Origin of the sequence: Halobaculum sp. EA56 (assembly GCF_051195075.1) — an archaeon.
In the GTDB taxonomy this organism is placed as follows: domain Archaea; phylum Halobacteriota; class Halobacteria; order Halobacteriales; family Haloferacaceae; genus Halobaculum.
This window is the reverse complement of record NZ_JBNTJX010000018.1, coordinates 1-40,583: the sequence shown is the minus strand read 5'-3', so window position 1 is coordinate 40,583 and position 40,583 is coordinate 1. Positions and strand designations below refer to the sequence as shown.

Here is a 40,583-nt window from a genome sequence, read left to right as displayed (position 1 = left end):
CGGTGAGACACACCCGGTTCGTCGGGTCCGACCGGAGCATCGGGAGGTAGCGCATCACGGGACCGCCCGAGAGCATCGCAAACGAAGATGTGCAAGTAGTTCGCCAGTGATCGTAACCCTTCCCTGTTTCCCAATTCGCCGCTTACGCTTGGGCGTCGCAACAGTATCTCGCGTAGTAGTCGAGTGCCTCCTCGACGATGCTGAGTCGGTAACTGACGAGCTCCCAGTTGCGCGCGGTGTGCTGGATGTCCCGTGTCTCCGCGGCGGTACTCGTGTCGGCGGCGAGCTTGCGTAGTCCCTCTGTGGAATCCACCCCGTACTCGTTTCGCCACTCCCTAATCTCATCTTGCAAATCGTCTTTCAATGCCACGAGCTCATCGCGGTCATTGTTGTCGATCAGGTCTCGCAGTGTCTGCAACCGTGAGTAGAGTGGATCGGAAGCGTACCTGGTCGTTTCTCCGTGCTCACTCTTCAAGAGCACGCTCAGCTCTTCGAGACGTTCGAGATGTTCTCGAGCCGTATCTTCCGAGACCTGTGCTTCTTCTGCAATATGGGCCACCGACAGCGGCTTTGAGGCGGCTTCTGCGACTGCCCGAACTCGGTCAATCGCGCTGGTCTTTGCTTGCCACGCCTCAACGTCCGAGGCGTCTTCTGCCATAGACTGACGTACGGGAGATAATTCAATAAAGCTACTCTGGTTGCTGCCGCTCTCTACGTCTGAGCTGATTACTCAAATAGTCTGCACAGAGCCGATTTCGGGCGCGGTCGCTTCGATGCCGGCTTCCTGAAGTTCAGTAGCAAACTGCTCGCAGCGGTCGCCGTGGTTCACGAGCACCGTGGTGTCCCGATAGGACTCGAGGAAGTTTAGCAACCCGTCGCGGTCGGCGTGCGCGGAGAAATCGTACTGTTCGACTTGTGCACTCACGGGCATCACTCGTCCGTCGATCTCGGCACTACCTGACTCGATGAGGTCCCTCCCAGGAGTTCCTTCGACCTGGTAGCCGGTCATCGTGATCTTGTTCACCGGATTGGACCGTATCTCGGGGATATAGGTCATAGCGGGGCCACCAGACAGCATTCCACTGGTGGTGATGATCGCGGCCTTCTGATCGGTAATGCGTTTGCGTTGCCCATCGCGACCGGTGACGAATCGGGCGTGCGACTTCGCCCGCCGAAGCGCGTCGGCGTCGCGGACGAATTCGGGGTATTGTCGCAGCATCTCGGTGACTTGCTTGCCCATCCCATCGACGTAACACGGAATGTCGTACTCGTCGCAGATGAGCAGCATCTCTTGTGTCCGTCCGATGGCGAACGCCGGGACGACGACCGTACCCCCCTCCCAGAGCGTCGTATTGACGCTCTGTGCGAATTGTTCTTCGACGTTGACCCGATCCTCGTGTTCCACGTCGCTGTACGTGCTCTCACAGATGACGACGTCTGCGTCAGGTCGGGCCGTGGTTCCTGTGACGAGACGCTGATCATCGGTATGGAAGTCGCCAGTGTAGAGAAGTCGGGTGTCCCCGTCGTCAATGAGGACGTGCGCGCTCCCGGGAATGTGGCCTGCGTTGTAGAACGTGATTTCGTGTCCCGCGGCCTCAAACGTCTCCCGGTAGCCGTGAGTTTTCGAGACTTCTGTGACGCGTTTGACGTCGTTCTCGGTGAATGGGCAGTTGTACGTCCCGCCGTGGAGTTTGAGCGTGTCGCGTGCGAGCGTTAGTGCGAGCTCGTACGTTGGTGGTGTCCAGTGGATTGGTGGTCGATTGTTCCCCGAGAGGAGTGCAGGAATTGTACCGACGTGATCGAGATGGCCGTGAGAGACGACGACCGCATCGGGCTTCGGAGTCTCCACCGGAAATTGTGGGGGGTTGCCAGTCAGCATACCAAAATCGAGAAGAAGAGAGTTGTTCACGAGGACAGCGCTTCGGCCGACCTCGCGAGCACCCCCGAGGAGCTGAATATTCATCGTCAAGATTACCGTCTCGAGAGGTTTCGATTCATCGGTTTGGCCTTAGCTAGCGGAATTTGCGTAAGCTCCTACCTACCACCATAGTGGCATCTTCGTGTCATGAGGCCACTGACCCCCTCGTGCCTATCTGAAATACGATGGGTTGGAAAGCATCCCTACTCAAGACCACCATCGGTACTCAGCGGTGTCGTGATCGAGGATCCTATCACATAAGAATCAGATGTCCAAGTCCAGAAATATTACCAGGATTCGGACGTCTGGGCACGATGAACGGGATGTTGTGCACCATCTCAGTATCAACCGCGGACTCACACCAGAATAGCGGCAGCCTTGCGATACAAAATCTGCCCCCTGGGCACGTTCTACTGTTCTATTTTGGCCGAAAGAGAATTCTGAAACGATTTCAGAGCAAGAATATCCTGTCTGTACGTCACCTGTCACGGCCCGAAAGCACTCTATAGACTCTCTCACTATTTCTTAGGACTCTAAAACACTCGTGTGAGGTTACTATTAGACACAGGTATGGGGTGCCATTAGAGGCCTATTCGGTTGATTGGTGTTGGAGTGAGTGGTGGCGGTCAGAGGGCGTTACTGGTCACATTTTGTACCAGTCTATAGCGGGTGAGGAGGAGAGTGTTAGTCGGTGAGTCTGGTCTCGATGTCGCGGTGAGTGGTGATGGGGTATGGAGCGTTCGGGTTGGTGGTGAGGAACTGGTTGCGCAGCTGGCTGATTGAATAGTCACCCGTGATGGGCTCGGTGACGTTGAAGGTGGCACGGGTCGGATTTCGCTGGTGGTGGGCGTTGAGGAAAATCCGTGCTTGAGTGCTGTTTCTGAGAACGTACAGATGGTCCGTCTTCGTGTTGAGTGGCTCGAAGTTGCTAATGTCTTCGTCGACAAGAACGTCTGCGACGCAGACGAGTTCGTCGTCGCTGTTGAACGCAGCAGCGTCAACCGTGTTGTCTGGGAGCCGGCCGAAGTACGGGGCGATGACGTAGCTAACATCGTCTCGTTGGCGGAGGAAGGCTACGGTGTCTCGCAGAGCGGCGTTGTGTCTGAGGGTCGATCCATAGACAGCGAGGTCATCGATGTAGAGGGACACGGGGAGTTTATCGCGGGCAGTGTCCGTGAGGGAGTAGTATTGCCGCCGGCTGAGCGCAGTCGTGTTGATGAGGTCGTCGAGTCGGTCGGCGTCGATGTTCGAATTGGTTGTGAGCGTACTCAGGAGACGTCTGGTTGTTTCCTGGAGGTAGGTAGGCCGTCCTCCAACTCTGATCAGTTCGAGCAGTTTGAGCAGTTCGTTCTCTGTTGTTGGGTTCTGTAAATCGACGAGTTGGTTGATGGCCTCGGAGAGTTGGTGCCCAGTTGGTGTTTCGCGTGCAGCGACCGGTGCAGGCAGTGTGAAGAACATCTGGGTAGTCGAGTCTCGATGCTGCTTGAGAACCGCTGGGTCGTGACAGGAGAGGGCGTTGTAGTAGTTCCCATAGTCCTCCTGGCAGGTACGGCAAAGCCACAGTGATCCGTCTTCGCTGATCGTGTGGTCGCTTGCGGCAGGCCGAGTTCGATCGCTCCAGAGATGGGAGTCAGTGACACCAGCCACAGTGTAGGGCTGTGCGTTGGTTCGTGCGTTCGCGAAGATGTCGTCGACGTGGGAGTCAGGCTGCTCGCTATCGGCTGGAGCGACAAACTGCTGTAAATTGTCGATTTGGGTGAACTCGAACCGTTCTACGAATGACGGGTGAGGACTGCCATCAGGTACCTGGAGGACAAACGGGAAATCTTCGCCAATCTCGATGTCTGGATGCTGTTCTGGATCGATTCTGACATCGGGGAGGTACCGTACATTGAAGGAGTCGACGACTCTTGACCTGGCGTCCTTCGTCATAGGGAATGAGACCCCGAGATGGAGCGGCAGTTCGTCGATCTGGGGAGCGTTGAACAATTCGTAGTTCGGGAAGGGGTTGTTCGGTCCGATCGTAGGCGGGTTGTTGATGATGAGCGACGCTGACGTGGCGTCCGAGTCGGCTAGAAGGTCGCTGTAGACGCGCCAGCCGATGATGCTTCCGAGGACGGCTTGGCCGGTCTCTGAGAGGTTGCTGAGGTTGACGATGACGTAGTCCCGCTGTCCGAGGTCGGTGATGTTGAGAGGGGCGTGTTCGATGTTGCGCAGGGCGTCAAGCGAGGGTGGGAAGGTTTCCTGGAGGTAGCTGCGGAGGGTGTGGGCGTCGCTATCTGCCGTGTAGTCGGTGATTTTCGTTGGGTCTTGAATCCGGTTCTCGGCGGCCGCCTGCTTTTGTAGGGCAGCTATCAACTCGGCGAGTGATGCTTCCGGCGGGTTGCGGCCAGCGGCGAGGTAGTCAGCGAGCCAGTCGAGGTGCTTTGCTTGCTGGTCCTCAAGCCGATCGTCGCCCCGCCACATCGAAAGCGGATTGATGCCTCGTTTATCGAAGTGGTTCGCGGCGTGGTACGTGTCGACTGCTCGCTCCATGCTTAGCCCACGACGCGAGATGACCGGAAGTGCAGGAACGGTTTCTGGCGGGTCAAAGTAGTAGAACGTGCGTTCGTCTTCGAGATCATTCTGGGCGCTGTATCGAGCGAACGTCTGGACGAACAGCCCATCGTAGTCGAGAACGACGAAGGGGCCCTGAGCGTTGGAGTCGAGCTGGCCAGTCAGCACAAGTAGCGTGTTCAGCACGTCTTCGGCCGTCATTGCAGCGTGTGCGAATCGAATCGGCTCGCCCAGTGGCACCGTAAGCTGTCTCTCGGTTTCCTCGTATGTTCCGAGTAGGAGCCCGTCGTCCGTGTCGTAATACGCACGCGGGTCACTTCCTGTGTTTCTCGCGCTATCGTCGCCGTCACTCATCGGTTGCCACCTCGATTGAGCGGGTTGTGGAGAGAGAACGGATACCGGCTTGCCAGAGCTCCTGGTGCTCGAACGTGCGGCGCCAGAGACTGGGTCGATCCGTTGATTCCTTTCGATTCGGGAAGCTCTCGAAGTCGATGTAATCAGGGGCGTTGAGGTGCTGCATAGTACATCTGAGGTCCGCAATAGTTGGACAGTGCCAGTGAGTCGCCGCCCCCAGAACATCCAGCGCTTCCAGCTTCCGAAAGTTCCGGCGGGTTGCAGCCGCGTTACCGCTTCGCCGCTGTACCTCAACGGCGTGCTGGAGGAGCCCGCCGTCGAAGCCGACCACGTCCAAGGTGCGGTTGCGGTACGCATCCAATCCCAGATCCACGAGGGTGAAATCGTCGAGACCCACATCCGCAAGGGAGACTCTCGGAACGGTTTCGTTGGTGAGCGTGACGTCCCCCAAGGTGTTCCCTGCGTTGCCGGTGAGTTGATCGAGTTGGTCAAGCGGGATGTCGGCCGCCGTTGGCGTGTCGATGTGGTCGAGGCCGTAGCTCGCTGCTGTCTCCTCTGTCATCGTGACCGCGGACGGCTCGAACCTGGCCAAGGGGATATTCTCTGGTCTGAGACGGTGGATGTCGTAGTATTCCACCGTCTCGTCGCAGCCGCACGCGTCCTCAATGGCTTCGGCCATTTGAGCGACCCCGACACGGTGTGCCGTCGTTTCGTGGGGATGATCTTCCGCGTAGCCTTCGTGCGTGATGCCACCGTAGCGCGGGTCACCATACTCGTCGCCAGTGTTCGTGGGTCGTGACGTGTGACTAACAGATGCAGCTGTGAGCCGTTTCCGAACTGAGTAAGGAACCTCGTAGTAGGTTCCCTTCAGTTCGTCAACCTCGGTGAGAAACCCGTTAGATTCGAGCTTTTCCAGGTCGATGTCCAGTCGGTTGCCCTTGCTATCAGCCGATCGACCGTCGAAGTCCCCCATCGACTCTGTCAGATCGTAGTCCTCGATCAGCCGCCCCATCGCTAAGGTCAGCCTCGTTAAGAACAACTGTTCGTCTCGATTTAGCGTGGGGAAGTCTGTTGGGTCCGCAAGCAGTGTGACATCGTGAACGGATTCAGCTTGCTTTGGTTCAGTGACTACGGCCCGATGTGCCTGCTCGCGCGCAGTCTTCATCACTGATGCATTCCGGGGAACACATTCATCGGCGTCGACAGCCCCAGCGTATCCTGTTGCGGATCCGGATGCTTCCGTCGGATCAGTCGTCGGTCGGTACGACGCCTGCGTGTTGAGCACAGAGATGTACGCGTCCCAGAGATGCGTCTGATCTTCGTCCGGCAGGGTCGTGTACAGTGGAGTGTACGCTGGCTCAGTTAGCCTATACTCTACTTCATCCGTTTCAGTGTCTGGAGGGTGGCGCTGTTCAACAGCGGCATCGAATCCATCGTCAATGACGTTCTGGGTTGCTTCGATCGATGAAATTGCTGTCGAGGGTCGATGTGGAGCAGGGATGACGTCGCTGACCGCTGAATAGAGCTCAGCCGCCGTATGGTAATTGTCTATGTCGAACTCGGGATGGGCGCGAACCGCGTCAACGATGTTTGTTAGTCGCTTATCCGGCGCGACGCCCCCATGGGCGACAGTGTCTCGTTCTGCCCCGATGCTGTTGGTTTTCGTCCCGTAGCAGCAGCCATAGACCTGTTTATGGTTCTGTGAGGCAAGTGTAGTCGTTATTTCGTTCTTGATTTGACCACACTGGTTCAGCGCCTGTTGCGTGAACTGCTCGCTTCGGTGTTGGTAGTACGTGTTTACGAGCTTCGCCCAAGACACCGACGCGTAGGCTTCAAGCTGCCGTTCAAAGAGACCGTATGGAATGTGTGCGATGCCGTTGGCGATCTCGATTTGTGGAAGGTCCTCAGTGGTTTCGTGCTCGCGCGGCGTCGCCGCACATCGGAGTGAGATTTCTGCCGCGTTGAGGTAGATGTACTCACTATCGACCTTCGTGACGGGTAGTTCGTCACTGGAGCCGGAGTGTCGATACGCATCATCGACGAGGAGCGTGCTTGCGAAGCGACGGCGAGTCGCGGGCGAGACCTCTACGAACAGTTGCTTGGAGTTGGCAACGTGGTACCGCCGCACGAGGTCGCCAAATCCGGACAGCCCTGGATTTTGCCACAGTGGCCAGTACCGCATTTCGCGGGCGTAACTGTCGGCCGTAAATGCGGACCGGTCGGTAGTGCCGTCGAAGGCACGCGTGCGTTCGATGCAAATGGTTCCGAGCGCACTGAACAGTGCGAGCTCGGCCCAGTCGTTTATTACACTGTCGCGGACGTAGGCGGCAGAAGGGTGTTTTACCTGGAACTTGTGGTCGTAACTGGCTTTGAGATAGTCGTCAAGTCTGTTCAACAGGTCTTCGGTACTCGTGTTTGCTGTCGCTTTATCGAACAGCCTGATGAGGTCGTCTGTGGCTGTGTGCGCAGCTAACAGCAATGAGAGCGTTTCGTTTGCTTTTGTCTGAGGTGAGTCGGCCATTTCGATATGGACGTCACTATCGGTGTGGTTCGTGACGCTGAATCACTCAGTCGCCGAGAGTCAGGTATTAGGGGCTCTCGGTCTTCCTCCCGACTGGGCACGCCGTTTGCGGCGGCGGCCCAGACGAGCGACTGCGTGATTCCGTCACGCGCTACGCTTGCGATCCGCAGGGGCCGCGTTGTTGGGTGGATCTGGCACGCGGCCTCCTTCCGCACTCAACTGTAGTCGGTGCGCCACGGATAAACCCTACACGTGAGTTAACCCTGTCCCACTTCTAACCAGAATCAGAGAATACCGAGTAGCGAATCTTCTCTGAGCGGATTTACCGACACTTATCCCTAGATAACTCCTGACAATATCCTGCGCGGGTCGCCCGCAGAAACGGGCCGGTGTAGGAGCACCGAACCCGCGTGCTGCCAGCTATGACAGCGACCGTACCTACGAGTCTTCGAGAGAAAAAACGCACCGTCTCTGAGAATCGTGCTGTGGAACCAATTGCGACCAACGACGGGGGGATGGAACGTGTTGCCGAATGACTATCCCTCCAGCGCAGCCACCGAACAGGTAGCCCATGTGTTTCATGCGCTGGCCGAGCCGAGGCGGCTCTATGCGATTCGGTACCTGAGTTCCTTCAATCCGGGAGCTGAGGTTGATTTGCAGCGGATTGGTAAGTCGGTTGCAGGACAGGAGCGTGACATCGCTCCTGAGGACGTTGACAATCCAGCGTATAAATCGGTTCGGGAGGCCCTTCATTCGCATCATTTGCCAGCCCTAGACCAGTGTGGGGCCATCGAGTACGGGGGAGATAGGACTCCCGTCACGGTTCGACCAGAGTTGCGGTTTTACAGCGCGACCGTCTCTCTGGTTGCAACTTGGATTCAGTTCGAGTGACTGCCGAGTAGCGGTCAAACTCTCTGGTAACCGCATAGGGACTATGCGGTTTTTCGGGACTGTAGCCACAAAAATGGCTATAGAGCCCTTCTCAACTCTGTTTTTGCTATAGCTCCCGCATAGGGCGAATGTCGAAATATCCCTCTCTCCTAAATCGAGATGCAGACGGCGTGTCCATCGTTGATTCACACACCTGGGATGGGCCAATACTCATCAGCCGTCTGCTTCCATTCATCACATGACTCGATCCTCAGAGAATACTCAAGACCAACTCCCATCGCATAGTCCACTCCTCGCAGTCACAGAAGACGAGCGAGTGAGAGAGCGGATGAATGAACTTAGAGAGGACAATGAGTACGACACGCCCATAGAACCGTTTAACGAAGCAATCGAGGACGTGTTTTTCGACGAGTGAGATGGTTTCGGATACACCAAACCGATGTGTCTTCTGTAGCAGGGTTGCCGAATCAGCCGGTCCTGTCGGGTTCGAAGCTATTGAGAAACCAATCTGGGTCTGTGAGGTCTGTATCAGCCGGCTTGCCGAAGCACAGTCGACCCGTGACAAGACGTTTATCGACGTCCTGATCGAGGATGTCGCCACGCTCGACCAACGGCCAGAGTAGACGACAGCGCTACACCGGGAGAGCAAGACACAGATTCTCAACTTCGGGCGCGAGCGAAATTACCTGAGCCTTCCGCTGCAATTCCTGACGCCGATCTTCAATACGCTGTTCAAGCTTGTTGAGGCGCTCCTGCTGGCCGCGGATGGCGATGTCCATGTTCGAGCCGGCCTCTGCCTTCCGCTCGTAGTCCTCGATGAACTCCTCGATTCGCTGCCGTTCGGCTTCAGCATACTCCTCGAGATCGTCCAGTTCCTGCTGAGTTTCTTCGCGACGTCGCTCGTGCAGCTCCTCTCTCAAGGATGTGACCCGCTGGCTGATGTAGCGATTAGCGGCTGCTCGCAGCTGGTCCTGACTCTGGATCAGGGACCTTACGCGGTCTGCATCGGGTGAACCTTTGACGCTGTCTCCCTGGACGACACGTTGGCCCAGTCGCTGTCGCGGATCCTGGTGTTGAACATCGACGTACACTGGGATCATGTCTTCGCGAATGACTTCGCCTGTTCCGTCCTCGAACTTCACGCGGTAATTGTAGGCAATCCCCGGTTCATCGACGAACGGGAGAAGTTTCAGACCAACATCGCCCTGCTCGCTATCCAGTACCTGCTGCATGAGTCGCTGGACTAACTCATCGTCAGGGGAGACGTAGTCGATACCGTCGTGATCCATCGCAAAGTCACGGCTGAACGTGAACGGCCCGTACTCCTCGTCAGTTCCCTGCTGAAGTGAGCGAGGTAGCTCGGCCCTGTAGAGATTGCTTCCGGCCTTCTCGACGTCCCCACCAAGCGCCTCGACGCCGCGTTCGACGAACTCGTGAATGTCGGCCTCGGTCCCATAGACGTCTTCGGACTCGTCCATCACCTCCTGGATTTTCTCCCTGCTCTCCTGGTCGAACGTGCTCGTGTCGATGAGGCTGCGTTCGTACCACTCCTGGAGGGTGCGCTGGCGCTCGTCGATGAGCTCCTCGAGTTCCTCCTTGGTTGCACTCGCCGGTTCGTCGTTCTGGATGGACTCCATGATGAGTGAGTCCACGTCGATGTCATCGAGCATCCCCAGAACGTCAGCCGTGTTGCCGAGTTTGCCGCGGATATTCTCGACCTTGTTCTGGAGCATCTCGAAAATCTCGCCCTCGCGGGTATCCTCGAACGTGAAGTTCCAGACCTTGACCTCCTTTTCCTGCCCGTAGCGGTGAAGCCGACCGATACGCTGCTCGAGGCGGTTCGGGTTCCACGGCAGCTCGTAGTTCACCATGATGTGGCAGCTGTGCTGGAGGTCGATCCCTTCGCTCGCTGCGTCGGTTGCGAACAGCAGACGGGACTGGCCGTGGTTGAACTCTTCCTCGATACGTGCTCGCTCCTCTTTGTCGACGTCGCCGTGGATGACGAGGATCTCATCAGCCCACGGTTCGTCCTTGACGAGGTCGAGGAGGTAGTCCAGCGTGTCGCGGTACTCGGTGAACAGCAGGAGCTTCTCGTCCGGTTGCTCCTCGAGCAACTGCTGGATGTAGCGCCGCACTTTCTGAGCCTTGGAGTCAACTGAGATGCCCTCGGCCAGCGAGACGAGATCGCGAAGCGTTTCGATCTCTTCCTCGAGTTGCGCGTCGCTCTCGGTGACGGTTAACGCGGAGAGTTCCTCCTCGGCCTGTTGTTTATCCTCTTCGTCGAGGTCTTCGCCGTCGAGGTACGCGGACGCTTCTTCGGAGAGACTGGTGGAGGTCGACTGCTCGTCGACGAGGTCGCCCAAGCGTCGACTCAGGGTCGCCTGGATGGCACCGATACTGCTGACGAGCCGCTTCTGCATGAGTGCCATCGCGAAGCCGACCGCGGGCTCGTTCAGTTTCTCAGAGCGGTTGTAGACGTTCTGGACGTAATCAGTCACAGCGCGGTAGAACTGCCGTTCCTCGTGCGTCATCTCCACGGGCACCGTGTTGACCTCGCGGTCCGGGAAGATGCGTTCGCCGTCATCGTCGTACAGCGTCTGTTTCCCTCGACGGATCATCACGCGGTCGACGGCTTCCTTCGAGAGATCCTGGTCTTCGGCGACGAGGAACGGGTCGATGTATTCGACGAGCGACCGGAACGCTTCGCCCTTGCCGTCGTGTGGGGTCGCGCTGAGCAGCAGCAGGGAGTCGGAATTGCCGGCGACCCGTTCGACCATCTTCGACGTCTTGCTTGGCGACTCGCCGCGCTTGGCGGCCTTGTGCGCCTCGTCGACCACCACGACGTCCCAGAACGCCTCCTCAAGAGCAGGCTGGAACTCGTCCTGCCGGAGGAAGGCCTGGCTCGTGACCATCCGCTGGTGGTCCTGATCCCAGATGTTGGCCTCCTCGCCAAGCCGGCGGCGTTCGCCCTCGACCCACTGCCGGTCGGCCGGCGTGAGGTCGATGTCGAAGAAGCGGTCCATGTCCCGAATCCACTTCTTCTGGAGATGGGCAGGGACGACGAACAGGACGCGGTCGGCGCGGTTGCGAGCGGTGAGTTCCTTGAGGATGAGGCCCGCCTCGATGGTCTTCCCGAGGCCGACGTCGTCGGCGATGAGCGCCCGTTGGCGAAGTTTCTGCATCACCCAGTTGACTGCGGCGAGCTGGTACGGTTCGAGGCGGACCAGTGAGTTCGAGATACTCAGCAGCTGGCCTTGTTCGTGGGCGATCTGAAGCTGGAGCGCCTGGGAACGCAGGTCGAACCACTCAGCAGAGACCGCCTCATGGTCGGGATGTAGTTGGTCAGCTGATGCCGGACCAAGTTCGCCAAGCTGGTCGCGTTTCGGCTCGATTTCGACGTCGTCGATGCAGACGGTCTTCACGCCTTCCTCCTCGACGTACGCCCGGAGATAGTCGAGATCACCGACCGAGTAGGTCTTGATGACCTCGGCAGCGGTACCGTTCAGGAGGATTGCATCGCCGGACTCGAAGTCATTCATGAGTGGCTCACTCTTGCGTTATCGTGACGAAGTTCAGGATGAACTCCTGGGGGAGGACACCACCATGGTAGAAGCGCGCGTCCGGGAGTCCTTGGTTGCGGAAGCGCTGAATCGGGTCAGCGAGGGCGCTGATCTTCGTGTCGTCGTCGAGATAGCCGAGGTGGGCGTTCTCATCGAGTAAGACGCCGGGCGCATCATCACCAAGGTTCGATCCGGCGACCCAGCGACGGGTCACTTTCTCGGCCTCGTCTGGCGGGTGGATGTCGTCGATGTCGACGCTCTGCGGGAGGGAGACGAAGCCGTGGTCGGCCAGGATGTACGCACGATCCCACTCGCCCTGGTCGAGCTTTTCGCAGATGATGTCTGAGATTTTCTCGATGCGATCGCTGAACAGCGCCTCGAAGTCGGTCAGTTCCTCCTCGCCGGCCTTGTCGAGATCGTTCCAGTAGTAGGCGACGCGCGTGCTGGACCAGCCCGACTGCTCGTCCTCGCTCTGCATGATGTAGCTCCAGCCGTCGTCCTTCAGCAGCTTCTCGCGCTGGTAGTTGGTGATCTTGCGACCGTTACGTTCGGGGACGAGTTCGCCGTCCTCCAGTTCGATGTTGAAGCTGAACTTGCTGCCCGGCGTGAGCGCTGCCTTCCCAAATTCGGTATCCGAAGGAAGCGTTCCGACCCAGGCGTTCTCGTCTACCTCGAGGCTCGGAAGTTCGCGGCGGACAGACTCAGCTAACTCGTGCGCGAGGTCGAAGCGCAGCGCGTCGACGATGAATAGCGCGACGCTCTGCCCACTCTGGAGATGTTCGCTCTCCTGGTCGAAGAACTGGTGGGCGTAGTTTTCGCCAACGAACGGCGAGCCTGCGTCAATCTGGTCGACGACGAGGTCGGCGAGGTCGCTGAGGTACTCGAGGTAACGCGACTCAGTCAGTGACGTGCGCAGGTCGTCGAGCGTCGCCGTCGCGGGGTGCTCCTCGGGCAGCGCAGTCTCGGGTTCGCCCGAGATGATGAGGTTGAAGACGGCATTGTCGATCTGCCAGGTGCCGCCGTCGACATCGCCGTAGAGGTCAACGACGTCGGTCGTGTCGCCGCGTTCCTCCCACGTCTCGAGTTCGTGCGCGAGGTTTGCGACTTCGACGGCCTGCTCCCAGACCTGCGTCCACGGAACGTCACCGTAGGTCGTTTCGAGACGCTGGTGGCGCTTCGACGCCTGACTCGCGCACGTCCCGTACTCGCCGTCGTGGAAGGCCTGCGTCCACTCGTCCCAGAGTTCGTGTTCGAGCGAGGCGTCGACGGGACAGTCGGCGAGCTCCCACGGGTCGTCGTAGGTACGCAGGACGTCGTGCCAGAAGCGAGCATCAGGGTCGAGGTAGACGTGCGCCAGCTCCTCGGCACGCACGGAATCGACCTTGCTGAGCAGCGACTGGAGTTCGGGCCGCGAGATTCCGAGTCCTGAGCTCGGTTCAGGCCGGTACTCGGCGTCGAGGAGCGACTTCTCGAGGCCTTCTTCGACGAGCCATTCGGCGACTGCCCAACGACGGGTGCGCGTCACGAGTGCGTTTTTGTTGGTCTCGCCCTCGACGGCCGTGACACCCTTTTCGACAAGCAGGTCGCGAATCTTCAGCAGGTCGTCAGAATCGTCGGGTAGGTTCTCGGCACCGTGTTCGAGGACGAACTGCACTGGGTCGTCATGCCCGTCGAGCACGATCTTCGTCTGGAGGCCTTGGAGCGTCGGCAGGCCGCCCTCGCCGTTGAGTTCCTGAAAGAGCGTCTTGGCGACCTGTTCGCGGTCTCCCTCGTCGGCGTCCTCGTAGGCCGTGCGGATCGACGCCGCCTGTATGCGATCGTTCTCAAAGCAGCGTGCCGCGAGCTTGCCGATGTGCGCCTCGACGACACCACCAGTGTTCTCGACATCCTTGAACCAGTCCACGTCGTCGCTGTGCGCCTGCGGCACGTACCAGACGGTTCGGTCGCGTGGCGCGTCGGCGCGTAGCTCAAGTGGTGTCTGTTCGGCCGCGTGGAACTCACAGCCCAGCGAGTGGCTCACGCTCTCGACGACGTCGCGAAGGTAGCCACCGTCGTCCCACCAGAGCACGACCGGATCCTCGTCGGCCGCCTCGTCGATGGCAGTCTCGATGGCGTCTTCAGCGCACTGTGGCAGGGTCTTCGTCGCAGGCATGATTACAGGACATCTTCGTCGACAGTCTTCGGAACAATCTCGGCGTCGGCAAGTGGCGTGATGTTGATCTCGACGCCGTGCTTACGGTTCGGCTGATAGCCAGCAGTCGTAATCTCTGAGAGAGCGCGGTCGGACCAATCAGAGGGGATGCGCTTGTCCACAGCTTGGCAGCGGTCGTCAATCTCCTCGGCCAGCGCCTTGAATTCAGCGAGCGGCGGAAGGTCATCGACCTTCTCGACATCTTCTTCGTCGGCCATCTCTTCCAGATACTCCTCATCGACGATCGAGGAGTCATCAAGCCCCATTGCCAGTGAGGCGAGCAGGCGTTCGTCTTCAGTTAGAGTGTCGTACGGCTGACCGTCCTCATCGAGCAAGTCAGCACCCTCGCGCTCGAAGTAATAGGTCATGAACAGGATACCCGTGCTGGAGTAGTGGTCAGACCCTTTGAGCCGCCAGTTGAAGTAGTCGAACAGGTCGGCTAAATGTGCCTCGACAGGTTCGTCAACGGGTTTGGCGTACTCCTCGCAGGCACGCTCGAGTTCTTCGAGAGCGTCGATCCACTCTCCGCGCCACTCGTCTACGGTGTTCCAGAAATTATCTGAGAATGTGTCTTGGAACCACTCTTCGCTGTTGCGTTCGTGTAGTTCCGCCAGCGTTTCCACGCGCTTCCGGGTCTCCTCGCGGAACGTGGCGACCTTTGGGGCTAGTTCCTCTACGCGTCGGCGGTCCTCATCATCGAAGTCCCGTTCACCAGTGCTGCCCAGTTCCTGAATCACGTCCTCGAAGACGCTAATCTGGTTAAGTCCACTCTCGCAGCGCTCGTACTGCTCGGCAGCCTCAGCCTGCTCACTCGCGGAGAGCGAGTCGTCGCTGCGGCGGCGATTCGCGGCGCTACGACGCTCGCGCAGTTCGGCCTTCCGCGGTTCGAGGTACTGGTTCGTGAGGCGGTCGAATAAACCCGAATCGAGGCTGTGGTAGTCAACGAAACATGCGAACCCTTCACTAGTCGAGTCGGCAAGGAGACGCTCAGTGGTTAGTCGCCAGAGAATCGGCGTGTTCTCCATCGCGTTGACATGATAGTCAAACAAGTCGTTCTCAATAAATGCCCGGAGGTTCGGGTAGGCTTCCTCGGTGGCGGACTCGGCACCGAGGATGTCATCCACCTCAACCAGACGATCCTCTGCGTACTCTCCGTATACGTCCTCAAAGCACTCGACAACCCGGTCGAGCATATCGGCCTGGCCGTTAACGCCGTAGACCGGGATAATACCGTCGTCTTCCTCGTGGACGGCCTCCATTGCAAAGTGGTGGACAAGATCCTTGACCTGCTCGTTGATGTTGTCGGGGACTTCGGGAACTGATTCGGGATCGGGGACCTCACGGTCTTCGGGAGATTCAGAAGTACGAAGGAATATTTCCCGTCTTATTTGCTCCCGAGTTTCCCCACTAATATCCAAGATATTATAGATGGTCTCGTCGATCTCTGAAGATATTTCTTCAAGTTTCTTCTTTTGGGCCCTCGATGATTTCTCGTGCTTCCTTGCAGCCTCTCGAAGGGTTTCCCTCGGTTTGACTGTCACAGCTGACTGATCTATCTCTGTATCATCTCTGTGTGGATGTTCCGTGTACTCGTCAATTATTTGAGTTCTTTGGGGCAATAGGCTCGGACCAATATAGTACGGACTAGTAGGGGTATAGCTTCGCTGTAGAACCTTCTGATTGAACTGTTTCTTGGCCAACTTTTCCAATTTCGAGGATTCTTCCAACTTGCGGCTCCATGGTATCCTACCGATTTCGCCAACGTTCCAGTGTCGTCCGATAGTTAGACCCAACACTAATCCCGTTGTCAAGTTGCTATTCGCGTAAGAGAGAACCTTCCAAGTATCCCTCTTCGGGATGAACACCATCCCAGTGTCACTGAATATTGACGACGAATTCAGGAACCCAAACCTCCGTCCGGTTTCTTTGATTCGGTTGAACGCTAGCGCTTCTCTGAAGTAGAATTCAGTATTTTGTGGCCGGGAGGATGTAGTACGTTTGACTTCTTTTCCGTTCTCACCCCAATAGACGGTATCACTGACCTGAGGAAGGACCCAAGCGTCTGTCCCTCCCTTTGCGAAGGGAATCCAGTCCTCATAGTTTGGACTTTCCCAAAACGCACGAACGAACCTATCATTTGCCCCTGTTTGGAGACCAACCTTCGTTGTCCCTAAGCTTTCCCGACTTACACTGGTGTTTTCAGAATCGAACAGTATTTCTGAGGTATATAGTTCCCGAACTTCTGGTGGTAACCAGTAGGAAAGCGGCATTCCTGGTACTTTTGAGAACTCTTCCGTATCGATTGAATAGTGTCGCGTTATTCCGCTTTCATCAACTCTGTTCAAGTAGGCTGCATCTAGGAATGCACGTTCCTTCTTGTCAGTTTCCACGTCGTGAAGACGGAAGAACTCTCCTTCATGTCCTGTCTCATCAGTCTCGGTCTTCCGGACTACACTCCCGACAGTTCGAACTGTCGCATTATCTAGCACTCCAATCCCATATTCTGCCAAAAAGTCGAACTTCCCTCGCTCCCCTACGAAATCCTTTCTGAAGTCTTCAAAACTACTCTTATACATAAACGTCCGTGGAACGAGCATTCCTGTTCGACCATTCTCAGTACATAGGCGGTTACATACTTCGAAGAAATTGATATAGAACTCAGGCTTGTATTCGTATCTCTCCCGAACATATTCTTTAACCGAACTTGGCATCCGATTTCTCGATCCATACGGTGGGTTCATTAGTGCCACATCGTAATCCTGAGCTAGAATATCCAGCAGCCGCACGAAGCTCCGTAGGTCCTGTGCAAGGAATGAGTCCGATTCCCGGTGTTCTTCCACAGCCTCGCGCAGACTGTGCAAAACCTGCCCGAGCGTGTGGCTCTCTCGGGGATCGTCACCGAGGGTGATTTGCACGCCTCCGACGTCACTGTCGTCCTCGAACAGGTCGCCGAGTGTCCCACGCACGTCCAGTAGGCTCCCGAGCCCATGGACTTCCTCGAAAGCGTCCAGAATACGCCGCAGCGCGTTCTCTACTTCCTCGTCGTCGCCAGCGACCTCCTCGAACACCGCCTCAACGCCGTCGATCTCGGCGATCGTCGCGTCAGCACAGACGATGCCGACTTCCGGCATGTCGAAGCTATTGGCGCCCTCGGCCTCGGCCCGAGTCCGGCCCTTCAGGTAGAGATTGAAAGCTGCAAGCTGGCAGGCGCGCATGTCCAGGTCGACGCCGTAGAGGTTGTGCTGGAGAATCTTCCGTGGAATCTCCTCGTCAGGCAGGTCTGTTTCGGCACGCCAGATTCGTTCCAGCACGTCGAAGGCGTACAGGAGGAAGTGGCCACTCCCACAGGCGGGATCGATAACTCGAAGCTCTTCAGGGTGATCGAAGTCGGTGGGCTCACCCTCCTCTTCCGAGGGAACGAGGTAGGTACAGAAGTCAGCAATATCGGGTGATTCGTCGGGGGAAAGGGGTCGGTTCTTGCGTTCGTCGGGCGAGAACTCCTCCTGCGCTTCGACGACATCCTGCAACTCGCCGGTGTGTTCGAGATAGAGCTTCCCGAGCGAATTGTCAGTGAGCATCCGGACGACCCAGTGAGGCGTGTAGAACTGGTTCGCAGGTGGGACGTCTTCAGGTTCGAGCCCTTCGCGGTCACCCTTGCGACGCAGATCGTCGAGCAACTTGACGTTGTAGTATTCGTAGACCCAACCGAGGACGTCGTCGGCCCGCCATACCTCGTCGGGAACTGAATCGAGCTTCGCGCAGAGTTCTTCGAACGTGTCGTCGTCAGGGTCGATCAGGCTATAGGGGGACGAACGGTCGAAGAGAATCTCGATCTCCTCGGCGAAGTCGTCGCAGGCGTTGTGGTAGGCCTCGAGGATAGCTTCGTCCTCCAGCAAGAACTCCTCGTGGACGAGCGTTTCGGCGGCAGGCGTCAGGCCGTTGTCCTTGAAGACGGTGACCTCCTCGTCGATGAAGCCCCGCACTTCCATGCAGCGCAGGGCTGCCAGGCGATTGACGATGGTGTATCCCACACCCGTGACGTACTGATCGAAGGCTTCAGACCAAGTTTCGCCGTCGACGGCTTCGAGTTCGATCGCCTCTACGAGTTGCTGGGTGTCCTCGTCCAGCGAGTCGATGTCCTCGGGCTCGTCGTCGAGACCTTTCTGCGTGAGCTGGAACTCGACGTTGTCCTCGACGCGCTCGCGCATCTCGGTGACGACGTCTTCGAGGTGTTCACGCTCTTCCTTGTCCAGTTGGGCCTTCCGTTGGGAGAGAGAATCGCTTGCCATAGGAGGTAATGTGTATGCTATGTCCGAATCACACGACCGTCTTTAATGTTGCCGATGGTGGAAGTCCGCACTCAAGCTGTCGACACATAGTCGACGGCCTGATTGAATAGAACCTCTATCGGGAAAGTATCGTCTGATAAAGTGTTATTCATCATTACTATTTTCAATAATGTATTCTAAAATAGATGGTATGTCTTCATCTTGGTATTTAGATTTTAGAGTGTTCCCGATTCCCGATTTGCTCCTCGCGGTGTTAGCACATCCTTCAGCTAATTCCTCAACCTTCCCCTGTAGCTCCTCATCAAATCCCTTGATGTCACCGTAGACTGCTAACTCACGGGCCATATTCCCGAAGTTCTCCAAATCTCTACTAAATTGCTCGTCATCAGCCATTTCTACTTCCTGATTCTGCTTATACGATGTTCTCACTTTGATTGCTACCTCATAGCAAGATTTCTTCCACGCGTCTTCTGGAGATTCAGATTGTTCAATTATCTCTCGGACTTTTCCCGCAGATTGTTGCGCCACCGCCGAAGCGATAGCAGTAGCAACCGATTCAATCATAGCCCAATCTCCTTCTTCCAAAAATGTAAATCTAAATCCGGAACCCAAGATCGCTTCAGCTTTGTCTTGAACTGGCTTTTCGGGTCTTATTTCCCGCCTTCATCCTCTAACTCGGCTTCGTCAGCCAGTCGATGAGCGACTTCTTCGTCGGAGAGACAGTGGTCCGGTCCGGGTGGATACATTTGGGCCTCACCAGTGAGGCGCTCCTTGGCCTTCTCAGTGGTATCCACTTCGTCGTAAATCGACTCGTCGAGCTTCTCGTACCACCTACTGGTTACTTCCGGCATGTCCTCGTTCAAGTTCCTGCGACGTTCGGCCAAGTCTTCGTAGCGGGACTCCATGTGATCAAGACCGACGTCCTTCTTGGCGAGTTCTAATTTGATGAAGTCACGTAGGTCATCGAACAGCCGCTGATACGCATGTGCGGCCCGATAGTAGTTCTCTGCTTTGTCACCGGGATCAGCCATTCGCCTGTAGCCGGAAACGATGGCAGTAGTGATTGCGAGCCCAATTAGGACGAACTGGGGCGTCGAATCCCATATGAGAGCGATTGTTAGCAGTCCTGCAACACCGAAGACGAACCAATCGAGAAGCCGATCTACCTTCGAGTACCAATCGGCACCGACATAGTACGCTTTGAAAGTCCACAGAACACTGTCTGCTTCATTAGCAACGCGTTCACGTAGGCGTTCGTGCGCCTCGTAGTCGAAGTCCTCGTCAGTCATAGGGACCGAAATCTCACTTGAAATCGTCGCCGTAGACTTCTCGGTATTTCTCCTTTGCCTCTTGCGTCTTGCCTTCCTGTTTGAGGCGCTCAGCCTCCTCGATCTTCTCACTGGCACGGTACGCTTTTTTCGCGGCCTGCTTCTTCTCCTTCGAGCTCATGCCCTTGTCAACCCGTTCTTGGTAAACAGGCTCTCGCGTTTCGTCGTTGACGTACTGCGGGAGATTCCGGAAGAAGTTGCTCATGTGCTCATGAGTAGAGGCACCAGCAGGAGCGTCATTCTGGAAATATTTGTAAGCCATCATCACCATGTGATAGGAGTTTACCGGTTTCCCGTTCTCCTCATTCCACTTCTTCGCGGATACAGCAACCTGCTGGAGATTGCCCCCATTGTTCTCGTTAACGGCATTGTACATCGACTGGAATTTCCGGGGGTTCGTACCCACCCAAGATTGCCCGCCGTAGGTGTCGGGAATCGCGTAGCCGTTATTCGGGTCGTCAGCGCTCATCGGTTGGATGGGAATTTCCATCCCCCCGATGGTTACGGGGTCTGTCGGGCTCTCGGGGTTGTGAGTATCGCTGTAACGGAACGCCGGGGTAACCTCTACAGTGAAGTCACTGAACTTCACCGCCACCACGTTTCGGTCGATGCGAACCTCCTGGTTCGGGTATTTTTGCTTCAACCGTCGTTTGACAGCACGAAGCGCGTTCTGTGGACCGTTACGAGAAGTGGCCCATTGACCATGCTCGTCCGCATCGAGGACGACCATTACATCGACGTCGCAGTCCTCGTCGAGTGGCCCAGTCATCGTCCCTTGCATCACTGAACCGTAGATATGGTCTTCTTCGATCGACAGACCTTCGTCCTTCAGATTGTCGACGACGTTTTCACGTCGCTCCTGCATGTCCTTGGCCTGCTTGTCGGTTATCTGGGCATCCTCGGCGTATTCTTGGTGTGATTCTTCGATTTCACGTTCCGCATCCCTTGGTGAGTCACCAACGGCAGAATCATCTGAGTCGGGTGGTGATCGATTGCTCCCACCACCACCTTGCTGGTACTCTCCGACAGTTCGGGTGTTACCCATGAGCCACCACCTCGCTGGGTGATGGGGAGAAGGACCCTAACGTCGTCTGCCCGGCCCCAAGGACGGTCTCCTCTACGTCTTGTCTCCACTGGAGATACTGGGATTGTGCAGTATTCATAGGTACGTCTCGCAGGTCGGACTTTCTGATCCACCGTTGACCAGCAGCTGCAACAACTTCCGGCGGCATCTTGGCTAGGCCGCCTTTCGCTTGGAGGCCGATGAGTAGCACCCCGTCGACACCGAGTTCGTTGACGACCTCCCGGACATCCTCGTTGAGCTTGTTGATACCGTTCCCCATTTTCCCCCCGAAGTATTGGGCGCCGTAGTAGGCGCAGTACGGTATATCAAGCTCCCGAAGCGTTTCGTAACAGATTGCTCGCTCTTCAGTGGTATATCCCTTAACAAGCGGGATAATCTGGATAGACGTGGACAGAAGTCTGTCGTGCATCCAGCGGGTCCCGTCCATCATCTTCTTGATGTTCGATTTGCGCTGGGCTTTCTCCATATCCCCATAAACTGGATAGTCCGTAGGGATGTGGAAGTCTGAACCAAAAGCCTGTACGGCATTTCGTTCCCGAGTCCACCGAAGTTCTTCGAGGTCTTCATCGTGGATGATACCGCCAGTGATTACAGAGAACCGTTCCGGGATGTACGTAGTTCGGACCTCGCCACGGTGACGCAGCAGTGTCTCTACGTCGGTTATTTTCATCATGACGGTATCTGAACCTGGGAAACTATCCATGAATCTCTCGTGGGCCCGCTGTGGTTGAACGCGACGAATGAGTCCTCTCGGCCATTCTGCGCTATCTCGGGATCCCTGGTGTTTTTCGTTGGGGATCATTCTTGGATTTGCACCTGGAGTGCTGGTTGACGATAGTTACTACGTCACACGGGAAGATAAACGCTTCGCTGCTCAAGGTCGTCTATGAACAAAGTAAATTCTCGAAGGCGGTCGTTGGAAACCCATTTATTTAGGAGCAGCCACGACAAAGAACGTCGCAAGGGGTACTACGTAGCATGGGAAAATCCGTTCATCTAATTCCAGTTGGTTTCGACTTTCAGCGACTTGTTCAACCGATTAGCCAGGGGACGCTCGAAGCAGACGAGGTTTATTTACTACACTCATCTCGAGAGTCAAGCGATGAGGAAGCCCAGAAGCTCGCTGAGCGGATGGTTGAACGACTGGAAGAGACGTTTGGAACGATACTCGGAAAGAAGGTAGAGCGGCTCTCCGTCGGGAATATCTTCGAATTTGAAGACGCGTACCCGATGGCGTATGAGATGATCCAAGATCAAGTAGAACAAGGCAACGAGGTATGGGTCAATATTTCTTCAATGCCGCGTACTGTTGCCTTTGCCTTCGCCAGTGCTGCGAACTCACTCGTTGTTGAAGAGCCGGAACTACGCAATAGCGTACACACCTATTACGTATCTCCTGAGGAGTACCTCGTCACTCAGATGATTGAGGAACTACGAACTGAACGTGAGTTCCTCCAAAACTTGGACGTCAATGATTCCGAAGTGAAGGAACGTCAGCAGCGTATTAGTGATTTAATTGATGAGATCGACCAAAACGGGGTCACAAAAGGTGCCAAGAAAATGAACGGGGGCCTGCACGTGGAGTTCCCAACAGTTCCTGCCGCTGATTTGCACGATTTTGAGAAGACTGTCCTCCACTTCCTGTACGACGTTGGTACTGTAGAATCTACATCTGAACTAGCCAGAGAACTTGCTGCCGAGTTAGACGAAGAAGTAGATGGCGGTTCCTTCAAAAGTAAAGTCCAGTACAACGTCCAGAAACTTGAGGAAAAGGGGTTCGTTAATCGAAACCAGGTCGGGAATCGGACGGAAACAGCGCTTGGAACTATGGGCGAACTCTGGGTAGAAACCCATCCTAAGTGAAGACCATTTAGAAGAAGGACCCAGTCACTACTCCTCTAACTCAGTCGTATACGTTGGTCCTTCTCGAAGCGTCGACAATGAGACGTACCGGTGACCCTGCACGAACGCGACCGTTCGGTTCGAGTCGCTGGCTGTCTTGTCGTTCTGGACGGCTCGATCCAGTTCGAGATCAGGTTCGAGGAACAGGACCTTCTGCGTGTCCCCATACCGCTCTGACTCGTTCTCACGCATTTTCTCCACGGACTCGAGCAACGACTGCTCCTGGTGGTCGGAGAGTTCCGGATGGTCCTCAACCGTTTCCTCGTCCAGGGTGATGCTCTCGATGCTTCCGGTTACCCGCGGGACTTCGGCCTTGATCTCGCCATCCTTGTAGAACGCGAGGTGGGACACCGGTTTGAACGACCGGTTGGGCTGACAGAAGTAGTGGTCGTAGGTGTGGTATTCGTCCCACGCCCGTCGTGCGCCTACGACGAGGACACGGTCTTCTTTCCCGCTCACGAGATCCTCGTCGTAGATGAACCGCATCAGTTCCCGCAACAGGAACGCCTCGCGCTCGGTCGGAACGTACATGCTTGCCTCGGCACTCCCGACGTCGCGTTCGAGTACCGATTCGAGGGTACCGACCAGTGTATCGAAACTCGCCCAGACGAGCCGGTCATCGTCGATTGCCTGGACTTCGCTGGGAACGCGCTCGTCGGGTGTGAGCACGATCAAGCGCTGGAGGTCTGACGGGTCTTGATCCAGGGCCTCGAGATGGTCTTCGAGCTGGCTTTGCCGGACGGCGTTTCGGCTCGTCTTGGTTTCGAACCAGAGTGCAGTCGACCCACGAATAGCCGCGTCTGGGACAGATTCAACGCCGGTCACCTGGTTGTCGAACGCGACGAGTGAGAGGTCAGATTCGTCGACGAGTGCCTCGAGGATGTCCTCACCCAGACGGCTGTTGACGTGTTCGAGTACCGCGAGTAATGTCGACGTCACTCGGTTTTCTCCCTGCGTATACGTCGAAAAGAGCGGGTTCGTCATGCTGGCTGACTATTCGTACGCGTTACAAAGTCGTTTCCTCGAATAGTCACTTCCAGCATTCCTTCGGAGAAGCTGAGTGACGATATATGGGTGCCTTCATTCACTTTCTATCTTGTAGAAGGCGTACAACGCTTCGTCAAGCAATTTCGTTGGGGGCATATCCTTCTCCTGAACTACAGGGCACGGCCTGACATCTTCCAATATCTGCTTACAGTACCTGAGGAAGGTGACGTAATCCCCGGCGGTCTTACCGTAATCCAGACTGTTGTTGTCTAATGAGTACCCGGCTTCTTTCAAGTAGAAGTAGACGCCACGATCTGGGCGTTTAGTCCCCTTGGGGTCGTCCTGCTTTCGTTGTCGACGAGTGCGAATATCTTCGTCCCACATGACGAAGAGATCAGGATTCAGCAGACTGAGAATCTTTGATGCACCAGTTTGACCGAAGTGGTCCTTCAGGTCTCCCCAGACCTGCTGAATGACCCGGTGAGTCTCACCAGTCTCGGACAGGTCTGCGTCGTCCAAGGTTTGATTCTGAACGCTTTCGATCGCTTCGTGATGTCTCTCAAGAATTCGTTTTACTTCTTCCCCATCCATCGCCTTGGTTTCTCGAGCAGCGAAGTTCCAGGTGTACATCAGGAGCATCAAACCCCCAAAGACGAGATCGTCAGAATGGTACCAATCTGGGCGTTCGTATTCTCTCTGTACCGTCTCCAGCGCTTTGTGGTAGTAGTAATTGCGCTGTTCTTCGTGCTCGAACAACTCAACTAGCTCTCGGAACCGATCACAGTCTTCGATTCCACCGGGATATGTTGACGACACAGATGTACTACTAACAGGATTTAGCCAGTTAGAACAAATTAAATCCCAACCACGGTGAGAAGCAGGACGCCCCTCAGTTGCTTAGGTCATTTCTCGAGCAGTACGATACTTCCTTCTTCCATCTCGTCAAGTCGCTCTTTCACGTTCCTAATCCTCTCCAACACAGTCTTCGATTCCGAGAGCAGCTCATTCACACGATCTTCACTCGGTCGCTCATCAGCATCAACGGCTGCTGTAACGTCATCCGTCACGTCGGCGTTCGGAAGCTCCTGGCGTAGCTCTTCGGCGACCATCTGAAGTTCGGCCCACGCATCGTCGTCTGCACCCGGGGGCTTCGGGTCTTTGGCGCGCTCGATGAGCTGGCGCACACGTCGCTTCGTGGGTGGCCGGGAAGAGGCGAGTGCTGTCTCGACAGCCTCAGTCGTCGGCGAGTCCGGATGCTCCTCACGCAGTTCTCGGCCTGCTTCCTGTAGCTGAGACCAAGGACTCGCACCACCAGTGCCGTCGAAGAGTTCGCGAACCTGCTCGTACGTCTCGGCCTGCTGAACGACGGTGGAGTCCACGATGTCACTTTCAGACAGCTCCCCACCATCCCAGGCTGTCTCGAACACGCCTTCCAAGTCGTCAAGCACGATGTCGTCGAACTCGTCAGTAGCTGCGTCGACGATTCCTCGAACGTCCTCCTCGTTCGACCGAAGCCACACGCTCAAGTCGTCGCAGACGGCGTCAGGGTCTGATCCAGTGGTGGTGTCACCCGTGATACGCCGGTACTGCGCCGACGTTTCATCGACGCGATGCCCCTCAGCGTCCCGAAGCCGTGACTCGACCGTCGCAACACTGGGGACAGTATTGCTTTCCGCTGTCGCTCGCATGCTGGTGGTGATCGACGCGTTCGGATAGAGCGACGTCATCGTGTCCAGCTCATCACTGAACCGCTCCCAGAGCGTCGCCCCGTCTTCCTCAACGCCGAAGAGCTCGCGAGCGTCCGAGAAGGTCTTCGCCTCCTCGAGCACCGCGTCGAGATCGTCATCACTTCCCAAGTCGGACGTGGACAGCTCATCGCCGCCCAGGGCTGGCTCGATCGTCGCTTCGAACGTATCGAGCGTTACGTCGAACTCTCTGTTCGCTCCCTTCAGCGTGCGTTTGACGGTCGCGCTGTTCTCATCGACCCACCGGCCGAGTTCATTCAGCCATTCGTCCGGTCCGTCACCCTCCGGCTCCTCCCCGAGTACCGTAGTGACGAGTTCCTTCACCGTCTTCGGGTCGATGATCTCGACGCCGAACCGAATCTGGAGTGACGTCAGTCCGCCCTTTGTCCGCACCTGCCGACCGATGGCAGCGGGGTCGGTCACGTACTCGGTGTCCTGCTTGAGCGCGACAGACTCGTTGGACGTCGCGAGCGTGATGAGGAGCGCCGCGATCGACTCCTGGGGCGTCCCGCGATATTCGCCGTTCGCCGTCTGGGTCTGCTGGAGGAGCGTCTCGACGTCGACCGACTTCTGCGACTCGTACGTGTCGATGAACTCGCGACACCACCCGGTGTCGGCAATCTCAGCGCTGGTGGTATCGACGCCGAGCATGGCGGCGTCCGTGTTCGATAGCGGCCATTCACCACTCCCGCGGAAGAACGTCGCCATCGACTTCGCATCGTCGACCTCGACGAGCGGCCGTGAGAGCGTCTTCCGAGACGAACCGAACACGGTGTCGACCTGATCCGAGACCACGTCGTCGAGCACGCTGGAGCGCGCTCCGCGACGTTCGTGGACTGTGTACACCGATGCCTCCTCGAGGATCTCGGTCACCGACGATTCGAGGCGGCGCTTGTCGGCCCGGTGTTCGCGTTCGAGTTCCTCGTGGGACTCGGTCTCCTCGTCGAGCACCTGCCCCATGCCGATGACATTTCGAATCCGCTCGAGCATCGTCTCAGGCACGTCGATGGTGATCAGGACATGCTCGCCACCATCGCGGCCGTCGTTTACATCCTGCCACGTTTCGACCTGCTCGGAGACGGTGTCAGGATCGTCAGCCAGCACGCGCACGCGAAGCGCGTCGTACTCGGGCGACGGTGCCCGATCGACCGGTTCGAGGATGGAGTAGTCGTAGCGAAGCGGGACGAGGCGCTCGTCGCCGACGTCGACCTCGTGGCGGCTGCCGTCGCTCCGGAAGAAGTCGTCGTTCTCGCGCAGCCGCGTCTCCAGCCACGCCGACAGCTGATGGGGAGAAATCTTGGCGGCTTTGTCCTGCGCCCGACTGAGGATGCTTTCCTGTTCCTCAGAGACGAGCGTGTACACCTCGTCGCCCTCATCGTTCGTCTCGGTGAGAACCTTCTGCTTGTCAACGAGCGTCTCCAGCCCCGACTCAGTTCGCTCGACGACGTCGTCGACCGACGCCGTGACATTGTCGACCATCAGCCGACCGAGGTTCTCGGGCGTCGAGGGGACAGCAGGCGTCTGGTTCAGGAGGTAGAGCCCTTTCGCGAGGCGCACCTCCCAAGCGTCTTCGTCGCCATCGAATGTCGGCACCAGCGTGTTGTCGACCATCTCCTGGACCCACAGCGGGAGATACGTCGTCTCCTCGACCAACAGATCGAACAGAACGTCCCACGTGACGAGCGAGCCCTCCTCCTTCGACGCCCACCCGAACTTGGTGAACAGCGACCGGACCAAGACGAGCAGCGCTCGCCCCTGGATGTAGTCTCGGTCGGTCGACCGGCCCTGCGTGATGAGCTCCTGCATTACTGCACGCAGGAGCGACAGATCGTACTCGCGGAACGGGTAGGACTCGATAGGGTCTGGGTCGGCGCTCGTCACCGAGGAGTACGTCTCGAGTGAGAGGTTGGGCATCGACGCCACCAGCGACTCGACACGCTCCTGCCCCTCGGGGTCGGACTTCTGAAGCCATCGCTTCCGGACGATAATCTCGGTGTCTGCCCCTTCGAGGGGGACCTGCTGATGCGTCCAGTGCTCTTCTGGCGGTTCACCGATGAGGTTCTCGCGCGTATCTGGGAGCGAATACTGCCCGGTCGTGACGACGACGGGGTTCGGGCCACGCTGGAGCGCCTCCATCGTCTCTTCGAACTCTCGGTAGCGGTGGCGGCTGTCACCGACGAAGAGCGCAACCTCGTCAAGGCCCAGCAGCAGCTCGGTTCGCTTGCCCTCGTCGTTCAGGGCGTCTGTTGCGGTCTCGACACGCGAGACGAGATCCTCGGGATCGAACGCTTCGGGCTCGACGTCATCCTCCGCGGTCTCGATGGACGCTTTCACGCCCGAACTGCTATCGAGGTCCGTTCCTGTGGTCTCTGCCATCGCCGGTAAGGCGTCGTAGAGCCAACTGCGGAGTGAGGCCCGTTCGTCGAGCACCTCGTCGAACGTCTTCCCCTCGTGTTCGAACTCCTGAAGCGCCTCCCAGACGCCGTCGTACTTCATATCGAGCGTCCACGCCCACTCGAGCAGCCAGTTCGGGTCGGTCGGATACCCGAGTTCACGGCCGATCGCTTCGAAGATGAGGAACGGCAACGGGGGTTCTTTCGACGCGTCGCGGTCGAGCAGGTTGAGGAAGACTGGCTTGAGTCGGTCGACGTGCGAGTCAGTGATGGACCGCTGGAGTTCGTCGAAGCCGGGCCACTGCTCGGCCAATCGATCACCGAGGTAGGCGAACTCGGACTCGTCGTCGGCAAGGAGGCCCACGAGCTTCAGCAGGTGGGTCTTCCCCGACCCGAACGTTGCGTGAATGTAGAGGAACCGCGCAGCTTCCCCGGGATGGGTCTGGATGACTTCACCGAGTTCCTCGAGGACTCGCTCGGCGCTCTCGGTTTCGTAGAACTCTCTGACGTCGGTCTCGGCCCGTTCGCGAGCGTTGACTTTCTGTACTTCCTCGAGCTGTCGCGTCGGATCGCTGTGGAAGAGATCGCGGATCGTCACTGGAGGTGCACCCCCTGGATCTGGCCGTCGATCTGGTGGGCCGGATAGTAGTGTCGCGATTCACCGCCGAAGAAGCTCAACTTCCCGCCGACGACGTCCCCAGGGAACGGGATCCCGATCGTGGACTTGACGTTCCGTCGGTCGAGTTCGTCGAGGAGTTCTGACGCGCGCGTGAACGGATACAAACTGCCGAGATTGAGGAGGAGCACCACGTGGCTCTGGGTCTCCAGCTGGTCTTCACTGAGCTCGTGTTCGATCATCTGCTGAACGAGCTCTTCGGCGAGCTGGTCCTGCATCGTCTCCTCGATCCGCTCGCCTGGCGACGCGTCACCCTCGAGATCGGCCAGGGGTTCGCCCAGATCGACGAGGAGTTTGTAGACGTCGGTCTGTGGGAGGAGTTCGTCGAGCCAGGTTGGCTGGACAGTGACGTCGTCGGGTATCTCTGGTTGTTCCATTCGTCCACTCGACCAAGTCTCAAGACGGTCCGCAACTTGGTGTTCGACTGCCGGGTCGACGGCAGCGATGACGAACGGGTTCCGAATCCCGTGCTGTCCTTGCGCGAATGTACGTAGTTTCTCCTTGAATTCACGATATGGCGACGAACTTGTCTGGCTCATCGAATGATCACCCCTTCGTCTGTCTCCTCGATCGCAAGGTCTTGCTGCTCAACGAGTCGTTCCAACCGGCGATCCAGCTTTTGCCGGTCATCGGGAACGATTCCGATTTGGTCAACGTCGTCGGGGGTTCGATCGCCGACAATCGACGACAGTTCGTCGAGTCGCGCATCCAACTCGACCGGGTCGTACTCGACAGCCTGAGTGAGCGACTCTAACTGCGCCACGTCGTCGGTCACCTCGACGATCTCGTCCGCGTCTGCATCATCTGACAGCGTCGTAATGGCGTTCTCGATCGTTTCGTACCACTGCTGGAGATGACGCATCGGCGTGATGTTCTCCCCCTCGAAGGCGATGTGGACGCCTGCGGGGAGCTCAGTCGCCGGCAGCACCCACGGATGCTCCTCGATACGATTGACCAGTTCACGCAGACCGCGTTCGTCGACGAACGCCTCCCACGAGCGCTCGAGTTCGGGAGCGAGATCGGGAACCAGTTCACTGGAGAAGGTACTCCATCCATCTGTTGTCCACCACGCGCCGTCGAACGACGAGACTGCGGACGAACGAGCGGTGATTGCGGATTGTGCGTCTTCGTCAACCCAGTCGAACTGGCTGTCACCAATCGTTAGCACCGCGTCTAGCTGTTGCAACGCAGAAAGACGGCGGTTCCAGACGTCGACGACCTCCTTGACCCACTCCTGTGTCTCGTTCGTCTCGTCGATGACGTCCTCGATACCGTCGTCCTGGGATTTGACGATCGAGAGCCGGTCATCAACGGCTTCGATTCGCTCAGACAGTTCGTCGGCGAACGCGTCGAGCAACGCCGTGACTTCGTCGGTACGAACCTCGGTATCGACGACTAAGGTGACGTCTTCCCGAAGGCCGGTGAGTTTCGAGCGAATCTGCTGGTTTGCCTCTTGGAGATTGATGAGGCCGTCTGCGACTGTTTCGGTCGTCTCTTTGAAACCGCCCTCTTCGAGAAGCTTCCCCAAGTTGGGGCGAGGGAGCAGTTTCAGTCGCGTCGTCGAGAGACTGTCGAGATCGAGGACGGTTTCGTCGGCCAGCGTGTTGCCGTCTTCGTCGACGGGTACCAGCCGGCCTTTTCGACAGAACCCCCAGATGATGGCGCAGAGAGCGGGTCGTGTCTCATCGTAGAACGGCTTCTGGTCGATGATGCCATCGAGGACCGTATTCATGTTGAGGCCCTCCTCGCGGTCCTTCAGTTGCCGGCCAGTGAGCGACATCACGTTACGCTGGATAGTCTGTTTGCCCTGCCCCCCATTCTGGTTCGAGGCGGGCACCTGAATCGTTCGCGCCCACGTGGGAAGCGGCGCATCGCTGTCGAGTTCGCGTAGCTCCCGCAGTCGGCTTTCGTCGACCTGGAGCATCATCGGGTGGAAGTCGTCGGGATACGCGACGTCGACCGCGACCTGAACTGCTTTCGAGAGGCCGCCAATGTCTGTCCGATCTTTCACGGTGTACGAGCCACTCATCATCGCGCTGATCAGCTTGCTGCGGACGGCGCTCGCACGCTGTTCGAGGTCACGTTCGACCGCTTTTGGCGCGTCGCGTGTCGCAATCGCGTCGCGAAGCGCCCACCACTCGACCAGTCGCTTGCGTAAGTCCTGGAGACCATCCGTGTCGATTTCCCAGTAGAGTGTGTCCTCATCGGTTTGGTCAGGCTCTGCGTCCGGACGAACGCCCTGAATCGCGACGTCAATATCCAGCCCGCCCTCGGTTTCGATACTGGTCTCGAACGTCGTCCCATCGAGCTGGAAGTGGTACGAAACCGGGTATTCGTCGCCGGACTCGCCGTACGGTACTGACTCGGGGAGGGAGAGGTCCTGGGTGAGGCGCTCCCAGAGGTGGTCGTCCAGCGTTTCAACGATCTCGTCCCAGTCAGGGTCGGCTTCGTTCTCTTCGGTCTCGTCGTAGATGAGACGTTCTTCCTGAGTCGCGAACCGATAGCGAGGTCCGCTCTCGTCCTGGGTCGGCCGAATGAACTTCTGAAGTCGATCCAGTGACTCCTCGACGCGATTGGTCGTGCTAATCCACGATTGGCCGTTCAGGTCGTCCATGACGGCGACCGCGATGTTCCCCTCGTTCAGGGGGACGATTTCGTGAACGTGCTGGAGCAAGAGCACCGCCTTCGCGACATCAAGGTCGAACGCCTGAATCTCACTCTCATCGTCGTCTACCTCGTCTGCGATGCCAGTCGTCTCTTCAGCACCCTCGACGACGCGCATGTCCTGCGGAAGGATTTCGCGCAACTCGGGCTCGATCAGCTCGAAGAAGTCGACCAGCGAGACGATGTGGTCCTCTTCGCCTTCGTCGACCCAGTCGTCGAGCAGCCCGTGCATGAGCGCAAGAATCGCTCGTGCAGTTCCCGAGAAGATAGACTTCGCGGGGTCGTTCGCCTCCCGCCGGAGGTTGAACAGGATCTCGAGGAACAGTGGTGCGTGGTATGGCAGGAACGGGTAAAACTCGACGAGTTCCTCGTCGTCGATTGCATCGAGTGGCGGCTTCGTGTTCTGCTTGATTTCGTTGTAGACAAGCGATTCAGCTGGTTTCACGTCGGCGTCGTTCAGCACTCGCCGGACGGCGTCTTCGCCAGTCTCTGACTTCTGGAAGAGTCGCCGCTTAGCGATGTCACCGACGTGCTTGCTCGGAAGCTGATACCGGTGGGGGAACCGGTCTTTGACGATACTGAAATCGGCCCCGTGGGCTGCGAACTTTGGCTGGACGTCCTCGATCTTCGCCTGCGCCGTTGCGACGAGCTGGATGTCACCGCCACCGATGTCGTCGACGTTTTCTGCAAGCGTCTGAAGCTCGGTGAGCCGCTCGAAGTCCGTTCCGATGAAGAGACTCACCTCGTCGAGCAGGAGGACAAGCTTGACTGGTTCCCCAAGTTCTTCCTCGCGGGCTTGTCGGAGTGACTCTAGACGACTGACGACTTCTTCTGGGTCAATATCCGACGGTTGGAGGTCAGTGTAGCCATCGCGCGTCCCCGTTACCTCTTCGAAGAGCTCTGGAAGGACGACGTCGGAGAGCGCACTGTACTGTTGGATGTCGGTCCAGAGACCTTCTTTCGCCCACTCGTATCGCGGCGCCTCCGGGGTTACTCCGTCAACGACGGACGCCGCTCGGTTTTGCCGTTCAGGCCAGGCTTCGGTCGTTTGGTACCAGTCTTCGAAGTACGCGACGTCGAGCTGGGTGGACAGTCCGGTGGAGATCCTGTCATCGACGCCAGTGAGGATCGGATTCTGGTGAGCGTGTCGAAGGACGATCTCACTAAAGCTGCGTTGCTTCTGGCCCTGATACTTCAGTAAGTTCACCGAGACGGGGATGACGTGGTACTTTGAGTGAACACGTTCCCACCCGTCGCGCAACGCATCGAGATCGGCTTCAGTTGACGTGTCCGGGACGAGGTCGGTCCAGACGTCGTCGTATCGGCTCTGGAGCCACTGCGTGTCCATCAGGCCGTCGAGGACAGTCAGCAGGTGGCTCTTCCCGCTCCCGTAGTAGCCGTAGAGCCAGTAGTTCGAACCCGTGCGCATATCCTCCGCTTCGCCAAGTAGCCGATTGACGAAGTCTTCGAGGAAGCGCTGGGAGTCGGCCGTCACGTGATACGATTCGATGGCCTGCCTTCTGTGGCGGTTTGCATCCGCAGACTGGTCCTCGCGATCGATTCGCACCGATTCTTCGAAGTCCTCAGGTAGGTCTTCAAACCACGTTGCGTCAACCATTATTCAGCCTCCTCTTGAGTGATCCATGAGTACGGGCTGTCAGTCGGCCGCAGTTGCAGACTTCCGTGGAGTTCGACGAACTCCCACGCGCCTGTTTCAGCGGCTCTGTCGTAGAGTTCCTCCCATCTGTCACTCGGTTGGAACAGGTACTGAAGCCCGACGGGTGACTCGACCCAGCCCTCTTCCCCTTCCTCGTACGAGTACCCCATTGCGACGAGGAGTGGGATGTCACCCAACGATGGCGGGCTGCCGACGACAGTTTGCTGATCCTCCAGTATGCCGATTTCGCGCATGACCGAGCGAAATCCTTCGCACCATCGTTCCGTGGTTGAGTCAGCGTAGTCGAACGCCGACCCATCGGCGTACTCGAACTGGTTCAGGACAGTCATCAGGGTCTCGTTCGAGAAGTCGAGAGCGTCAGGACGGGCTTCCGAGAGTCGCTGAATGTATTCGTGGACGACATAGCGAACGAGCGCGTCATCAGCGACGAGATACGGGTAAAGCACTTGGGCTTTGTCTCGCGACGTCGCACAGGCATCCAATACGGATGGAAGATCGCGCGGGTTTGGGAGGCTAGCCGGCGCGTTTTTGAATCGCGATGTGAGGACGCGGTATATCTTCTGTGAGCTGCCCCTTGTACTGCGGTTCGCACGACGCTCCTCGAACCAGACTTCCCTGACCTGGTTCCAGTTCTCATGTTCCTCGTACAGGAGCGCAAGTTCCTCAGCTCGCTCCGGCAGGAGGCCGCACATGGTCAGATCCATGTTGACCTCGTTGGGAGCGAATGAGCGGGAAAGGGACGGTGGGTCCCGCCCGCCGTCCGGGAGAGCGTTCATACGATGGTGGAGTCAATCAACCTACTTTACTATTTGTCATCGGCGAAGTGCGAAATTGAGGTGTAGTCAGGACACCCCCACACCATATTCAAAATGATTTCTATCACAATACTTCCTGCCCTCACTCACGCACTGTGCCCTACGTGTTGATCCCTTCACAGAGGGGGCATCGCCTCATCGGTGGTTGTGGAAAACAGTACCTCGCATCTGCAAGTGTGGAGTAGGACGCTGTAGAACGGCGATTTCAAGAGTATTGCCTACTGACTCAAATCGACCGTCTCGCATCTGTAGTTGCGTGTTAGACGTTCTATTGCCCGAACACCCACATAACCATTAAATATCTAACATAGACACACACACCGTCTCGCATCTGTAGATCGGTTTGAGAACAAGGGGAGGGGGAAGGACGCATTCATGGCCAGACTATTCGAATGTGGAAATACATTAACAATTTCTGATACAAACGCCAGATGCGGTATCTGATAAAGATTGAACCTTATGGTATAAGCAATAACTACCTAATACTAGTTTCTAGACAAAATAGTAGGTATAGCAACATTTGGTAGTTCCAACGGCTCAAGCACCCCCTAAGCAACGATCTCTATCATGTAGGGACTGCGTTTGACCAGTTTCACGGCCTGTCTATGAGGCATTTGCAGATGCGAGACGGTGTGTGTGTGTGTCTTCGAATACTGTCGACAAAATCCGGCTGTCCTGTCAAACCTAGTGTGAACACCGCCTGCCCCTCCCACAAACAGACTTACAGATGCGAGACGGTGTGTGCGTCTTCCGAAGCCAAAGCGTAACCCACACTGAACACTTCGACGGTGGTGTGTGGGGGACCTGCTCCTCCTCGTAATTCGGTAACACTACCATCGACTGGTCTCGTCACCAACGACATGAAAACCACCAGAATGAATTGAGCTCTGGCCTTTGCCTTCAGAATTTGATGGGTTGTTACCAAAGCAGTCTGTGTGGTCTTCAAGTTCGCCGAACCGATAATCCAATCCGGGTCCTCTCTGGCGAGTGTCCAAGAAGATGGGCAGCACTACAGTTTAGAGAGACAGGTAGTCTTCCGATCAGATTTGACCTAACCCTTATACGTGCCATTCCAAATATCGAAACATGTGCCGCCACACGAAACTCACGACGGGACAAGACCAAATGCAGTCGAGAGTCTTGAGACCGTCATCGTCGATGTTGAAGAGATCCTCCAAGGTCTGAAGTTCAATCAACAGCCACCTGAGTACAAGGATCAACGCCACGCAGTTCTTCGGATTCACCCGCCGTTTTTCCCCGAATCCGAGGCGACCCTTGACTACATACAGTCTGGGGATCGCTACCCGCCAGAGATCCAGAACCCAATTCACGTTGCTCCAGCAGAGTTCCTCGAAGATCGATCGAAACTGCGGCCAAAGCCTCGAAGGAAGAGAGAGCGCCGGCTGGCGGAGGAAGAACTCGGGGCGGATTCCGTTGATGCAGAAACTGTGGATGAGTGGCTCGAAACCGCGATGAATCTTTGGGAAGATAGGGCCAGATCGTTGCTCGCCGACGAGATCGAGATCAGAAAGCGCCATCCAGAAGGACCTCATTCGGTGGATGTGAGGTACAGAAGAGAGTAGAACGTAGTAAACTACCACTCCTCTTTGGTGACACACCGCGGTCGAAGTGAGCAGCTGTAGTCGAATTACACTTGTCCCACTACCCGGGGGTTCCGTGACACAGTCAATTAGCATTAAGTATAGTGCTAATATTAGCACTAACTATCGATGCCCAAGACAACCGTCACGAAGACCACGAGCACCACCACCAACGCCGACGGTGAGGACCAGACCGTTGAGCAGTACCGAACAACTGTCCCTAAAGGAATTGCCGAGGCGATGGATCTCGAGGGCGTACGTCTCGAGTGGAGCGTCAAGAGCGGAAACACGCTCGAACTCAGAATCACTGATGAGTGACACCGCCACCAGCAAGGCGCTCGCAGTCATTCGTCGGTCACAGGGCGACGAGGACGGCGCAAGCCTTCGTCTCCAGCGCGAACAGGTGCCGGCGCTCGCAGGCAATCTCGCTAATGAGTACGACATCGTTGACCTTGGAGTCCATACCGGGTTCTCAATTCTTTCGCGAGGTGAGAGTGATCCACGAATCGACAACAACGACGAGGTCTTGGACGCGATTGAACGGCTACGAGCCGGGGAGTACGACTACGTGGTTGCCTGGGACGATTCTCGGCTGGCACGGGATGGCTTTTTCGCTGAGTGGCGACTTGCGGCCGCCTCAGGTAGTGCCGAATTCGCATTTGTCTCTGGGGATGTTGATGTCGACAGTATGGAACACGGTGTTCGCCGGGCAGTCGAGACTGCGATCAAACGCGAGGAAATTAAGAAGTCCCGTGAGGCCGTGAGCGATCGCGAACAGCGGGCAATGTGGAACTCCCGTCCACCTGTTGGTCTCGAGTTCGATGACGCTCATGAGTATCTGGTAGCGAGTGATCAGTTCGATGCCGTCGTGGACGCGCTCGAGATGCGCTCTGACGGTGTATCATATCGTTCAGTCGTAGAAGAGACCGGGCTTTCTCGCGGAGCGATTGGACGGTGGATCGACAACGTCCAGGAGCGAGCTCGATCATGCCGGGACGGTGATACCGCACGCACGCTCCTTACTGCCGCACCAGACGACGCAATTGACGATCACGACGATGAAGACTCAGGCGTCACTCGGTATCAAAGAAGGTGAGCCGCCAAGAGCAATGGATGCTGGCGGTGACTTGCTGAAACCCTCCCGCCCAGTTGCTCGCGCGACTTGCAGTCCCGTCGATCAGGGGCAGATTGCCGTTCTGAGATTCAAGAGAGACTGTCGACAGTAACCGTCCAGCGATGAACAGAGGCAGTTCATGGGCGATTATTCGGTTTTGACCTCTTCCTGTTCAGATGGCAGGCTAATGTACCCATATTCGCCCGTGTCATTGATGTCCGGTTCAAGCCGGAACATCTGTAACAAGTATTGGCCTCCTAGTGAAAGCTTGAGACAACCCTCTGAATTTTCAGCAAGCATTCCTTCTGAAACAAGAGCACTGATACGATCGCGTATGTGCTCAGGTTCCGCTGAAACTAGGGCAACAACCTCATCTACAGACGGGGCTTCATCTTTTCCCTGTACTTCCTCGAGTATCTGATAATCCAGCGGATCAATCTCGGTTGCTTCGACGGGCTCATCGCCCGCTGTCGCTGCACCATACGGCGACCCGCTGAGGTAATTGATTCCTTTCGGGGTTATTTGATAGTATGAACCCTCTTCTCGAACCTTCTCAATAAACTCCGCCTCAGAGAGTTTGTCGACCCTTCTCTTGATCGTTGAGTACGAGACCGTTTCTCCGCTGAGTTCTAGGTTGAGTTCAATTCCCCTCTTGTTCAGCGCAACACCGCTTTTCCCGAGTAATTCGAGAATGATCTCGTCATTTTCATTAAGCCAATTCGGTCGGACCCGCTGCATTTGGTGCTAATACGACGACGTTTCACTTAGTAGTGGCTGAAATACTCCCCCAGGTAGTGAATAACAAATTGCTAGAGACTATGACCAAATACTGGGCCACATTTATATAGTACCGCTCTATACATGGGCATGGAAACGATGCCAACTCGTTCGATAGAACAAGTCGACCCAATCAGGCAGGTGGTGAACCGTGACCGGTGAAATCTCCACCGCTGGGACCTGGGAAGCTGCTGACGATTCCAATGTGGAATCAGTGTGGCCTTCCGACCCGACACCTACGAAGAGCCCCTACGGTACTCCAGAAGACCGGACTACCGTTGCGGTTCAGCAATCGGCCACCGAATCACGGTATGCGAAAGTGAATCGTGATTCCGAAGGGGCAGTCCTCGGTATCGCCCTCTTCCTAAATGAAACCGAACTGTGCCGTCTTGGCGTTGAACTCGACAAAGCAGAGGAGATCAAATACTGGGTGCAAGATGGCTACCTACGGTTCGCCAGCCCTGACTCCGCGGAAAATGAGGTGAGTCCGCAAAACGATGGCTGAATCTCAAACAGCCACCACGTACCCAACTGCGCAGCAGTATGAGAGGTGGAAAGACCGGGCGAAGGACTTCGGAATGAGTGTCAGCGAGTTCATCCAGTACATGGTCGAAGCCGGGTTGAAGAAATTCGATGCTCGGGTAGAAGCCGATGAATCGAGACAAGAACTCCGGCAGCAACGGAATGACCTGAAAGCTGAACTTGAGCACGCGCGCGACCGAATCAACACATTGGAGAATCGGCTTCATAGAACTGAGCGTGAGACCGTCCGCAATTTCGTTCAGGACCACCCCGGATCCACCTATGAGGACGTCACCCAACATGTCATCGACAGCGCCCCAGATCGGGTGAATGCTCATCTGGATGCACTGGAAGGCGATGCGATAGAGACGGTCAACAACCGGTACTACCCGACGAAATCGAGTACCGAGGAGGGAATCTCTGATGCCGCGTGAACTCTCCAACGATCCACGGGACCGACTTGGAGTGTACAAGCGACTTGAGGAGGTCCCCCCGCGCTATCGACTGCGACAACACGCTGACGTGTACCGAGGTGAGGATGTCTGGGAGACCTTCTTGGAGGACCACCTCTTCCCCCAGTATCCCAAGGACAGGTACCGGCAAGACACCCGACGTGCTGGCCGTCTCTGGAAAAGTCATATGGCCGACTGCGGTCGGCATCACGCACTCGCAACGCCTGAGGATGTCGACCAGTGGTGCCGGTCGCTTCTGGATCAGCGCAACGTCAGGACCGTGTACAACCACTACTGGGTGCGGCTAGAGCGGTTCTACGACTGGCTACTCACGCGAACAGACCACCCGCACGTGTACCACCCGTTCCTGATGGCAGCAGCAGAATACGAGACTGCTAGCAGGATCTGGGAAGCAAAGGTCGAACAGAGGTGAATCCCATGAGTAGTGAAGACACTCGCGACGGGATAGAGGAGAAACGTAAGGCATTCGCTGATGCGTTCGACCTGGAAGCAGATCCCCTCGCGAAGTACGACAGTCAATTCCGGAATCTGAACAGTGACCCCCTCGAAATGTACGCAACCGATGTCTTGGCATCACGAGGTCTCTCTGAAAGCCGGAAGAACGACTACTGGAGGGTCTTCAGGCAGTTCAGAGAACACATGCAGAAACAGGGTCGTCACTATGCGTGCGCAAACACGCAACACGTGAAGACTTTTGCCGAGACACAACGCTCGAAACGGGATCACGAGGTGGATACAATCAAATCCCACCTGAGAATTCTAAATAAACTCTACAGATACTGGCAACGAGAGCCAGTGTTCCCACACGGTGAGGAGTACAACCCCGTTGAAGCTGCCCGTGAGAAGATCCCGTTTCGAGAGTGGAAGCAAGAAGAACCGGATAAAGATCATCCGAACGTCCCTCTTGAGGACCTGCGAGAAGGCCTCAGGACGATTAAACACATCAGAGACCGATGCTGTGTCGGTGGGCAGATCAAGCTCGGGATGCGTGTTGGCGCGATCTGTAACTGCCAGATCCAAGACGTGTCGATCCGCCACCCCGGAATCAAAGAAACCTACCCAGAACTCGGAACGCACCCTCGCGTCCAGGGGCTAGAGAACGCGATTTACATTCCATCCGAGAAAGAGCGGGACGGGAACAAGTCGAAACGTGCTCGGATTCTACCACTGGACGACGAAATGCGTCAGCTGCTGGTGCAGTGGCTGCTCATTCGTCCCGACAACGGCGAATCGTGGGTGTTCCTCTCCGATCAGCGTCACGATAGGTTATGGCCGAAAAAGATCAACACCGCATGGAAGGATGCATTCCATCCGGAATACGAGGAAACTGAACACCACGAAGGCGTGACGAGTCACTTCGGCCGCCACTGGTTCAGCAGCTACTGGCGAATCGACCAGGATCTGAATCGCGAGTTGATCAAGTACATGCGTGGTGACGCAATCGGCGATGCATCGGTTGACTATGGTGAGGCGATCGATTCGTACCTCCACACGTACTACGACGACATCGAGAACATCTACCGGGAGAACATCTTCAAGTTAGGAATTGGGCCGTATTAGCTACCGCCGAATCATCTCCCAGATTCCGTTGATGTTCTCGGCGTCTTGCTGAATACAGGGCGCGTATCGGCCACGGTTGAGTTACTCAAATTGTATTTGTCTATGGTTTACAGACAGTATCTACTGATAGAACCCAGATGTACTTTCATATGTCGGACTGTCAGCAACAGCATGAATCTTTGAGGGTGCCTTGTTACGGACGATGTATACGTCGTAGGAATCCTCGGCGGCAACAGAAGGCCCGACTTCCCCAACACCAGATACGATATGTCCCGCATTTTCACTTCCTAAAAACACAACGGCTGCGTCCGCATCAGTCGCGGCTTCTCTCAATTCGTTCGCAATAGCACCTTGAGGAGCATATTTATCAACGGTGAAATGGCGGAAATCAGCTTCTGGAACAAGATTAACAATACGCTCGTGCAGCGTCGAGATGACGTTCTCCAATTCATACTCCTCGTCTGGTTTCAGCCACCCCTTCTCGCGTGCATACTCAACATCGCCTTTCGGGATGACTGTAAGGACAAGAATTTCTTCGTCGAATACTTGGTTGAATTCTTTTGCCCGAACTAACGCTGTTTCAGCCAATTCGGACATGTCGAATGGAATGACGAACGTCATAACGGGTGAACTATCTATACAGAAAAGAACCTGTCCCCTTTCGTCAGCGGTGTGTAGACTGTATTCGCCCGAATCGCTGAGAATAAAACGTCCTTGCCGTGACCGAGATAACCTCTGTATGCAGCACGATCTTCTTGACACCAGTCTGGTAGACAACACTCTACAGCAGTGGGTCGATCACCTGTACTTACGAATCCGACCCAGAACCTGATATTGCTGAAATTTAGATTGAGACGGGAACTACACCCATCCCTCAGGCGGCGACTGCTAGCGGATCTTCGTTTCCGAGCATCCCGGAGGTGGTGACGATGGCCTCGTTGTCGGCGGCGATGCGCTCCCGTTGGCCGTCCTTCCCGGTGACGT

At 56.7% G+C, this 40,583-nt stretch carries 29 protein-coding genes; 10 read left to right on the top strand and 19 right to left on the bottom strand.

The annotated features are described in order from the left end of the window. Positions 1–142: 142 nt before the first annotated feature. From ACQUQ1_RS19150 to ACQUQ1_RS19135, 4 genes are all read right to left on the bottom strand, one after another. Positions 143–658 (bottom strand): winged helix-turn-helix domain-containing protein, encoded by a 516-nt coding sequence (locus ACQUQ1_RS19150; protein WP_435065864.1) that lies wholly within the window; start codon positions 656–658, stop codon positions 143–145. A 72-nt stretch (positions 659–730) separates the two neighbouring features. Beyond that, on the bottom strand, positions 731–1,963 hold the full coding sequence (locus tag ACQUQ1_RS19145) for an MBL fold metallo-hydrolase (protein ID WP_435065863.1): 1,233 nt from the start codon (positions 1,961–1,963) through the stop codon (positions 731–733). 639 nt (positions 1,964–2,602) lie between these two features. After that, complete coding sequence (locus ACQUQ1_RS19140) at positions 2,603–4,828, bottom strand: hypothetical protein (RefSeq protein ID WP_435065862.1); 2,226 nt, start codon at positions 4,826–4,828, stop codon at positions 2,603–2,605. Continuing rightward, the gene (locus ACQUQ1_RS19135) at positions 4,821–7,349 is read right to left on the bottom strand and encodes a hypothetical protein (protein ID WP_435065861.1); all 2,529 of its coding nucleotides are present in this window, start codon (positions 7,347–7,349) and stop codon (positions 4,821–4,823) included. The genes ACQUQ1_RS19140 and ACQUQ1_RS19135 overlap by 8 nt, the downstream gene beginning before the upstream one ends. 480 nt (positions 7,350–7,829) lie before the next feature. Between ACQUQ1_RS19135 and ACQUQ1_RS19130 the strand changes: the two genes are divergently transcribed. Together ACQUQ1_RS19130 and ACQUQ1_RS19125 are read left to right on the top strand one after the other, a co-directional pair. After that, positions 7,830–8,240, top strand: coding sequence for a DUF7344 domain-containing protein (locus ACQUQ1_RS19130; protein ID WP_435065860.1), 411 nt, complete (start codon positions 7,830–7,832; stop codon positions 8,238–8,240). A gap of 238 nt (positions 8,241–8,478) precedes the next feature. Further along, positions 8,479–8,655 (top strand): hypothetical protein, encoded by a 177-nt coding sequence (locus tag ACQUQ1_RS19125; RefSeq protein WP_435065858.1) that lies wholly within the window; start codon positions 8,479–8,481, stop codon positions 8,653–8,655. Between the two features lie 217 nt (positions 8,656–8,872). Here the strand turns inward: ACQUQ1_RS19125 and ACQUQ1_RS19120 are convergent, their stop codons facing one another. From ACQUQ1_RS19120 to ACQUQ1_RS19090, 7 genes are all read right to left on the bottom strand, one after another. Further along, on the bottom strand, positions 8,873–11,779 hold the full coding sequence (locus ACQUQ1_RS19120; protein WP_435065857.1) for a helicase-related protein: 2,907 nt from the start codon (positions 11,777–11,779) through the stop codon (positions 8,873–8,875). A 7-nt stretch (positions 11,780–11,786) separates the two neighbouring features. Beyond that, positions 11,787–13,952 carry a BREX-5 system phosphatase PglZ gene (pglZ, locus tag ACQUQ1_RS19115; protein ID WP_435065855.1) on the bottom strand — a complete coding sequence of 722 codons (2,166 nt, stop codon included), beginning with the start codon at positions 13,950–13,952 and terminating at the stop codon, positions 11,787–11,789. A 2-nt stretch (positions 13,953–13,954) separates the two neighbouring features. Continuing rightward, on the bottom strand, positions 13,955–18,280 hold the full coding sequence (gene pglX / locus ACQUQ1_RS19110; protein ID WP_435065854.1) for a BREX-5 system adenine-specific DNA-methyltransferase PglX: 4,326 nt from the start codon (positions 18,278–18,280) through the stop codon (positions 13,955–13,957). Between the two features lie 144 nt (positions 18,281–18,424). Then, positions 18,425–18,844 carry a hypothetical protein gene (locus tag ACQUQ1_RS19105; RefSeq protein ID WP_435065852.1) on the bottom strand — a complete coding sequence of 140 codons (420 nt, stop codon included), beginning with the start codon at positions 18,842–18,844 and terminating at the stop codon, positions 18,425–18,427. An 86-nt stretch (positions 18,845–18,930) separates the two neighbouring features. Beyond that, the gene (locus ACQUQ1_RS19100; protein ID WP_435065850.1) at positions 18,931–19,569 is read right to left on the bottom strand and encodes an SLATT domain-containing protein; all 639 of its coding nucleotides are present in this window, start codon (positions 19,567–19,569) and stop codon (positions 18,931–18,933) included. Between the two features lie 13 nt (positions 19,570–19,582). Continuing rightward, positions 19,583–20,653 carry a CBASS oligonucleotide cyclase gene (locus ACQUQ1_RS19095; protein ID WP_435065848.1) on the bottom strand — a complete coding sequence of 357 codons (1,071 nt, stop codon included), beginning with the start codon at positions 20,651–20,653 and terminating at the stop codon, positions 19,583–19,585. Then, positions 20,646–21,395, bottom strand: coding sequence for a hypothetical protein (locus ACQUQ1_RS19090; RefSeq protein ID WP_435065846.1), 750 nt, complete (start codon positions 21,393–21,395; stop codon positions 20,646–20,648). Before ACQUQ1_RS19090 ends, ACQUQ1_RS19095 begins: the two co-directional genes overlap by 8 nt. A 275-nt stretch (positions 21,396–21,670) precedes the next feature. Between ACQUQ1_RS19090 and ACQUQ1_RS19085 the strand changes: the two genes are divergently transcribed. Further along, a complete protein-coding gene (locus ACQUQ1_RS19085) occupies positions 21,671–22,555 on the top strand; it encodes an HFX_2341 family transcriptional regulator domain-containing protein (protein ID WP_435065845.1) in 885 nt (294 codons plus the stop codon). Positions 22,556–22,582: 27 nt separating this feature from the next. Here the strand turns inward: ACQUQ1_RS19085 and ACQUQ1_RS19080 are convergent, their stop codons facing one another. From ACQUQ1_RS19080 to ACQUQ1_RS19055, 6 genes are all read right to left on the bottom strand, one after another. Further along, positions 22,583–23,578, bottom strand: coding sequence for a hypothetical protein (locus tag ACQUQ1_RS19080; RefSeq protein WP_435065843.1), 996 nt, complete (start codon positions 23,576–23,578; stop codon positions 22,583–22,585). A gap of 96 nt (positions 23,579–23,674) precedes the next feature. Further along, entirely contained in the window at positions 23,675–24,337 is a 663-nt protein-coding gene (locus ACQUQ1_RS19075) for a hypothetical protein (RefSeq protein ID WP_435065842.1), read from the bottom strand. A 146-nt stretch (positions 24,338–24,483) separates the two neighbouring features. Beyond that, on the bottom strand, positions 24,484–28,317 hold the full coding sequence (locus tag ACQUQ1_RS19070; RefSeq protein ID WP_435065841.1) for a hypothetical protein: 3,834 nt from the start codon (positions 28,315–28,317) through the stop codon (positions 24,484–24,486). Beyond that, positions 28,314–28,934, bottom strand: a complete 621-nt coding sequence (locus tag ACQUQ1_RS19065) for a BREX protein BrxB domain-containing protein (RefSeq protein ID WP_435065840.1) — start codon at positions 28,932–28,934, stop codon at positions 28,314–28,316. Before ACQUQ1_RS19065 ends, ACQUQ1_RS19070 begins: the two co-directional genes overlap by 4 nt. Then, positions 28,931–32,677 carry a hypothetical protein gene (locus ACQUQ1_RS19060; protein WP_435065839.1) on the bottom strand — a complete coding sequence of 1,249 codons (3,747 nt, stop codon included), beginning with the start codon at positions 32,675–32,677 and terminating at the stop codon, positions 28,931–28,933. The genes ACQUQ1_RS19065 and ACQUQ1_RS19060 overlap by 4 nt, the downstream gene beginning before the upstream one ends. Further along, positions 32,677–33,513, bottom strand: coding sequence for a BrxA family protein (locus ACQUQ1_RS19055; RefSeq protein WP_435065838.1), 837 nt, complete (start codon positions 33,511–33,513; stop codon positions 32,677–32,679). Before ACQUQ1_RS19055 ends, ACQUQ1_RS19060 begins: the two co-directional genes overlap by 1 nt. A 1,127-nt stretch (positions 33,514–34,640) precedes the next feature. On the opposite strand from ACQUQ1_RS19055, the gene ACQUQ1_RS19050 reads away from it, so the two are divergent. The 3 genes from ACQUQ1_RS19050 to ACQUQ1_RS19040 all read left to right on the top strand — a co-directional run bounded on the left by ACQUQ1_RS19050 (position 34,641) and on the right by ACQUQ1_RS19040 (position 36,249). Beyond that, on the top strand, positions 34,641–35,135 hold the full coding sequence (locus tag ACQUQ1_RS19050) for a hypothetical protein (RefSeq protein WP_435065837.1): 495 nt from the start codon (positions 34,641–34,643) through the stop codon (positions 35,133–35,135). Positions 35,136–35,282: 147 nt separating this feature from the next. Continuing rightward, the gene (locus ACQUQ1_RS19045; protein WP_435065836.1) at positions 35,283–35,471 is read left to right on the top strand and encodes a hypothetical protein; all 189 of its coding nucleotides are present in this window, start codon (positions 35,283–35,285) and stop codon (positions 35,469–35,471) included. Continuing rightward, positions 35,464–36,249 carry a recombinase family protein gene (locus ACQUQ1_RS19040; RefSeq protein WP_435065835.1) on the top strand — a complete coding sequence of 262 codons (786 nt, stop codon included), beginning with the start codon at positions 35,464–35,466 and terminating at the stop codon, positions 36,247–36,249. Before ACQUQ1_RS19045 ends, ACQUQ1_RS19040 begins: the two co-directional genes overlap by 8 nt. A gap of 165 nt (positions 36,250–36,414) precedes the next feature. On the opposite strand, the gene ACQUQ1_RS19035 is transcribed toward ACQUQ1_RS19040, so the two are convergent. Next, complete coding sequence (locus ACQUQ1_RS19035) at positions 36,415–37,005, bottom strand: winged-helix domain-containing protein (RefSeq protein ID WP_435065834.1); 591 nt, start codon at positions 37,003–37,005, stop codon at positions 36,415–36,417. 190 nt (positions 37,006–37,195) lie between these two features. Between ACQUQ1_RS19035 and ACQUQ1_RS19030 the strand changes: the two genes are divergently transcribed. From ACQUQ1_RS19030 to ACQUQ1_RS19015, 4 genes are read left to right on the top strand one after another with little or no spacing between them, the layout of a single operon-like run. Then, a complete protein-coding gene (locus ACQUQ1_RS19030) occupies positions 37,196–37,549 on the top strand; it encodes a hypothetical protein (RefSeq protein WP_435065833.1) in 354 nt (117 codons plus the stop codon). Next, entirely contained in the window at positions 37,542–38,000 is a 459-nt protein-coding gene (locus tag ACQUQ1_RS19025; protein WP_435065832.1) for a hypothetical protein, read from the top strand. Before ACQUQ1_RS19030 ends, ACQUQ1_RS19025 begins: the two co-directional genes overlap by 8 nt. Further along, positions 37,990–38,451 (top strand): hypothetical protein, encoded by a 462-nt coding sequence (locus ACQUQ1_RS19020; RefSeq protein WP_435065831.1) that lies wholly within the window; start codon positions 37,990–37,992, stop codon positions 38,449–38,451. Before ACQUQ1_RS19025 ends, ACQUQ1_RS19020 begins: the two co-directional genes overlap by 11 nt. 5 nt (positions 38,452–38,456) lie before the next feature. Then, positions 38,457–39,599, top strand: coding sequence for a tyrosine-type recombinase/integrase (locus tag ACQUQ1_RS19015; RefSeq protein WP_435065830.1), 1,143 nt, complete (start codon positions 38,457–38,459; stop codon positions 39,597–39,599). A 120-nt stretch (positions 39,600–39,719) separates the two neighbouring features. Here the strand turns inward: ACQUQ1_RS19015 and ACQUQ1_RS19010 are convergent, their stop codons facing one another. Further along, positions 39,720–40,220, bottom strand: a complete 501-nt coding sequence (locus tag ACQUQ1_RS19010) for a universal stress protein (RefSeq protein ID WP_435065829.1) — start codon at positions 40,218–40,220, stop codon at positions 39,720–39,722. Positions 40,221–40,583: the final 363 nt, after the last annotated feature.

What these genes read in the sequence shown, in the direction of transcription:
- ACQUQ1_RS19150 (WP_435065864.1), bottom strand. Translation starts at nt 658, where the DNA reads ATGGCAGAAGACGCCTCGGACGTTGAGGCGTGGCAAGCAAAGACCAGC.
- ACQUQ1_RS19145 (WP_435065863.1), bottom strand. Translation starts at nt 1,963, where the DNA reads ATGAATATTCAGCTCCTCGGGGGTGCTCGCGAGGTCGGCCGAAGCGCT.
- ACQUQ1_RS19140 (WP_435065862.1), bottom strand. Translation starts at nt 4,828, where the DNA reads ATGAGTGACGGCGACGATAGCGCGAGAAACACAGGAAGTGACCCGCGT.
- ACQUQ1_RS19135 (WP_435065861.1), bottom strand. Translation starts at nt 7,349, where the DNA reads ATGGCCGACTCACCTCAGACAAAAGCAAACGAAACGCTCTCATTGCTG.
- ACQUQ1_RS19125 (WP_435065858.1), top strand. Translation starts at nt 8,479, where the DNA reads ATGACTCGATCCTCAGAGAATACTCAAGACCAACTCCCATCGCATAGT.
- ACQUQ1_RS19120 (WP_435065857.1), bottom strand. Translation starts at nt 11,779, where the DNA reads ATGAATGACTTCGAGTCCGGCGATGCAATCCTCCTGAACGGTACCGCT.
- pglZ (WP_435065855.1), bottom strand. Translation starts at nt 13,952, where the DNA reads ATGCCTGCGACGAAGACCCTGCCACAGTGCGCTGAAGACGCCATCGAG.
- pglX (WP_435065854.1), bottom strand. Translation starts at nt 18,280, where the DNA reads ATGGCAAGCGATTCTCTCTCCCAACGGAAGGCCCAACTGGACAAGGAA.
- ACQUQ1_RS19105 (WP_435065852.1), bottom strand. Translation starts at nt 18,844, where the DNA reads ATGATTGAATCGGTTGCTACTGCTATCGCTTCGGCGGTGGCGCAACAA.
- ACQUQ1_RS19100 (WP_435065850.1), bottom strand. Translation starts at nt 19,569, where the DNA reads ATGACTGACGAGGACTTCGACTACGAGGCGCACGAACGCCTACGTGAA.
- ACQUQ1_RS19095 (WP_435065848.1), bottom strand. Translation starts at nt 20,653, where the DNA reads ATGGGTAACACCCGAACTGTCGGAGAGTACCAGCAAGGTGGTGGTGGG.
- ACQUQ1_RS19090 (WP_435065846.1), bottom strand. Translation starts at nt 21,395, where the DNA reads ATGGATAGTTTCCCAGGTTCAGATACCGTCATGATGAAAATAACCGAC.
- ACQUQ1_RS19085 (WP_435065845.1), top strand. Translation starts at nt 21,671, where the DNA reads ATGGGAAAATCCGTTCATCTAATTCCAGTTGGTTTCGACTTTCAGCGA.
- ACQUQ1_RS19080 (WP_435065843.1), bottom strand. Translation starts at nt 23,578, where the DNA reads ATGACGAACCCGCTCTTTTCGACGTATACGCAGGGAGAAAACCGAGTG.
- ACQUQ1_RS19065 (WP_435065840.1), bottom strand. Translation starts at nt 28,934, where the DNA reads ATGAGCCAGACAAGTTCGTCGCCATATCGTGAATTCAAGGAGAAACTA.
- ACQUQ1_RS19060 (WP_435065839.1), bottom strand. Translation starts at nt 32,677, where the DNA reads ATGGTTGACGCAACGTGGTTTGAAGACCTACCTGAGGACTTCGAAGAA.
- ACQUQ1_RS19055 (WP_435065838.1), bottom strand. Translation starts at nt 33,513, where the DNA reads ATGAACGCTCTCCCGGACGGCGGGCGGGACCCACCGTCCCTTTCCCGC.
- ACQUQ1_RS19045 (WP_435065836.1), top strand. Translation starts at nt 35,283, where the DNA reads ATGCCCAAGACAACCGTCACGAAGACCACGAGCACCACCACCAACGCC.
- ACQUQ1_RS19040 (WP_435065835.1), top strand. Translation starts at nt 35,464, where the DNA reads ATGAGTGACACCGCCACCAGCAAGGCGCTCGCAGTCATTCGTCGGTCA.
- ACQUQ1_RS19035 (WP_435065834.1), bottom strand. Translation starts at nt 37,005, where the DNA reads ATGCAGCGGGTCCGACCGAATTGGCTTAATGAAAATGACGAGATCATT.
- ACQUQ1_RS19025 (WP_435065832.1), top strand. Translation starts at nt 37,542, where the DNA reads ATGGCTGAATCTCAAACAGCCACCACGTACCCAACTGCGCAGCAGTAT.
- ACQUQ1_RS19020 (WP_435065831.1), top strand. Translation starts at nt 37,990, where the DNA reads ATGCCGCGTGAACTCTCCAACGATCCACGGGACCGACTTGGAGTGTAC.
- ACQUQ1_RS19015 (WP_435065830.1), top strand. Translation starts at nt 38,457, where the DNA reads ATGAGTAGTGAAGACACTCGCGACGGGATAGAGGAGAAACGTAAGGCA.
- ACQUQ1_RS19010 (WP_435065829.1), bottom strand. Translation starts at nt 40,220, where the DNA reads ATGACGTTCGTCATTCCATTCGACATGTCCGAATTGGCTGAAACAGCG.